The sequence below is a fragment of the Mesorhizobium sp. M0062 genome (assembly GCF_040323125.1).
GTDB lineage: Bacteria > Pseudomonadota > Alphaproteobacteria > Rhizobiales > Rhizobiaceae > Mesorhizobium.
Window position 1 is genome coordinate 1 of record NZ_JAMYUO010000013.1, and the last position, 56577, is coordinate 56577.

The following is a 56577-nucleotide window of genomic DNA, read 5'->3' on the forward strand; positions in this document are numbered from 1 at the left end:
ACCCTCCCCACAAGTGGGAGGGTAAGGAGCGCCGGCCGCCCGTCCAGGGAGACGGATCGGGCGGCCGGATCAGGACCTGCGACGGCAGGGGCGTCATGCGCCCTCGCCGCCGGCCAGTCCTTATTTCTGCGCCTGGTCGATGATCGACTGCATGGTCTCTTGTGCATTGGCGATGGCGCCATCGACGTCGTCGCCGAAGACAACCTCGTTGATCATCTGCGTCCACGGACCGTTGGCCGAGTTGATCAGGTCGTTGAACACCACGGAATAGGGCGTGCGGCCCTTGGCCATGGCTTCGGCGGCGATCTGGTAGCGCGGATCGAGATCTTTCAGCGCCTCCTTGGCGATGTCGCCGCGCACCGGCAGGCTGCCGTATTTGGCCAGGATGGTCTGGCCCTCCAGCGAATAGGCGAAGTCGAGAAACTCCTTCACCACGGCGAGCTTCTTGGTGCCCTTGGTGACGACGAAATTGTCGCCGCCGGCAAACGAAGACCAGCCGCTGTCCTTGCCCGGCAGGAAGGTGACGCCATAGTCGATATCCGGATATTGCGTGTTGAGCGCGCCGATGGCGAAGGCGCCGGACGGCGAAATGCCGATATTGCCGGTGGCGAAGGCGGCAAAGAAATTGGCGCCGGTGTCGGTCTGCGCGCCGGCCGGCACCAGGTCCTTCTTGACCATCGAGCGGTAGAGGTCGATGGCGCCGCGCAGCTGCGGGCTGTCGAGCGTCGCCTTCGAGCCGTCCTCGGAGAGGATGTCGCCGCCCGAGGCCCAGATCAGCGGCGTGAAGGTGAAGATGTTGCAGCCGCCGCAATTGCCGGAGAAGTAGAAGCCCTTGATGTCGCCGCCAAGCGCGTTGACCTTTTCGGCATCGGCCTCGATCTCGGCCCAGTTGGCCGGCCCCTTGTCGGGATCGAGCCCCGCCTGCTTGAACAGTTTCTTGTTCCAGATCAGCACCGAGGCGTCGGCCGAGAACGGCAGCCCGTAAATGTGGTCCTTGTAGGTGCCGGTCTTGACGTGCGCCGGCGACAGGCTGGCGAAATAGGGCAGCGATTTCGCCCAGTCGGTGATGTCTTCGAGCTGGCCGGCGGCGGCAAAGGACGGCGTATAGATCAGGTCGAGCGACAGCGCGTCGGGCGCCGTGCCGCCGGCGGCGGCGGCGCCATATTTCGGGATGATCTCGGCATTGGGAATGATGTCCAGCTTGACCTGGTTCTCATGACCCTTGTTGAAGGCATCGACGATGCGCGGCATGAAGTTCGAGCCGTCGGCGCGAACCCAGATGTTGGCGGTGTCGGCGGCCATTGCAGGCAAGGCAATGATGCTCGCGGCGAGCGCGAACCCGGTAATCATGGTCTTCATGGTTTTCCTCCTCATGGTTTTCTCCTCCTCCCTGTTGCGGCGCTCCCTTAGATGGCGCCGCGCGTTCTCCTAGCCGCCCAATGGACGGCCGCATGACTGACGCACCACCAGCCGGCACGGCAGTTTTCGAATGCCCGGCGCGGCGGGTTGGCCGCCGACGAGCGAAAGCAGTGTGAGGCCGGCCTCGCGGCCGAGCGCTGCCAGGTTCATGTCGACCGAGGTCAGCGGCGGGCGGGTCGCCTCGGCCACGATCTCCCAATTGTCGAAGCCGATGACGCCGACATCGCCGGGCACGCCTAAGCCGCGCTCGCGCAGCGCATCGATGACGCCGCGCGCGATCTGGTCGTTGCCGCAGAACACGGCGTCGGGTTTCTCCCCCTTCTTGTTGAAGAGCATTGGGCCGTCGAACAGCTTTCCGACGGCTTCATGCCCCCAGGCTTCCGACCACGAGCCGAGCAAGGGCTCGGTCACCGGCAGGCCGTGCGCGGCCAGCACATCGCGAAAAGCCTGTGCCCGCTCATTCACCACGGCAAAACTGGCGGGACCGCTGACATGGGCGATGCGCCGCCGCCCGAGGCGGCAAAAATGCTCGACCGCCAGCCGCGCGCCGCCGGCATCGTCGGAGACGAAGGCGATGGCATCGGGATCGGGCTGGCTGAAGGCGTAGATGACGGGCACGCCGAGATTGGCGAGGTCGACCGGCAAATGGCGGTCGATGCGCTTGCCGCTGGCGATGATGCCGTCGATGCGTTTGTCCAGCATCGCCTCGACATGCAGCTGCGCCAGCCGCGGATCGTCCTCGACATTGCACATGAACACCGACACGCCGGCATCGACCAGCGCGTCGGAAATGCCGGACATGACCGGCAGCGAAAAGCGGCCATAGGTATCGTTGGTCAACAGCCCGACGGTAAAGGAGCGCCGCCGCAGCAGGCTCTGCGCCAGGCTGTTGGGGCGAAAGCCGAGCCGCTGCGCCGTCTCGCGAATGCGCTGCCGCGTCTCGGCCGTCATCCGCCCCTGCCCGTTCAGCGCCTTCGACGCCGTGGCCACACTGACGCCAGCCATCGCCGCGACTTCACGCAGGGTGACTGGTTGTTTGGCGGGTGCTGGCAACGTGTCGGGGGCCATGACTAGGGTGTCGGTTCTCGGTTTGGGAAAAGGTTTTCTCTTACTGGGCTGTAGCGCCTCGATATCGGATCGGCAGACGCTACATGGTTTTGGGAAAAGGTTTTCTCAAAGAGAGTTTAGGACTAGAATTTGGGGATGGCAAGAGGATGAGCGGGCGACCACCGGCTGTTCGTTATGACCTCTTTGCACCTGGAGCGATCAATTGACGAGCAAATGTTCTGATGTCGCCTACGGGCCGGAAACGGACCGGTAGGTTTGAAGTGTCTATTCGGGAGTAGCTGCCGCTCAGCATCGACCTCAATGTCGAACGTCTGAGGACACATTTCGGCATCTCAATGCTGCCGTTCGAACTGCGGCTGAAAGTTAACTTGGATCGCGCTGGGCGCGAACGATTTGCGTTCCGCACAGTAGATGGTGCACGAAAATAACTCTGGGTTCAATTTGGATTACTTCACCAGCCTTAGCTGGCCTCGAGGAGGCGTAACTGGTTCCGTACGCGGGGCCGACGGCACACCCACGGTCACTAGACCAAACAACAGTTTCGCCAGCTCCGCCTCAGGCAACGAAAGAAGCTGGGATAACCCGACTAATCCCAACTGTTCATCCCGGCGAACCTCGCTTAGCACCTTCTGCCAGATCTGGGATTGCTCGCGTCGAATTGGCGAAGGCTCTTCAGTCCGCCAGCCTCGCCTAGAGATCTCGACGAAAATCTGCTGGTAATTCCATTTGGTAAGGAGACCGATCTCGTGGAGTCGGTAAGCCATAGCAGCAACCGATACCGACCACTCTTGCTTCAATTGCACGACTTTTGGAAGCCCGGAAACTCGCCCCACAGCCCGGAGCGGGGCCTCTGGCATCAAGAAGGCGGCGGCAAATTCATTAGCCTGCTTCTCTGCCTCCAGGCCGTTTGGCGAAGCATGTTTGTGCAACACGAGGTGCCCGAGCTCATGCGCAGCGTCGAATCGGCTTCGTTCTGCCGATTTTTGGGTGTTCAAAAACACATAAGGCCGCGCCCCCCGCCACAGCGAGTACGCGTCGACCTCTTTGCCATCTTCCCCAAGGGAGAAGACTCTAACACCTTTCAGCTCAAGCAAATGAGCCATGTTCTTAATGGGTCTGTTGCCCAAGCCCCAATAGTCTCGCAGCCCGGCTGCCGCAGTCTGCGGTAACTCTTCCCGCATGTCCGGCAGGTCAGCGTCCGGCAGGTCAAACTCTCCGTCCAGCCAGTCCGAAAGAAGGAAGGCTACAGCGCCAGCGGCAATCGCTCCGTCTCGCTGCCTAGCCGTCATCTTGCTCATAGAGCGAAAGCTCACACCTTCCACCAGTGGAATGTCCAGGTCCTCAGCCATGAAGAATTCAAGAGGGAAGCCGAGTACCCGCGCGAATTTCCGAGCTACGTCGTCGCTAGGCAGGTATTCCCCAGCCTCATAACCGGTCACAGTACGAGGTTCGATACCAACTCTGGACGCAAGTTCCCGCATCGTCAGCCCGGCACGCTGACGAGCTATTTTCAGCCGCGATTTGTTGAACATTTTATGCGGCCTTGCGCTTCACCGGCACATCGATATCGGGCGTGTTATCTATCTTCTGCGGTACGCCGCCGTCCACACCAGGTATGGGGATGAAAATGCGTTCAGCCCAATCGGTCACCATTTGGTCGTCGAAGTCTGACGGCAATGACAGCTCGGCCCGGCACTGTTCATCATCAATGTTTATAAGCAGCATATACGTCTTGTAGTTAAGGACGGTCACTGCTCGGAGCAGATCAGCTTTCACTGTATCGGGAAAGAGATCGCCCTCCACACTGTTCTTCAACACGGCCGCCTCCGTAAAGAGACCCTTGAGTGACTTTGTTCTTGGCATGCCAGGCCATCTGCAGGTGAGGTGGTCGGCACTTGCTACGACAATGTTGATCTCACTCGAATCGTTGATCACCAATGAGTAGTTGCTTGGATCGTCCTTGCGCCAACCAAGCGGCACCAACTCATCCCGCAGAGTGCGCACTACCATTCTCCAGGCCTCGGTACCGGGTATGAACGGCGGGTCATTGTCAGTGCAATTCAACCGGGCCACGTGCCCAGCCTGTACAGCCTTGATCAAGGCCTCAACAGAGATGCCCAGTTCCGTTAGACGACGGCGAGCGTCAAAAGGATGCTGGTAGAGTGCGGCTCTTGCTATAATGCTCATGACAGACCCTACTTCATTTTTTTCACCTTCTAGCAGGTAAGAAAAATGAAGTCCAGTGGGGTGGCAGTGTTTTAAAGGCCGTCGTGCCATCCAGGTCCGTTGGACCTTCGAGCGCTACGATGATTGCCCCACAAGCGTTAACGCCACCAGACTTTGAGCCGCTCCACGCAACTATTTTGCCTGTCGACCTCGCCTGGTCCGCACTGGAGATGGTTGAAGGGGGGAGAGCCCTCAGTGAACGATCTGATTGCCGCGTGCTCATAAAGCTCCGACATGACCGCGTGCGGATCACTGCCAGCCGCAAGGCGGCGACCCAAGCCATTGCGCGCGACATAGTCCACGATCTCTCCGCTGTTGCGGGCCATGCCTTCCGCCAGATAGCTCGTGAGCTTGGGGCCAAGATCCTGCCGCCAATCCAGCAATATCTTCAGTGTGCGGGCCAGCGTGCCGATATAATGAGGATTGGCTTCGAGATTAATATCGACAATGCCCTGCTCGATACTCGTCCAGAACCGATCCGAACGCGTTATTACCTGGGTTCGGCAGTGAAAGATTACCGCATCACAGTCGAAAAACGTCGTCCTCACGAGATCGTCTAGCGAGTGCACTGCCACGTAGCCGTGGCTCACGGCCCAAGTTGATTGAAGAGCCCATATGTCGAACTCGAAGCGACCGTATTTGAGCCTATACCCACCGAAGCGATTGCGCTGACCGCCAAGCGCACGGAGTAGGCTATCGAGCACGTCCGGCGAAGCATCGACGACAACGTCCACGTCGGAGTTGAACGCATCACGACCCTCGCGCGCGAAGTCACGCGGAAGCCCGCCGAAAATCGCGCTATCGCCTGCACCACCCAGAATATCGACCAGCGCGCCGATCTCGGAACCCTGCGATCCTCTGATGAATTCAGCGATGTCGTCGCTTAGGCCTCGGTCGCGCAGATGATGGCTGATGTTCATGCCGCTCCTCGCCTACGCAAATCGTCAAGCATCGAAATCGCGAAGCTATCTGTCATGCCGGACATCATGTCCGTCATCAGTTGCAACTCACGATATCGGATAGGCATGCGGTTGTCGGGAGATTCGGCAACACGCCGATAGTTCTCCGAAATGCGTGAGTAGACGTACTGGTGCAAGGGCGTGGTACGCTTCGAGCCGATGTCGAGCGGGTCGTTGCGGTTGGTGATCGCAGCCCAGAAGATATCCATGAGACCGTGGATCGTCTGATGGCCCCGCAGTTCGACTTCGAGCACTTGGCGGTGCGGATAGATATGCTTGGCGGCAAAGCTCTTGAGGAGGGACCACAAGCGATTTGCGTCCGACGCCGCCATAAGCTCCTTGTCGAAATTACCCATCATCATCGCCGGCAGATTCTCGGCAAAGGCTTTGGTCGCAGCCACGATCATCACGCCGATAGCGTTGACCCGAAACATCTGCATGGTGATGTCGTCGAGTTCAGCGGCAGACAATGATTGCGTCCGAAATTCGTGGTGCTGCTCCTTCGCCTTTGCAAGTACCGATTCGATGCATGCATCGCCGGCACCTTCGAACTCCAGGAAGCCGGCCAGGCGATCGAAATTCACTAGGCCCTTCTTGGCAGCATCTTCCACATCGACGATGGAATAAGCGATGTCATCACAGGCCTCCATAATGAAAGTCAGCGGATGGCGGATTCCTTCACCCAAGCCCGTTTCGGCCCACACTTCTCCAGCGATATCGGCTTCGGACTGGAAGTAGTTGAACTTCTTGCGCGCGAGCACCTTCTTGTTCACCTTATCCGACGGGCTGGGATACTTCATGAGCGCCGCTAGGAAGGCATAGGTCATGTTAAGGCCGAAAGAGTCATTTACGATCTGAAGTCGCGTCAGGAGCCGGAATGCCTGCGCGTTGCCCTCAAAACGTAAAAAGTCTTCCCTGAGTGCAACCTCGTCCAATCCCTCGAATATCTCCGGAGCTCTTGCCTTCATCCAAGACTGGATGGCGTCCTCGCCTTGATGGCCGAACGGGGGATTGCCGAGGTCGTGGGCAAGGCCGATCGCCTCAAGCAAAGCAGGGACGTTCCGTTCCGCCACTACGCTCTGCGGCATTTTCAATTCGTCAGGATAAACGTAGACAAGGGCCGTGCCAAAGCTGCGGGCCATGTTGGCGACTTCATGGCTATGGGTCAGGCGCGTACGCACACTGTCATGCGGATCGAGAGGAAACACCTGCGTCTTGTCCTGCATCCGTCTGACAGGCGTAGAGAACAAGATCCGGTCGTGGTCGCGTTCGAGCTCGGTACGATGCTCAGCGGTCTTGGCGGAGCGCTCAACGCTCTTTCCTCTGGCCTTATCCTTGCGGCGTTGTGGATTGAGCAGCTTATCCCAGTTCAGACCGACCATTATCCATCCCCCATGTCGGCCATGGTTTCGGCTTGAGCGCTCGATTCGTCAATCAATTGCGCCTTCCGGACCGCATAACCATGTTGATTCATAAGCAATCGCAAACGCCTGGTCGATCGAAGCGTATACCTTGAACGGAGTTTATGTTCTTTATTTGTTCCGGATGAGTGTGAAAAAACCTCAAGGATTCTGCCTCACGAGAGTGCTGAAACGAAAGCACCAGAAAATGCGCGACAGACGGCTACCGTGCGATCCACCACGTGCAGTCGTTCTCTCACGCCGCAGGCCAATAAAGGCGATCCAGCAGAATCCCATCCGGCAGTACATAAGAGGCAGCTTCTAGGGATTTGTCACGACAACCTCAATGTCTGCCATTTACCAAGCTCAGCTTCATGATCCAAACAGTCTGCGGTCAGATGCGATGGCGGAGCGCGTCGATGATCACCGCCATGGCAGGGGAGAGCTGTCGCCTGCTTGGATAGTAGAGGTGATAGCCGGCAAAAGGCGGGCTCCAGTCGTCAAGCACGAGCCTGAGGCGTCCATCGGCGATGTGGTGGCTGACGAGGTTTTCCGGGACATAGGCGATCCCGAAACCGCTTGTCGCAGCCTCGATCATGGGAATGGACGAATTGAAGGTGAGTTGGCCTTCCACCCGCACACGAAGGTCGCGGCCGTCCCTGGCGAATTCCCAGGCATACAATCCGCCGAACGTCGCCTGCCGCATATTGATGCAGTCATGGTCGACCAGGTCCTGGGGCGCGGTCGGAACCGGATGGCGGGAAAAGTAGTCCGGCGAAGCCACGGCCACGAGCCTCCAATCCGGCCCGATGCGCACCGCGATCATATCCCGGTCGATGCTCTCGCCAAGCCGCACGCCTGCGTCGAAGCGCTCCTCCACAATGTTCTTCATGCCGTTGTCGCTGTAGAGCTCGACGCGAACGTCGGGATTGTCGTTGAGCAAGGGCTGGAGCTTCGGCCAGACGGTCGTCTGGAGCGCATGGTCGGACAGGGTGATGCGGACCGTTCCGGAGGGCTTGTCGCGAAACGCCACCAGGCTTGCGAGGTCGGATTCGATTTCCTCGAAGCGGGGAACGAGAGATTGGAAAAGTCGCTCGCCGGCCTCGGTCGGAGAGACGCTCCGCGTCGTACGCGTCAGCAGGCGGACGCCAAGACGAGCTTCAAGCTCCTTGATTGTCGAACTCAGGGTCGACTGCGAGGTTCCGAGCTTTGCCGCCGCCCTGGTGAAGCTGCGCTCCCGGGCGACCGCCACGAACCAGAGCAGATCCTTCATGCCATCGCGCTGCACAGGGCACCTCCCGTCGGACATTCATATCATGAGCAGATAAGTCCATGCGGATTGCTTAGTCTACTTAAATGGGTTCCCCTGCAATATCTTCTGGCAGCGACGGGAATTTGCGGCTGATCCGTCCGGCGCTTTGCCAGGATGCCAATCATGGAAACCACATACGACACAAGGCTTGTTGAAAACCGCGCCGCATGGGGCGCGGTGTTGTCGATGGCGCTGTGTGTTTTCGTGCTCATCGCGTCGGAATTCATGCCGGTCAGCCTGCTGTCGCCGCTAGCGGCCGATCTCGGCATCACCGGGGGCCGCGCGGGACAGGCGATCTCGATTTCGGGCGCTTTCGCCGTCGTGACCAGCCTGCTGGTCGCCGGCCTCACGCGCCACATCGACCGCCGACTGGTCGTGACCGGCTTCACCCTCCTCCTCATCGTGTCCGGTCTGGCTGTCACCTTCGCGCCGAACTACGCGTTGCTCATGGTCGGCCGGGCGCTGCTCGGCATCGCGATCGGCGGGTTCTGGTCGATGTCGAACGCGATCGTCATGCGCCTCGTGCCGCAAGACATGGTTCCGAAGGGTCTCGCCATGCTGAACGCCGGCAATGCCATTGCGGCCACCATCGCCGCGCCGCTGGGCAGTTTTCTTGGCGCCTATGTCGGCTGGCGCGGCGCTTTCTTCCTCGTCGTGCCGTTTGGTCTCCTGGCGCTGGCCTGGCAATGGACAAGCCTGCCGCCGCTGCCGCCGCGCCGCAGGAATCGTGCCGGCAACCCGCTGGCGCTGCTCGGCCGTCTTCGCATCGCCACCGGCATGGCGTCGATCATGATGCTGTTCATGGGTCAGTTCGCGCTCTTCACCTATCTGCGGCCCTTCCTCGAGAACGTCACCCGGCTCGATATCGCCGCCCTCTCGGCGGTCCTGCTGGCGATGGGGCTGGCCGGGGTGCTCGGCACATGGTGCGTCGGCCGGCTTTTGCGCACGCGTCTGTTCAGCATCCTCACCGTCATCCCGCTGGTCATGGCTGCGCTGGCCGCCGCGCTCATCGCCTTCGGTGCACTCCCGGGTCCCACAGCGCTGCTGCTCGTTGCCTGGGGCTTCTTCGGCATGGCCGCGCCGGTCGGTTGGGGCACGTGGCTCAGCCGAACGTTGCCGAACGACGCGGAGGCCGGCGGCGGGTTGCAGGTAACCGTCATCCAGCTCGCCATCACCGGCGGCGCCGCGATCGGCGGCACGCTGTTCGATACGGTGGGCTGGTGGGGACCGTTCACTCTGGGCGCGGTGCTGCTCTGCGGATCGGCGCTCGCCGCCCTTGCCGCAGCGCATATGGCCCGGAGGTCTTTGCCGTGACGAACGAACATGCGCCGCTCAGCCGCCGGACATTGCTCGGCGCCGCGTTCGCGGCGGCGGCCCTGCCTCGCACAGCCGCCAGCCAGGAAGACCAATCTCCCGTCAGCCAGGAGCCCACCGACATCAAGATCAGGATGGTTTTCAACGGCCGCACCATGACCGCCACGCTCTACGACAATCCGTCGGCGCGCGACTTCTTCTCCATGCTGCCGCTCGACGTCGAGATCGAGGACTACGCCCACAACGAGAAGATCGCCTATCTGCCGCGCAAGCTGACCGAGGAGGGAAGCGGTCCGTTCGCCGACGAGCAGCCCTATGACCTGTGCTATTTCATGCCCTGGGGCAACCTGGCCATGTTCTACGCCGACTACCGCCATCCCGGGCTGATCAGGCTTGGCCGCTTCGACGAGGGCGAGCAGGCCCTGCACATTCGCGGCAAATTCCCGCTTCGCATCGAACGCATTTGAGGACGCAAAGGAGATCACCATGGACATTCTTCGCGCCGGCACCAGGCCTTCCGGCAAGGGACCGCCTGACTGGTTCACCGGAACGGTGCGGATCGATCCGCTCTTCAATCCCTTCGACGCCGAGCGGGTTCAAGGCGCACAGGTGACCTTCGAGCCCGGCGCCCGCACCGCCTGGCACACGCATCCGCTCGGCCAGACGCTGATCGTCGTCTCCGGCCTCGGCCGCGTTCAGCGCGAGGGTGGCCCGGTCGAGGAAATCCGTCCGGGCGACGTCGTCTGGTTCGCGCCCGGCGAAAAACACTGGCACGGCGCATCGCCTCAGACCGCCATGACCCACATTGCCCTCCAGGAGGTCAAGGACGGCAAGGTCGTGGACTGGCTGGAACATGTCAGCGACGCCGACTACGGCGGCTGATCTTCTCGCCTCGAAAGGAACCAACATGCTTGCAACCGTTCTTCACAACCCGGGCGACATCCGCTGCGAGGAAATCGCCGATCCGAAAATCATGCGGCCGACGGACGCCATCATCAAGCTGTCGGCAAGCTGCATCTGCGGCTCGGACCTGTGGCCCTATCGCGGGCTGCAGCCGGTCGCCGGGCCGATGCATATGGGCCACGAATATTGCGGCATCGTCGTCGAGGTCGGCGCAGAGGTGCGCACGGTCCGCCCCGGCCAGTTCGTCGTCGGGTCATTCTGCCTCTCGGACAACACCTGCCCGCATTGCCGCTTCGGCTTCCAGTCGTCTTGCGTGCAGCGCGAGTTCATGTCGGGCGCGCAGGCGCCTTACGCTCGCGTACCGTTGGCCGATGGCACACTGGTCGCCACCGCCGAGGTGCCGCCGGCCGACCTCATCCCTGACCTGCTGGCGGTGTCCGATGTGCTCGGCACCGGCTGGTATGCGGCCGACGCAGCCGAGGTCCGCGAAGGATCGACGGTGGTGGTGGTCGGCGACGGTGCGGTCGGCCTGATGGGCGTGCTTGCGGCCAAGGAGATGGGCGCCGAGCGCATCATCGCCATGAGCCGGCACGCCAGCCGCCAAAAACTCGCCCGTGAGTTCGGCGCCACCGACATCGTCGCTGAGCGCGGCGAGGAAGGCGTGGCCCGCATCAAGGAACTCACCAAGGGCGTCGGCGCGGACTCCGTCCTGGAATGCGTCGGCACGGGAGAATCCTTCGACCAGGCGCTGGCCTGCTCCCGCCCCGGCGGCACCATCGGCTATGTCGGCGTGCCGCATGGCGTGAACTTCGACGGCCAAAAGCTATTCTTCGGCCAGAAACGCATGCTGGGCGGCCCGGCGCCGGTGCGCCGCTTCCTGCCCGACCTGATGGACCGTGTGCTGCAAGGTCGGATCAAGCCCGGCAAGGTCTTCGACCTCAAGCTGCCGCTGGCCGAGGTTGCTGAAGGCTATCGCGCCATGGACGAGCGTCGCGCCATCAAGGTCATGCTTTCGGTGTGAGCAAAGATCGGGCGGACGGCCTGTGCGCTCCCACAACTCAGAAAAGGAACAACGACATATGACTATGAGATTGAAAATTGCCGCCCTTGCGCTTGCGCTTTCGGTCGCCACGCCGGCTTTCTCGCAAGAGTCCGCGATCATCGGCGCATGGCGCATGATTTCGCTCGAGGCCGGCGCCGAGGGAAACCTCAAGCCCGTGTCCTATTCCGGCCAGGTCATCTTCACCGGGGCCGGCACCCTCTCTGTGCAGGCGCAGAACCCCGACCCCAAGGCGCCGGACACGCCTTACACGGCGAATGGCTACGAAGCCTATTACGGGCCGGTCGCCATCAACGACCAGGACAAGACCTTCGTCATCACCATCGAGTCCTCCCTGGTCCGTAACCTTGTCGGCAAGAGCATGAAACGCAAATTCGAGGTCTCGGACAACAAACTGGTCCTCACGCCGGACAACCCGGCCGAAGGCTGGCGCGTAACCTACGAACGCTACTGATCCGAACAGTTGGGTTACCGATGGCCAAAATGGCGCGGATGTCAGACCGAAATGGCGTCATGGCGGAGCTGGTACCGATCATGGCGGCCGTCTTCGCCGGCTTCCTGCTGATCGGCCTGGCGCTACCCGTCCTGCCGCTGCATCTTCACCAGCAGCTTGGCTTCGGCCCCTTCGCAGTGGGACTGGTGACGGGCAGCCAGTTCGTCGCCTCGATGCTGTCGCGCATCGGGGCTGGCAACTATGCAGATGGGCGCGGGGGCAAGCTGGCCGTCGTCCTCGGCCTCATTGCCGCTGCCCTGGCCGGGTCATTTTACCTCGGCTCACTGGCATTGCTCGACCGGCCGGTAGCGTCCGCATCGGCGCTGTTCGCCGGACGGGCGGTACTGGGCGCGTCCGAGAGCTTCATCATCACCGGCGGCGTCGCCTGGGGCCTCTCCGGTGCGGGCGGACAGAACTCCGGAAAAGTCATAGCCTGGGTGGGCACGGCGATGTTTGCGGCGCTCGCGCTGGGGGCGCCGGTCGGATCTGCGCTTTATGTAGCGAGCGGTTTCACCGCGATCGCGCTCGCGACGATCCTCCTGCCGCTGGCGACGCTGCTTGCCATCCTGCCGATGCGCGGCACCGGCGCCGCCGCGGGCAGCGTGCCGCAGTCATGGAGGAGCGTGGCGAAAGCGGTCTGGCTTCCTGGCGTCGGAGCTGCTTTCAGCAGCCTCGGCTATGGTGCTATTCTGGGCTTCGGCGCCCTGCTCTTCGCCGAGCGGGGCTGGCAGCCGGTATGGCTTCCGTTCACGGCCTATGCCGCGTCGCTGATCGTGGCAAGGCTGTGCTTCGGCCACCTGCCCGACAGGCTTGGGGGCGCACGCGTCGCTGTGATCTTCGTTGTGGTCGAGGCGGCAGGGCTGATGCTGATCTGGCTTGCGACCGGGCCTGTTGTCGCCGCGATCGGAGCGGGCCTGACTGGCCTCGGCTACTCGCTGGTCTATCCCGGCCTCGGCGCCGAGGCCGTAAGCCGTCTTCCGTCGCGCAGCCGCGGCCTGGCCATGGGACTCTACACCGTCTTCCTCGACGTGGCGCTCGGCTTCGGCAGTCCGGCGCTCGGCCTGGTCGCTGCGTCGACCGGGCTGCAATTCGTCTTCTTCGCCGTCGCGGCGGCGACGCTTCCGGCGTTGGGCATCGCTCTGCTGCTGGGTCGCCGTAGCGCTCCATTATAGACAGCTCGCCGGCGCCGTCCGCATGAGGTTCGCTCATAGTCTCTTTCCGGGTCGCCACTGAGGCTGAACCCCTGCCCCGCAAGGGTCAACGAGGCCCGGCAAATCCCCGCCCAGACACACTCCAGAAACAAAATTCAACAGTTCGGAAAAACCGGCGAAAAGATCGGGTGGCATAAGCTTCCCGGATTCCGGGTTCTTCCTTTTTGGAAGCCCTCCACCAACAAAATCGCAGCGGCGGCGCAGTGCCTCCTCCAGCGGCGGCATGAACAGCCGGGCAATGCCCGGCGAGGACGAGAAAGTATGGACATGGACTACGATATCGCCGAACTGGACAGCGACGCGGCAACGGCGATCGGCAGCCTGGCAAGCATCGATGCGCTGGCAAGGATCGCTCGCGGCCCGGCAAGGGACGGCCAGGTCCTGACGGGCGCCGACTTTGCCCGGCAGCCGGGTAAGCGGCTCGATGCGGTCTTCGAGCAGCTCGCCGTCACCTTCGCCGCGTTGCCGGCGGTGATCTCCGACGGGCGCGTCTGGACGTATCAGGAGCTGAACAGCCGTGCCAACCAGTGCGCCCGCATGCTGATCAAGCACGGCGTGCGGCCGGGCCACCGGGTCGGGCTCATTCTCGACCGGTCGGCGGAGACCTATGTGGCGTTGCTGGCGGTGATGAAGGCGGGGGCTGCCTTCGTGCCGCTAGCCACCGCGTTTCCGCAGGAGCGGATGGCGCTGATCATCGAAGACGCCGCCGTCAGCATGATCGTCACCATCGCCGCCTATGCGTCGCGCGCCGGTCAACTGCCCGTTCCCCATGTGCTGATCGACAGCGCCGCCGCCGAAATCTCCGCACAGTCGCCCGCGCCGCTGAAGCAGCAGGCGACCGACGACATTTGCTACATCCTCTATACCTCGGGCACCACCGGCAAGCCCAAGGGCGTGGTCATCACGCACCAGAGTTTCGTCAATTTCATACACGTCGCGGCCGCCTCCTATGGCTACCGGCCGGGCGACCGGGTCTATCAGGGCATGACCATTGCCTTCGACTTTTCCTCCGAAGAGATCTGGGTGCCGTTCGTCGCCGGCGCGACGGTGGTGCCGGCACCTGGCCAGATGCCGCTGGTGGGCGAGGAACTGGCGGATTTCCTGCGCCTCCATGACATCACCTGCATGGCCTGCAGCCCGACATTGTTGTCATCGATGACATCGGACGTTCCCAGCCTGCGCACACTTCTGGTGGGCGGCGAGGCCTGCCCGCACAATCTGGTGGTGCGCTGGTCGAAGCCGGGCCGGCAGATCCTCAACACCTACGGGCCGACCGAGGCGACCGTCACCGCAACGATGGGGGCGCTGACGCCGGACCGTCCCGTCACGATCGGGGCGCCGTTGCCGACTTACTCGATCGTCATTCTCGACGCTTCGCTGCCGCAACTTGCCGAGCCCGGTGAACTGGGCGAGATCGGCATTGCCGGCATCGGGCTCGCCGTCGGTTATCTGAACCGGCCGGACCTGACCGACCAGAAATTCATCGCCGATTTCGTCGGCCTGCCGAACAACCCCTCGCAGCGCATCTACCGCACCGGCGATCTTGGCCGGATCAACGATAGCGGCGAGATCGAGTATGCCGGGCGCATCGACACGCAGGTGAAGATTCGCGGATATCGCATCGAGCTCGGCGAGATCGAGGCGGTGCTGCTCGACCAGCCCGAGATCGCGCAGGCCGCCGTCACCACCTGGGAGATCGAGCCCGGCCGCGTCGAACTGGTTGCCTATTACGCGCTTAAAACCGGCGTAGCGGCGATTTCCCGAGGGGATCTCGCCCAGACGATGAAGCGGCGGCTGCCGGACTATATGGTGCCCGCCTATCTGGAGGAGCTGCCCGCCATCCCGATGACCGTCTCCAACAAGGTAGACCTGCGCCAACTGCCGAAGCCGACGAGCGTCCGGCTTTCGGCCGATCGCACGATGGTGCCGCCCGGCAATGAGGACGAGCGATTCCTGGCGGAAGCGCTGGCCACGGTGCTGAAATTCGACGCGGTGTCGGTCGAGGATCACTTCTTCGACGATCTCGGCGCCAACTCCTTGCTGATGGCGCATTTCTGCGCGCGCGTGCGCACCAGGAAGGAATGGGCGACGACGTCGATGCGCGACATCTATCTCTATCCCACAGTGGCGCGCCTGGCGCTGCATCTGGGGGTAGCGGAGGAGATGACGACGGCAACCAACGAGCCGGTCCTCACCCGCCGGGCCTCGAATTTCGCCTACTGGACCTGCGGCGCGGCGCAGCTTTCGTTCTACGGCCTCTACAGCTACGTGGCGCTCTGGGCGATCAATGACGGCCTCAACTGGATGTATGACGCGCTCGACGATCCGCTGCAGCTCTATATCCGGTGCGTGGCGCTCTCGGCCGCCGTGTTCTTCGGCATGTCGGGCTTTGCAGTCCTGGCGAAATGGGTGCTCATCGGCCGCTGGAAGGCCGAGGCGTTTCCGATCTGGGGCGTGCGCTACTTCCGCTTCTGGGTGGTCAAGACGTTGATCCGCACCGCACCCGTCGTGCTGTTCCGCGGCAGCCCGCTCTACAGCCTCTATCTGCAGCTGCTCGGCACCAAACTCGGGAAAAACGCCGTCATCGAATCGAAGTCCGTGCCCGTCTGCACGGATCTTATTTCCATCGGCGCCAACACCATCCTGCGCAAGGAATCGATGATCCTCGGCTTCAGGGCCCAGTCCGGTTATATCCACACCGGGCCGCTGACCATCGGCCGCGATGCCTTCGTCGGCGTCGGCTCCACGCTCGACATCGACACCAGGATCGGCAACGGCGCCCAGCTCGGCCATTCGTCCTCGCTGCATCGCGGGCAAAGCATTCCCGACGGCGAGCACTGGCATGGATCGCCGGCGGTGCCGACCACGGCGGACTATTGCAAGGTGCGCAATGTCAATCCTTACCAGGTCCGGCGCTTCCTCTATGAAGCGCTGCAGCTGGTCGGCCTGTTTGGCCTCGTCACCCCGCTGCCGCTCCTGTTCCACAGCTACTGGGAATATGTCGGCGACGACTATCAGGAGACGATCGGCCTTGTCGCAATCGGCACCACGGTCACGCTTTTCGGCTATATCGCGGCGGCTTTCCTGGCAGCGACGCTGGTGCCGCGCCTGACGAGCCTGATCTTGAAGCCGGGCCGCACCTACACGCTTTACGGTTTCCGCTACTGGCTGCAGACCGTCGCCGAATTCGCCAGCAATTCCCGCGTGCTCGGGCTCCTGGCCGGCGACAGCTCGGCGATCGTGCACTACATGCGCGCCATCGGCTGGAACCTCAACAGAGTGGTGCAGACCGGTTCCAATTTCGGCTCCAACCAGCAGCACGAAAACCCGCTTCTGTGCGAGATCGGCACCGAGACCATGGTGTCGGACGGGCTGTTCATGATCAACATGCACAAGTCCGCCTCGGCCTTCAGGCTCGAGCCGACGCGCATCGGCGAGCGCAACTATCTCGGCAACAACATCTATTATCCGCCGGACGGCCGCACGGGCGACAACGTCCTGCTCGGCACCAAGGTGATGATCCCCATCGACGGGCCGTTGCGCGAGAATGTCGGCCTTCTCGGTTCGCCCGCCTTTGAAATCCCGCGCATGGTGAACCGCGACAAGGAGCTTATCGCGGGCGTCGACGAGGCAGACCGGCGCCGGCGCATCCCGTTCAAGAACCGCCACAACCTGGTGACCATTCTTCTGTTCCTGGCAACGCAATGGGTCATGCTGTTCGTCACGCTGGCGATCTGGGACCGGGCGCTGAACTACTATACGGAATGGGCGGAGGTGGCGCTGTTCGCCGCCGTCATCTTGACCTCGGCGATCACCATTCCGTTCTACATTCTGGTCGAGCGGGCAAGCCTTGGCTTTGGACGGCTGAAGCCGCAGATGACGACGATCTACGACGTCGCCTTCTGGCGCCACGAACGCCACTGGAAGCTGGCGGATTCGCCGATCGTGCGCCTGTTTGCCGGCACGCCGTTCCGGCCCATGATCCTGCGCCTGTTGGGCGTCAAGGTCGGCAACCGGGTCTATGACGGCGGCAGCAATTTGACCGAGCGTTCGCTGGTCGAGATCGGCGACGACGTCACGCTCAACGAGGGCTGCGTGATCCAGGCCCATTCGCTGGAAGAAGGCGCGTTCAAGTCCGATTTCATCCGCATCGGCGATGGCTGCACGCTCGGGCCTTCCGCCTTTGTCCACTACGGCGTGGTGATGGGCAAAGGCTCGATGGTCGATGCGGACTCCTTCGTGATGAAGGGCGAAGAGCTGGAGCCCAACTCGATCTGGCGGGGCAACCCGGCCAAGCTGCATCGCTTCGTCACGCCGGTGCCGGAGGATAGCGTCAAGGCAACGGCTTGATGAGCGCAGACATCCGCCTCGTTTCGGTGACCGGGGCCAACCGGGCCCTGGTCGCGGCTCTGGAACTGGCTGCGGATCAGATGGATTTCGTCGCCAGCAATGCGGAGTCGCTGGACGAAGCCGAAACCGACGGGGACGCTCGTGCGCGGTCGTCATGGCAGGGGATCGCATCGTCGGTTTCCTGATGTACGAGGCGCCGCAGGACGACGACGAGGCGCGGATCTACCGCTTCATGATCGATCGCGTCCATCAGGGCCAAGGCTACGGCAAGGCCGCTTTGCGCGAAGTGCTGGATGAAATCATGCGGCTCGGCCACATCAGCCACGTTTTGATCTGCTACGAACCTGGGAATGAAGCGGCACGCCGCCTCTATCGCGCTGCCGGTTTCGTCGAAGAAGGGCCCGACGAGGACGGGGAAATGATCGCCGACCTCGCTCTGCGGGGCGAACAGCCATGACGCGCCAGCTCGATGCCGGTGCCAGCCTGTCGGCGCAGTTGCTGGCGGCGATGGCCGCCATGGCACCGGCCGGCGTTCGGATCGGATGCCGCACGATCCGCGAAGGCGATGAGAACCATTTGCTGCCGCAGGAAGCACGCTCCATCCCGTCACGCCTGCCGCTGATGCGGCGGGCGAGTGGCGCGGCGCGGTGGATCGCGCACGAGCTGCTGGCGGATATGGGCTTGAACGACGTCGCTATCCTCCGCGGCTCCTCCGGCGCACCGGTATGGCCTCATGGAGTAACGGGGTCGCTGGCTCACGACGACGAGATAGCCGTGGCGGCCGTCGCGCCGCTCTCCCACGTCGCCTCGCTCGGCATCGATATCGAGCCCGCTTTGCCCCTGCCCGACGACATCTTCGCGCTGGTTGCAGTCCCCGCTGACCGGATCGACGCAACCGACCCGTATCTTGCCGGTCGCATCCTTTTTGCCGCCAAGGAAGCTGTCTACAAGGCCGCCTACCCGCTTGATGGCGAAGTGCTGGGCTATGAGGACATCACCGTCGATCTCGACGCAAGCGACGCTGTGACGAAGACGGGCCGCAGAGCGAGACTGGTTTACTGCGTTGCTCCGTGTGTGGTCGTTCTGGCGTTTGTCGATGGTGTCCGAAGCGCCCCCCTTTAAGCGGGATGGGCCAGCGCCCGACAGCAACGCCTGCTCAACAAAGCGCTTTTTTTCGCAGAGCGGTCGCAAAAGGCTCACACGGTTCGTCCTTTGACAGAAGAAGGAGAGCGCCATGAGAAACCTTATTATCACCGAGTTCATCAGCATCGATGGCATCGCCGAGGTCGAGAAGCTGCCCAGCGTGACCTGGAACGATGAGATGCAAAGGTTCAAGGAGGACGAGCTTGCCGACAGCGGGGCCATGCTTCTGGGGCGCACGACCTACGAGATTTTTGCCGGCTCTTGGCCCAAGGAAACCGGAGACTTCGCCGACCGGTTCAATGCGCTGCCGAAATATGTCGCGTCGACAAGCCCGAAGGCACTCGACTGGAAACCGGCCGAGTTGCTGAAGGTGCGTTGCCGGAAGCGGTTCGGGCGCTGAAGCAAGGCAGCGGCGGCAACATATATGTGCATGGCAGCCTGAGCGTCGCGCGGGAATTGCTGCGCCATGGTCTGGTCGATCGCGTCAGGCTGCTGAGCTACCCTGGCTCCGTCGGGGAGGGCAAGAAGCTGTTCCCGCCCGATATGCCGGTGGCGTTGGAGCCGATCTCGACCGTACAGTTCAGCAATGGCGTGGTGGCGCTGGAATATGCGGCTGGGAGGGTGTGAGACGCTGGTGGGTAATCTCCCCTTGAGGGGAGATGTCGCCGAAGGCGACAGAGGCGGTCGGTCCGTCCTGACGCAACCTCCTATCGACCGTAGGAGGTCGAGCTTCACGCGAGACGACCCCCTCTGGTCCGCCGGCCATCTCCCCCTCGAGGGGGGAGATCGGCAGCTCACCCTGCTTTCTTCCCCCGCTTGCCCTTGGCATGCGCCTCGACCACTCTTTCCACCTCGCGCTTCAGTTCGTCCTTGACCTCCTGCGTCTCGGCCAGCAGCGTGTCGATCTTCATGAAATCGAGCACGCGGTATTTTGACACTGGCGGGCGGATCAGTATGTCGGGGGGGCGCTGGTTCAGCTTGTGGGCGATGATCGACTGCATCATCAATTGCGTGGCGCCGTACATCAGATCGACGGTGGTCGGGTGCTTGCGCTCGGCCTCGCTCGGCGCACCGACGACGTCGATCGCGATGATGATGTCGGCGGCGTCTTCGATGAGGTCGAACGGCACCGGATTGTAGATGCCGCCGTCGATCAGCACGCGGTCGTCGCGCGTCACCGGGCGGAACACGGCGGGAATGGCAGCCGAGGCGGCGAGCGCCGAATGCAGGTCGCCCTCGTCGAAGACGGCCAGCTTGTGACCGAAATAGTCCGTCGCCGTCACCTTGAGCGGGATCATCAGCTCGGCGAAGGTTTCCGGGATGGCTTCCGGCAGGAACGCCTTCAAGATGCGCTCTATGTTGAACTGGCTGACTCGGATGCCGCCCTGCATCGCCTCGGCGATGGTGCCGGGACGCGAGCGCCACATGCGCGCCGCCACCTCGGCGCGGCGGCCGAGGATCGAGCGGGCGTAGTCCTCGATGTCCTTGCCGCTCATGCCCGAGGCCATGCCGGCGCCCATGATGGCGCCGATCGAGGAGCCGGCGATGGCCACGGGCTTGATGCCGAGCTCGTCCAGCGCCTCGACGATGTGGATATGGGCGAGGCCGCGCGCGCCGCCGCCGCCAAAGGCGATACCGAAAGTCGGACCTGTCATTTGGCCTCCAGCTTCGGCCCGATGCTCATGATCGCGGGCGCCGGCGTCAGCAGCTTCTTCGCCGCTGCCTTGACCTGATCGAGCGTCACGCCGTTGATGAGCGCCGCGCGGCGCTGCACGTAGTCGATGCCGAGATTGTCGAGCTGCAATTCCACCAGGGTCGCGGCAATGGCGCTGGAAGAATCCAGATTGCTGATAGCATAGGAGCCGACCATGTATTTCTTGGTCGCGTCCAGCTCGGCCTCGGTCGGCCCCTCCTGCGCCATCTTCTTGACCACCTCCTTGACGATGGCGAGCGTCTCGGCGGCGCGGTCGGAACGCGTCGCCGTGGTGATGATCAGCGCATTGGAATGCTGGTGGTCGACCAGGTTGGAATCGACGGAGTAGGCCAAGCCGCGCTTTTCCCGCACCTCGTCATAGAGGCGCGAGGTGAAGGTGCCGCCGCCGAGAATCTGGTTCATCAGCACCGCGGGGAAGAAATCCGGCGCATCGCGCTTCACACCGGGGTAGGCAAACTGCAGCGAGGTCTGCGGCAGGTCGTAGTCGACCTCGAGCTGCTGGCCGAGCTTCAGCTCGGTATCGGCAACCGGTTGCAGCACCTGCTTTTCCGGCAGATCGCCGAAGACCTCATCGAGCTTCCGTTTCAGCGTCGCGGCATCTATGTCGCCGACCACCGCAACATGCAGGCCGCTGCGGGCGAAATTGGCCTTGTGGAAGGCAGCCAGATCCACTGCCGTGATGGTGGCGATGCTGTCCTTGGTGCCCTGGTCGGGCCTGGAATACGGATGGTCGCCATAGATGGCGCGCAGCCATTTGGTTTGCGCGACGGTGTTGGGGTCACGCTCATTGGCGATGATGCCGGACAGGATCTGGGCGCGGATACGGTCGATCGGCGCCTGGTCGAAGCGCGGGCTGGTGACCGCCAGCCTGAGCAGGTCGAAGGCCGCATCCTTCTGCTCGGCCAGCATCCGCATCGCGCCATAGGTGCCGTCGCGCGCCGCTTCGAAGCCCATTTCGGCGCCGGCATCGTCAAGCTTGATCTGGAAGGCCTCGCTGTCGAGGTCGCCGGCGCCCTCGTCGAATAGGCCGGTCATCAGATTGACCAGCCCTTCCCGCCCCGCCGGATCCTGCGTCGAGCCGCCATCGAAGACGAAGCGGATGGCGACGATCGGAATGGAGTGGTCCTCGACCAGCCAGGCGTTGACGCCTTTCGATGAGGTCACCGGCTGAATGTCCATCGCGTGCGCGGCAAGCGCCGGCAGGATGAGGAAGAAGATGCCGAGGAACAGTGTGGCGAAGACGTGGAGAACCGCGATGCGCCTATGAGTAATCGCATCAGGCCATTGATCGCCAAGGTCAGCTCCGCCCCTCATCGCGCTGCCGGGCACTTCTCCCCGTATAGTGACGGGGAGAAGGGGTCTCGCCGCGACGCTGGCGCTCTTCTTACGACGCTGATGGTTGGCGAAATCGACGATGACAGCGCCCCTCTCCCCGTCACTATAGGGGGAGAGGATGCCGGCAGGCAGGTGAGGGGCAGCGCTAACGCTCAATCTCGTCATCATCAATTCCCCGCCTGTTGCTGCGGCAAGAGATAGCCGGTCGTCGTACGATCGAGCAGCAGATAGCGTGCGGCGACCGCCTTGATCTCATCGGCGGTGACCTTGCGAATGCGGTCCGGCCATTCCTCGATATCCCTGACGTTGCCGCCGGTGGCGAGCTCGGCGCCGTAGAGATTGGCCATCTCGTCCTGCTTGTCGCGGGCGAAGATCATGGCCCTGATATAGCGGGCCTTGGCCTTCTCCAGCTCATCGGCGGTGACGCCGTCCTTGACGATGCGGGCGATCTCGGCGTCGACGGCCGCCTCGACGTCGCTCAGCTTGGCGTCGCCGCGCGGCGCGCCATAGACGGTGAAATTGGTGGCGTCGAGCATCGTACCCTGGAAGAAGGCGCCGGTCGCCGATGCGATGCCTTGCTTGACCACGAGTTGCTGGTAGAGCCTGCTGCGGCTGCCGCCGCCAAGGATCTCTCCCAGCAGGTCGAGCGCCTCGGCCTCGCCGGGTTTTGCCGTGTGGTAGGACGGAACCACCCATTGCGTCGAAAAGCTCGGCACCGAAACGCGCCCATCGGTGAGCGTCACCGTGCGCTTGGTGTTCTGCTCCGGCTCGACCGGGCGGATGCGCGGGGGCAGGTCGGGACCGCGCGCGACCTTGCCATAGGTTTTTTCGGCCAGCGCCTTCACGACCTCCGGCTCGACATCGCCGGCCACGATCAGCACCGCATTATTGGGGCGGTAGTATTTGTCATAGAAGGCAACCGCATCGGTGCGGTTCAACTGCTCCATCTCCTGCATCCAGCCGATCACCGGAATGCGGTAGGGCTGGTTCTGCCAGAGCGTCGCGTCGACCTCTTCGTCGAGCACCGCCTGCGGATTGCTGTCGATGCGCGCGCGGCGCTCTTCCAGGATCACGTCGCGCTCGGTCTTGATGACCTCGTCGGTCAAGATGAGGTTGCGCATGCGATCGGCCTCGAAGCTCATCATCTCACCAAGTGCCGAGGGCGCCACCGTCTCGTGGAAGGCAGTGTAGTCATATGAGGTGAAGGCGTTGTTGGAGCCGCCGATGGCCGATATGGCGCGGTCGAACTCGCCCGCGGCGTGGTTGGTCGTGGCCTTGAACATCAGGTGTTCGAAGAAGTGCGCTATGCCGGACTTGCCTGGCGGCTCGTCGGCGCTGCCGATCTTGTACCACACCATATGGGTGACGATGGGGGCGCGATGATCGGGAACGACCACCACCTCCATTCCATTGTCGAGCAGGAAGTTGGCCACCTTGCCATCATCCGCGGCCAGGGCCGGGCCGGCCATGGTCAGCGCGGTGGCGAGCAAGGCTCTCCGCAGCCATTCAGTATGAAATGTCATTGATGGCTCCGGTTGTTATCGCGCGACGATAGGCAAGGTTAGCCGCGGAGGCAAAGTGAATTGTGCGTCATTTTGAAGGCGCCGGTCGCCCCACCCTTACGCAAGCTCGACGAACCGGATCACCGTCTCGCCGAAGTTTCGTTCATCAACCACCGAGAATTCCGGCCCAATCTCGAAGGGCGCCGAGGCGGCTTCCTCGACCACGCAGAGCGCGCCGGGCAGCAACCAGCCGCCATCCCTGGCCGAGCGCAGGGCGCGCTCGCCAAGGCCCTTGCCATAGGGCGGATCGGCGAAGACCAGGCCGAATGCCGCAAGCGTACCGGCCTCACCCAGGGCGGTCGCGTCGCGGCGGAAGATCTTGGTGCGGCCGGTAAGGCCAAAAGCTTCGACATTGGTGCGGATCAGGCCGCGCCCTTCGGCCGATTCCTCGATAAAGACGCCATAGGAAGCGCCGCGCGACAGCGCTTCGAGGCCGAGAGCGCCGGTGCCGGCGAAAAGGTCGAGCACACGCGCGCCGTCGAGCTTGTCGGCAAAGCGGTGCGCCAACACGTTGAAGACGGCCTCGCGGGCGCGGTCGGTCGTCGGGCGGATGGCATGGTCGCGCGGCGTCGCCAGCGGACGCCCGCGAAATTGGCCGCCGACGATTCTCATTTATGCCCGGGTCTCATTTAAGGCCGGATCTCATTTAAGTCCCGGCATCATCTGGTCCTCGGGCCCTTGGGACCGTTGCGTGGCCGCTCGCCGCCCCGACCGCCATCCGGACGCTCGCCACCCGGCTTGCCGAACGGCTTGGCTCCGCCCGGCTTGCCATCGGACGGCTTGCCATAGGACGGCTTGAACGACGCCTTGCGCGCCTTGGCCTCGGCCGCCTTGGCGGCATCGGCTTCCGCCCTGCCCTTGCCGATCGGACGCGCGCCCGGCGCCATCCAGACATTAGCCTTGCGCTGGCCCGGCGGATCGATCGGCCGCTGCTCGCGCTCGGGCTTCTTGCCGCCGCGCGGTTTGTCACCAAAGGCGCCGCGCGGCTTGTCGCCGAAGCCTCCACGGGGCTTGTCGCCAAAATCGCCGCGCGGCTTTTCGCGAAACTCGCTGCGCGGCTTGTCCGAAAACTCGCTGCGCTCGGGTCTCGGGCCGCGTTCGCCAAAGCTCTTTTCCGGCCTCTCGCCCCTTTCGGGACTGGTCGACAGCTTGCCGAGCGCTTCGTCGCGGCTGCCTTCGCGGCGCTTGCGGTTCTTGATCAGACCACCCTCGCCGATCGGCCGATGGTCACCCTCGCGGGTGACTTTCGGCCGTTCCGGCTCCGCGTCACGCTCTCGCCGCACCGGCTGGTTGGAAAACGGCTTGATGATCTCGGCGTCGAAATTGGCGCCGGATTCCTCGACCAGTCGCTCGCCGAGCTGGTCGCGCAAGACGCGGCCCTTGATCTCCAGCACATGGCCTTCGGCGAGATCGTCGAGCTGGAACGGTCCGTAGGAGATACGGATCAGCCGCGTCACGTCGAGGCCGAGCGATCCAAGGATGTTCTTCACTTCGCGGTTCTTGCCTTCGCGCAGGCCGATCGTCAGCCACGCGTTGGTGCCTTGTTCACGATCGAGCGTCGCTTCGATGGCGCCGTAGAAGACGCCGTCGACGGCAATGCCTTCACGCAGGCCTGCGAGCATGCTTTCCTCGACCTTGCCATGAACGCGCACGCGGTAACGGCGCAGCCAGCCAGTGGCAGGCAGTTCGAGCACGCGCGACAGACCGCCATCGTTGGTGAGCAGCAGCAGGCCTTCGGTGTTGATGTCGAGGCGGCCGATGGTCATCAGCCGTGGCAATTCGGCCGGCAGCACGTCGAACACGGTCTTGCGGCCCTCGGGGTCGCGGTTGGTGGTAACGACGCCGGCAGGCTTGTGAAACAGGAACAGGCGGGTGCGCTCGATCGGCGGGATCTCCATGCCGTCGAGATGGATGATGTCGCCCGGCATGACGTTGAAGGCCGGCGAGGTCAAAGCCCGGTTGTTGACCTTGACACGGCCCGCCGCGATCAGGTCTTCGGCGTCGCGGCGCGACGCCAGGCCGGCGCGGGCCAACCGCTTGGCGATACGCTCGCCGGCTTCTTCCGCATCTGCCGGACGCGGGCGCGGCTTGAAGGCGCCGCCAGATGCTTGCGGCCGGTCACCACCGAAATCGCGCTTGGGGCGATCGCTGAAGTCACGCTTGGGACGATCTCCGGCGTCGCGCTGCGGGCGATCGCCAAAATCGCGCTTTGGCCGGTCAAAACGCTTTTCGCCCTCGGCGGAAGCAGGCCGATCGCCACGCGGTGCGTAGGGCTTGCGCGGCCCTTCACGCTTTTCGAAAGGCTTGCCTTCGGGACGCGGCCCCTTGCTGAATGGCCGATCGCCGCCCTTGAAATCGCGCTTTGGCCGCTCGCCATCGGCCGCAACCGGCCGATCGCCGCGCGGTGCATAAGGCTTGCGCGGCCCCTCGCGCTTTTCATACGGCTTGCGTTCACCCTCGGCCGCCATAGGGCGATCCCCACGCGGCGCATAGGGTTTGCGCGGCCCTTCGCGCTTTTCATACGGCTTGCGCTCGCCTTCGGCTGCCATCGGCCGGTCACCGCGTGGTGCATATGGCTTGCGCGGTCCCTCGCGCTTTTCGAAGGGCTTGCCTTCGGAACGCGGACCTTTGCTGAATGGCCGGTCGCCACTTTTGAAATCGCGCTTGGGCCGCTCGCCCTCAGCCGCTGCGGGCCGGGCGCCTCGCGGTGAATAGGGTTTCTTGGCCCCGAAGGAGGGTTTGCCGCTTTTGCCGGCGGCGCCATCGCGGCGCGGCCCCGCGGCTCCAGGGCCGCTTTTGCCCGGGCCTTTGTGGCGCGGAGATTTCTTGTCGTTGTCGTCCATGTGGCCTTTGCCTTGTTGCGCTGCTACAGCGTGGCGCATCCTTTCGGACGCGCAAAGGACGCTATAGCACTTTGATTTGGCGCATGATCATTTCCGAAAATCTGTTCCGATATTCGGGTTGACGCGCTCCATAACAGGATCACCGCCAAGTGGCGAGGAGATAATCGGAATGGAAACCGCGTGAAGCGGCCGGATTTCATGGCGCTGGCGCTGAAAGAGGCGCAAGCCGCCGCCTTGCGCGGAGAAGTTCCGGTTGGCGCCGTCATCGCCAGCGGCGACACGGTGGTGGCATCCGCCGGTAACCGCACCCGCGAACTTGCCGATCCGACGGCGCATGCCGAAATGCTGGCCATCCGCGCGGCCTGCCAAACGCTCTCCAGCGAGCGGCTGACCGGCCACGACCTCTATGTGACGCTGGAACCCTGCGCCATGTGCGCAGGCGCCATTTCCTTCGCCAGGCTGCGCCGGCTCTATTTCGGCGCGGCCGACGAGAAGGGCGGCGCGGTGGTCAACGGCGTGCGCTTCTTCGCTTCGCCGACCTGCCACCATACGCCCGACATCTATCCGGGCATGGCCGAGGCCGATGCGGCGCTGCTGCTCAGGGAATTCTTTCGGGAAAGACGCGAAACGTAGAGCCTTCAGCTACCGAAGGCGACGATTCCTACCAGGAGGGCAGCCAGTCGAAGAGCCCGCCGCTCTTGCCCTTGGCGGCCGCTTCCTTCTTGAGGCGGCGTTCCTTCTTGTATTCATCCTCGCCGAGTTCGCCCTGCGGCGCCGTGTCGGAGGCAGCCCGATAGGCCAGGGGCGGCTCGCTCAGATATCTGCGAGTGTTGGGATCGCCCTGCTTTTGCTCTGCGGTGCGGCGCTGGATCTCGGCGGCGCGGCCCTTGTCTGAATCCTTCGGCGACCAGGCCGGGGGGTGGCTTGAGCCCGAATCCGCCAGCGCCTTCTTCACAGAAGCTGGATCGGTCTGCACGTCGTCGACGATCCCCGACTGATAGGACGGGTCGTCCTGGTGGGCAGTGGCGTCGGCACGCAGACGGGCGCGGCGCTGCTCGGGCGATTCGGGCCAATCGGTGCTCGCCGTCTCGATGCTTTCCTGAGGCGGCGGCAGCACTTCCTTCTGCCCCGGCGCCGGCTTTACCAGCTCCGGACGCGGCCTGTAGTCGATCTGTTCCTTGTGCTTGGGCGTGATCGCGAAGGCGCCGGAAAGGTCGCCCGCAAGCTGCTCGCCAGCCGTCTTGTCGGTGCCGTAGGTCGGCGAACCCATGCAGCCGGACAGAGCGAGGCCGGACGCGACAAGCGGCGCCAGCAGCGCAACGCGCACGGAAGTTCTGTCGATCATGCCAAAAAGTCCCACTCTAGACAGCCTCTCGATCGTCACCGGCCAAAGGCCCGGTCCCCATCGTCCACGCTCTTGCGACGGAATTCCGGCGACAATTTGTCTTCCGGAGTTTCGCGTGTTTATCTCAACCACTCGTTAAGGGCAACGCGCGGGCGGTTTTCGCCCACGCGGCGTGGCATTTGTGCACCGGCTTATGAGCAGTCACAAACGTCCCAGAGCCTTGAGTTCATGCAGGACGGCGGCATCGCGGGCAGACACGTCGGGGAATTCCACGTCCTGCCCGACATCGGCGGTATAGCGCCATGAGCGCGCGCATTTGACCAAGCCGCGGTCCTCGGCCTTTTCGACCACCACCGCGACACCTTTGACATCGTCGAGCGCAAAGGCGCCTTCCGGCGCCTTGCCGTGGGCGATGACGAGATCGCTGGTGATCGCCATTTCGGCCATGTCGACATCAGCGATCGCGGCTTCAAGCGTGGCATCGTCGAGGCTCACGACCGGCACGGCTTCCAGCGAGGCACCGATGACCTTCTGAGCGCGTGCGATCTCGAGCGCGCCGGTGACGACACGGCGGACCTGCCGCACCTTGCGCCATTTCTCAGCCAGTGCCTCGTTCTTCCAGTCGGCCGGAATCTCGGGGAACTGGTCGAGATGCAGCGAGACAGCATCCGGATGACGGTCGAGCCAGGCTTCTTCCGTGGTGAAGGGCAGCATCGGCGCCAGCCATTTCACCAGGCAGTCGAAAAGGTGGCGCACCACTTGTACCGAGGCCTTGCGCTTCACGCTGGCGGGTCCCTCGCAATAGAGCGCGTCCTTCCTGATGTCGAAATAGAAGGCCGACAGCTCGACCACCATGAAGTCGAGCAAAGTGCGGGTGATGCGTTTGAACTCGAACGCGTCGTAGCCCGAGCGCACGACCTCATCGAGCTCGGCCAACCGATGCAGCATCAGCCGCTCCAGTTCCGGCATCTTGTCCAGCGGCACCTCCTCGCCATCGTCATGGGCGAGCGTGCCCAGCATCCAGCGGATGGTGTTGCGGAGCTTGCGGTAGGCGTCGATGTTGGTCTGCAGCACGTTCTTGCCGAGACGCTGGTCTTCCCAATAGTCGGTCGTCACCACCCATAGCCGCAGAATGTCGGCGCCGGACTGCTTGATGACGTCTTGCGGCACGACGGTGTTGCCGAGCGATTTCGACATCTTTCGCCCCTCCTCATCCATGGTGAAGCCATGGGTGACGACAGTGTCGTAAGGTGCCCTGCCCCTGGTGCCGCAGCTTTCGAGCAGCGAGGAGTGGAACCAGCCGCGATGCTGGTCGGAGCCTTCGAGATAGACGTCGGCCGGCCATTTCAGGTCCGGACGGTCTTCCAGCGTGAAGACATGCGTCGAGCCCGAATCGAACCAGACGTCAAGGATGTCCATCACCTGCTTCCATTTGGAGGCATCGTGATTGCCGAGGAAACGCTCCTTGGCGCCGGCAGCGAACCAGGCGTCGGCGCCTTCCTGTTCGAAAGCATCCATGATGCGCTGGTTGACGGCTTCGTCCTTCAGCACGTTGCCATCCTCATCGGCAAAGACGGCGATCGGCACGCCCCAGGCGCGCTGGCGTGACAAGACCCAATCCGGGCGTTCCTCGATCATGGCGCGGATACGGTTCTGGCCGGCCGCCGGCACGAAGCGTGTGTCGTCGATCGCCTTCAGCGCACGGCTGCGCAACGTCGTGCCGTCGCCGAGGTCCTTGTCCATATAGACGAACCATTGCGGCGTGTTGCGGAAGATGATCGGCTTCTTCGACCGCCAGGAATGCGGGTAGGAATGCTTCAGCCGGCCGCGCGCGAACAGCGCGTTGCGCTTGATCAGTTCGTCGATGACCGCCTGATTGGCATTGCCCTTCTTGCCGTTATCGTCGATGACACGCGCGGCGCCACCTTCGCGATCCGGGCCAAAACCCGGCGCGTCCCTGGTGAAGAAGCCGGCATCATCTACAGTGAAGGGGATGGCAGGGTCGATGCCACGTGCGCGCAAATCCGATGCCGCATCCATCCAGGCATCAAAGTCCTCGCGGCCATGGCCGGGCGCGGTGTGGACGAAACCGGTACCGGCATCGTCGGTGACATGGTCCCCGGCAAGCATGGGTACGGCGAATTCGTAACCACCGCCGAGACCTTTGAAGGGATGTGAAAGTGTAAGGCTTCCAAGCTCTTCGACCGAAACGCTGCGAAGCCGATTCAAGGTGACCTTGGCCTTGGCCGAGGAGTCTTCGGCAAGCGCATCTGCAAAGATCAGCTTCTCACCGGGCTGTGGACCGAACGAATTTTCGGCTGCGGTAACTTCATAAAGGCCGTAGCCGATCCGTGACGAATAATTGACGGCACGGTTGCCGGGGATCGTCCACGGGGTTGTCGTCCAGATGACGACGTGGGCGTTGTCCAAAAGTGCAACGCTTTCCGGAACGCGCATGGACGGTGCAGCGTCTGATACAAAGTGCTCAACGCTCCAAAATCCTGACACAACTGGAAACTTCACCCAGATCGTGTCGGACTCATAGTCCTGGTATTCGATCTCGGCCTCGGCCAGTGCGGTGCGCTCGACGACGCTCCACATTACCGGCTTGGAGCCGCGATAGAGCTGGCCCGACATGGCGAACTTCAACAACTCCCCGGCGATGCGCGACTCCGAGTGGAAAGCCATTGTCGTATAGGGGTTCTTGAAATCGCCGACGACGCCGAGCCGCTGGAACTCGCCGCCCTGCACCGTGATCCAGTTCGCGGCGAAGTCGCGGCATTCCTTGCGAAACTCGTTGACCGGCACCTCGTCCTTGTTCTTGCCCTTGGCGCGGTACTGTTCCTCGATCTTCCATTCGATCGGCAGGCCATGGCAGTCCCAACCCGGCACATAATTGGCGTCATAGCCGCGCATCTGGAACGAACGGGTGATGACGTCCTTGAGGATCTTGTTCAGCGCATGGCCGATATGGATGTTGCCATTGGCGTAGGGCGGGCCGTCATGCAGCACGTATTTTTCGCGGCCGGCCGCGTCCTCGCGCAGCTTGCGGTAGAGATCCATGTCCTGCCAGCGCTTGACCAGCTGCGGTTCTTTTTCAGGCAAGCCGGCGCGCATCGGGAAATCCGTCTGCGGCAGGTAAAGCGTCTTGGAATAGTCGATCGTTTCAACAGTGTCGGTCATTGGTCTGCCATGTGCATTGCCCGGCGGGCGTAAAAGCTCGGGCGTGAACTATCATGATTGGAAAAGCGCGAGGGGGCGCGCAAAACTCCCGGCGGCTCCGGCGGCGCTCAGGCCGCCCGGAACACCGGGCCTGTAATTCGTATCGTCAGCGCGCGAAGGCGTGAAAAGCTCGTCATTGCCGGGCTTTTAGCCGAGAAAGCCGCAGGAATAAAGCGTCTCTTGTTCGATTCACTTACATCGCGAAGTCGAAGCGATAGGTGGTCGAGACGCCGACCGTGAACTGGTTACGGTCGCCGCGCTCCTTGACCAGGCTGGAATCGGCAGCCGGGCCCATCAGGCGCGCATATTCGCCGAACAGGCTGGCGGTCATCGGATCGGTCACCTTCCAGGTGATGGCGCCACCAAGGCCGGTCGATTTCAGGCCGCCGCCAGGATGGTGTTCGCTCAGGCCCGAGGCCGCAGCCTCCTTGGCGTTGACACCATAATAAGAGTCGAAATAGCCCGACGAGGCAAAGGACACGCGTGGTCCGCCCGAAATTCTGACAGTCGGCGTCACGTCGTAGAAAGCATCGGCGGCGATGTCGGCGACAAAGCCATCATGGGCACGAATGCCATGGCGCAGTTCGGCGCGGGCGCGCAGCCAGTCCGTCGGATAGATTTCGAAGAAGCCGCCGACCTCACCGCCCCAGCGCACCGGGTCGAGGCCCTTGAGCTCATCCTTGCTGTCGCGGGAAAACAGGAATTTTCCGGTCAGGCCGGCGCGGACGCCGCCATCGTCGACCAGCGCCAGCGAGATGTTGTCGTTGCGCGAGGTAAAGCGCGCGGCCGGGCCGGCCTTGCCCAGCGAGATGATCGGCGATGCGCTGAGCAGATAGCTGTTGGAGCCCTCGAATTTCGGCGCGACCATGCCGGTGGCGCCAAGCGTCAGGTACCAGTCGCCGGACATCCAGCCGAAGGCACCCTCGCCCGCATTGGCGGTGGACACAGTGAGCAGCGCCGAGGCGAGAAACAGCGGAATCGTCCAGACAATACGCATCACCACCCCATACGCGAAACAAAACGGAGAGAACACCCGGCAGCCAAAGCCATGGCGCCGGTTCGGTAAAATTTGACTTAAAATCTACAGCAGTGGCGGCAACTGCGACCCTGTTTTTTGCGCTGTGGCCCATTTGAACAGGGCGCCGCCGGGCCTGTGGCGAGTTGACAGAAATAGCGAGGTTGCCTAAATTCGCGTTAGTGCAGACTAACATGAACAGATGGACAGCGCTTGGCGACCCGACCAGGCGGACGATCTTCGAACTGCTGGTCGAACAACCCTGTTCGGTCGGGGAATTGGCTCGTGCGCTTCCTGTCACCCGGCCGGCGGTCTCGCAGCACCTGAAGGTGCTCAAGGACGCCGGCCTCGTGGCCAACACACGGCTAGGCAAGCAACGCATCTACCGGGTCGAACCGGAAGGCTTGGCCAGCCTGCGCGCCGAACTCGACCGGTTCTGGAGCAAGACCTTGGCGGCCTACAAAGTGGTCGTCGAACAGCCCTTGAAGGAGCAGGAATGAGCACACATCAACCGCCCGTGAGGCACTCCATCCTTGTCGAGGCTCCGATCGCACATGCCTTCAAGGTCTTCACCGAGGACTTCGGCAGTTTCAAACCCAAAGAGCATAACCTGCTTGCGGTGCCGATCGCGGAGACGATCTTCGAACCCCGCGTTGGCGGTCACGTCTACGACCGCGGTGTGGATGGCAGCGAGTGCCGCTGGGCACGGGTGCTGGCCTACGAGCCGCCGAACCGACTGCTTCTGAGTTGGGATATCAGCCCTCAATGGCAGATCGAGACCAATCCGGACAGGACCAGCGAGTGGGAAGTCCGGTTTACGGCGGAGACGAATAGCCGGACCCGCGTCGAGATCGAGCATCGCAATCTCGAACGTCATGGCGAAGGCTGGGAAGGCGTGCGCTTTGGGATTGACGGTGATCGAGGCTGGCCGCTGTATCTCAGGCGATTCCAAGATCTTTTTGCCAGCAAGGTGACCTGAAGGAGCACAATTATGGAACCCTATTGGCCAAGCATCCTCGGTGTACTGATCCTCTGTCTTTTGTCAGTCGCGCTGGCGGTTTACTCGGGTTCGTCCAAGGGATTTGCCGGAGCGCTTTCCGGTCCGGTGATCCCGGCCGACGACGCCAATCTCCTCTACAGGATCGACCGCGTGCATATGAACTCGGTCGAGGCGCTGGCGCCTTTTGTCGTCCCGGCGGTGCTGGCCATGATGGTTGGCGTTGGGTCGGCCACGTTGGCGACCATTGTCTGGGTTCATGTGGCGATACGCCTGCTTCACCTGGGGGTTTACCTACGCGGCGGCAATGCCGCCAAGGGTGGCAGTGTCAGAACGATCGTCTACGTCTCTGGAGCGATCGTCACGCTTGTCCTCGTCCTTGTGACTGGGTGGGCTGCCATAAATTGACACGTACGCGCGAACCTCAAGCCACCGACGCTTTGTTTGTTTGCTAGCCGTCGCCATCGGCTGGACGTCCGCTACAGCCGGGGCTAACCTCCCGGCAAGGTGCCAGGCGATTTCGAGGAGATGCAGCCATGACCCTGCACGGTGATACCCTGAAAGATGCGATCGGCCGGACACGGGACAAATGGGGGTGGTTCGTCGCGCTCGGCGTGCTGCTGCTCATCTTCGGCGGCATTGCCTTCGGCAATCTGTTCATCGCCACCGTCGCCTCGGTCTATGTCGTGGGCTGGCTGATGCTGATGGCCGGCATCATCGAGATCGTGCATGCCTTCGGCGTGAAGACCTGGAGTCGCTTCTTCTATTGGCTGCTCAGCGGCCTACTTTATGCCGTTGCCGGTTTCTTTGCCTTCGACAATCCGCTGCTGGCCTCGACGGTGCTGACCTTGCTGCTGGCGGTGGCGCTGGTCGCTTCAGGCGCGCTCAGGGCCTGGGTCGGCTATAGCCACCGACCGGAAAAGGGCTGGGGCTGGGTCGTCGCGGCGGGCCTGATCAGCGTGCTGGCGGGGCTGACCATCGCCATGGGCTGGCCGGTCAACAGCCTGTGGGTGCTCGGCCTGTTCCTGGCCATCGACCTGATCTTCCAGGGCTGGAGCTTCATCGCTCTCGGACTGGCGTTGAAGAAGTAGGGGCTTGAAGAGGTAAGCGGCCGGAAGGCTCAAAAAGCGATGGCGCCGTCCAGATCCGAAAGCGGCCTGACGCCGGCCAGCAGCGCGCGCGCCTCCGCCTCGTCGCGCTTCATTTGTGCCACCAGCCCATCGAGCCCATCGAACTTCACCTCGGGGCGCAAAAAGCCGAAGAACGATACGTCGCAGATCTCACCATAGAGATCGCCGGCAAAGTCGAAGACGAAGGTTTCGAGCAGCGGCGCGCCATTGTCGTCGACAGTCGGGCGACGCCCGAAGCTGGCGACACCATCATAGAGCGTGCCGTCGGCGCGGCGAAAGCGGACGGCATAAATCCCTTCCTTCAGAGTCGTTTCCGGCGAAAGCCTCATGTTGGCTGTCGGGAAGCCGAGCGTGCGGCCGAGCTGCTGGCCGCCGATCACTTCGCTTTCGACGGTGAAGCGGTAGCCGAGCAGGCCTGCGGCCTCGGCGACCTCTCCCTCGCAGAGCAGCTCGCGGATACGGCTCGACGACACGACCTCGGCGCCCTCGTCGCGAAAGGCGTCGACCAGGGTGACGCCGAAAGCATGGCGCTCGCCTGCCGCCATCAGAAACGCAGGACCGCCCTGCCGGTCCTTGCCGAAGTGGAAATCGAAGCCGGTCACGGCATGGGTGATGCCGAGGTTCGACTCCAGTACATCGGTCACGAAAGCCTCGGCCGACAGGCCGGCAAAGGCGCGCGTGAACGGCTGTTCGACGAGTGCGGCAAAGCCCAGATGCGACAACAGCCGCGCCTTCATCGGCGGCGGCGTCAACACGAACAGCGGCATATCCGGCCTGAACACCTTGCGCGGATGCGGGTCGAAGGTCAGCACCAGCGCCGGCACGCCGCGCCGCCCGGCTTCGGCAAGCGCGCGATCGAGCACCGCCTGGTGGCCGCGATGGACGCCGTCGAAATTGCCGATCGCCACCACGCCGCCGCGCAAATGCGGCGGCAGCGGCGCGGTTGCTGAAATGTGTTCGAAAGCTGCGCTCATGCAGCAACCCTACCGCAGTCTCGGAATGACGGCGACCGGCCGGTAGCCGTGCTTTTGCAGAAAGGCTGCAAGCCTGGCGGGGTCCGGCTGCATGGGATCGCCATAGTCGCGCGCGTGAATGCCGCCCGAGACGTAAAGCACGTCGATGCCGTTGTCGGCGGCGCCCTTGACGTCGGTCATCATGCCGTCGCCGATGGCCAGCACCTCGGTGCGCGCGACGTCTCGGCCGAGAAGCACGGCGACCTCCCGCAGCGCTACGTCATAGACCGGCGCATAGGGTTTTCCGGCGATCAGCGTGCGGCCGCCAAGCTGGGCATAGTCGCGCGCCAAGGCGCCGGCGCACCAGATCATGCGCTCGCCGCGTTCGACCACGATGTCGGGATTGGCGCAGATGAAAGGCAGGTTCCTGGCGCGCAGCCGGTGCAGCAGATCGGCGTAGTCCTCGGGCGTTTCCACCTCGTCGTCGAACAGCCCGGTGCAGACCGCGCCGGAGGCCTCGAACTCCTCGACGAGCTCGACGTCCAGACCGTCATAGAGGGTGAAATCGCGGTCGGCGCCGATATGGAAGATTTTTCGTGGGCCTTCGGCGATAAGGTCGCGGGTCACATCGCCTGAGGTCACGACGCGGTCGTAGGCGGCGGCGGGAACGCCGATCGCATTCATCTGCGCCACCACATCGGCATTGCGGCGCGGCGAGTTGGTGATCAGGACGACCGGGACCTTCGCCGCACGCGCGGCGGCAAGCGCTTGGGCAGCCGCCGGAAAATGCCATTCGCCATTGTGGATCACGCCCCAGACATCGCACAGGATGGCCGAGTAGGCGCCCGACAAATCCGCGAGCGAGCCGATGATATCAGGCGAATCCGCCATGCCGTTTTCCTGCTGTGACGATCATTGCGAGAGCTGCAGCCGACGGTCCGCCGCAACCGGCCCCGCATTAACCGAAGCGTTTCATCCTGTCACCAGCTTTTCGGCACTTGCGAGGCTGTTGCGCAACGGGCTGATCGAAGGTTGCAACAGGCAGGAACCACCCTTCTCCGAGCTTCGGTCGATCGAAACAATGTCGCACCGCTGATCACCAGGGCCGAGTGGTTAACGAGCCTTGAAAAGATGGCCCTATGTTGAACGCAGTTCAGCAACCTGAAATTTAACGATTTTGTGGGCATCTTCGGACCGATATTGGGGTCCTGGCAGGGGTGCTGAAGGCATGATCCGCAGATTTCTGAACGACAGACGCGGCAACTATGCCTTGATGACAGTGATCACCATGGTGCCCTTGATGGGCGCGCTGGCGCTTGCCATCGACTACACCGACCTCCTGCGTCAAAAGCAGAACATGCTGAATGCGCTGGATGCCGCCGGGATCGCCACAGCGCAGCAGATCGTCGCCGGGGCGACCGACGCTGCGGCCAAGACCTATGCCAAAGTTTTTTTCGAGGGCAATCTCGGCCGCGTCAAAGCAACCAACGCGGCGCTGACCGTGACACTGCCCAACAACAACACAGGCGGCGGCACGCTGAAGCTGTGCGCCACTTTGACGTTCCACCCTTATTTCCTGCCGGCAGCGGCCATGATGATCGGAAGAACCGCCGCCGACGTCACAACGTCGGCATGCTCGGAGATCCGTCTGAAGAACACGCTGGAAGTGGCGCTGGTGCTCGACAACTCCGGCTCGATGGACCAACTGGGGCATGGGTCCAACGAGGTGCGGTTCACCTTGCTCAAGAAAGCCGCCAAGCAGCTGGTCGATCAGCTGGCCGCCCAAGCGCAACAGATGAGGCAGGTCACCAGACCGGTGCAGTTCAGCCTCGTCCCCTTTGCAGCCTCCGTCAATGTCGGCCCGACAAATGCCGACGCACCGTGGATGGACACGACAGGCGTTTCGCCCCTCGACCAGGAGAACCTCGATTGGTCGACGCTTACCTCGGCTAACTCCCCAAACCAGTACGCACAAAAGTCCGGCAACTACTATTATGCGAAAGGCTCGGCCTGGGATGCGACGCAGCTGAACCAGGTGCTGACGCGCTTCTCGATCTACAAATGGATGAAGCGCATTTCATCGTGCAAAACCTCAAACGGCGTCTGCACGTCCAATATAGTTTACGCACCGATTGCGACCTGGGGCGGCTGCGTCGAATCGCGTCCCTATCCTTACAACATACAGGATACGGCGGCTTCGACCTCGACACCGGCGACGATGTTCGTGCCAATGTTCGCCCCTGACGAGACCGACAATACCCAGAGCAAGAGCGGCCACCTTCTCCCCGCAAACAACAACTGGCACCTCGATATAACGTCAGGCACCGACTCTATACGTCAGAAATACATGCCGAAATATTTCAACGCCGGCGTCGGAAACAAGGTGACGCCGGCCTACGGGTCCAATGCCGGGCCGAACGCCAGCTGTAGCACGACCCCAATCACGCCGCTGACGGATGTGTCACCCGACGCCGGGGCGGCGGTAAAGAAAGCTATAGACGACATGGTCGATGTCGGCGCCACCAATGTGCCGGAAGGAATGGCCTGGGGCTGGCGGACCCTTTCGCACGCGGCGCCGTTCACGGGCGGCCGGCCCGAAACCGAAAAGGGCAACGACAAGGTGCTGATCGTGCTGACTGACGGTGCCAACACTTACTACACGCCAGACAGTGTGAGCGCTCAGCAATACTCGGGCACCGACTACCAGTACGGCGGCAACGACCTCGCCGGTAGCAAGGCCCTCTATTCGTCTCTCGGGTACCTCGCCTATCCCGGCCAGACCAAGCCCTTCAACAGCGCCTACACCTATGGCCGTCCGTTCCTCGGCACCACCACCAACGTCAGCAAGAGCGACTATTCGAATCCCAACTACACCAAGGCGATGAACGAGCACTTCGCCACGCTCTGCGACAATGCAAAGTTGGCCGGCGTGATCGTCATGACGATCGCGCTTGACCTCGACGCAAGCAAGGCCGCCGAGTCGGCACAGATGACTGCCTTGAAGACCTGCTCCTCGAATTCTCGCTTCCGCAAGGATGTGGCCGGCAATCCGGAGAAGCTGTTCTATAACTCGACGGGTGCCACGCTGTCGGACGATTTCAAGAAAATCGGCGACGAACTGTCCAATTTGCGCATCGTCAGCTGACCGGCGTAATCCAAAGGAACGAAGCGCCACTTCTCCAGCGGGGCGTTTTGCGTTCGGCAGCTGGCGCATTTGGTTAGCGCCTGGTGAAGCGCTATCCGCGCAATCGAGCAGTTTCCCAAACCCGTCCTTCAACGTTTTGTGAAACTGTGGCGGCATTGAAGAACCGCAGGCGGGGCCGCTTACATCACATGCGTGAACTCTGGCGCACATTCCGGCATGACTTCTGGCGTGACCGCCGCGGCAATTACGCTCTGATGACCGTTGTGGCGATGGTGCCACTGATGGGCGGCGTGGCCATGGCCGTCGACTACACCGGCGTGGTCAGCGAGAAGCAGAGGGTGGTCAACGCGCTCGACGCCGCCAACTTCGCCACCGCGCGCCGGCTGGTGGAAGGCGCCACCGACGACCAGTTGCGGGCCTATGCGCTCGACTTCTTCAAGGCAAACCTCAACGACGTCGATCCCGCCGACACGACGCTCAGCGTTACGCTGCCCAGCAGCACGACCGGCGGCGGCATCGTCAAGCTGTGCGCCAGCCTGGTCTACAAGCCCTATTTCCTGCCGGCAGCGGCGATGCTGATCGGCAGGACGTCGGAAAACGTCACCTACTCCGTGTGTTCGCAAGTCCGGCTGAAGAACACGCTGGAAGTGGCCATGGTGCTCGACAATTCGGGGTCGATGTCGAACACGGGCACGGGTGCCGGACAAAAGCGCATCGACCTTCTCAAGCAAGCCGCCAAGCAGCTCGTCGACACGCTTGCCTTGCAGGCCGCGATGATCAAGCAGATCGACAAGCCGGTCCAGTTCAGCCTTGTGCCGTTCGCCGCCTCGGTCAATGTCGGCGCCAGCAACGACAACGCGTCGTGGATCGACGCCTACGGGCTGTCGCCCATCCACAATGAGAATTTCGCCTGGTCCACGCTTAACGCAGCCGACGAATATGCCCAGAAGATCGGCGGCATCTGGTACAAGAAAGGCACTGGCTGGGGTGAGCAGGAGGGGCAGATGCTGACCCGCTTCTCGCTCTACCGCGACATGAAGGTGGTCACCAGCCACGAGCGCATCGTCGGCAGCAAACGCGTGGTCTGCGACAAATATCGTGCCAATCATACATGCTCGGACAGCCACAACGAATACGACTACAACGACACATACGGACCGTTCGCCAGCTGGCAGGGCTGCGTCGAGGTCCGTCCCTACCCCTATAATGTCACCGACGCGCCGGCCTCCGGCGGACCGAACAACACCGGCACCGGCGTCGGCGATCCCGCGACCATGTTCGTGCCGATGTTCGCGCCAGACGAGCCGGGCAATCATTGGTACATAACGCAGGACCCCGACGAGGTGGCCCCCAAGACCTATGGCGCGGCCAACAGCTGGTGGAACGACGATCCGGCGAGCACCTCCGGCAAGACCAGGCAGTCCAACATGGCCAAGTATTTCCAGCCGCGGCCGATCAATGCTCCGGTGCTGTCGGCCGGTGCCGGTCCTAACTACAGCTGCACGACGACACCGATCACGCCGCTGACCGACGTCTCCAACACCGCCGGGCTGACCAAGATCAAGGCTGCGATCGACCTGATGGCGCCGAACGGCTTCACCAATGTGCCGGAGGGCATGGCCTGGGGCTGGCGCACCGTCTCCAGCACGGAGCCTTTCACAGGAGGACGTCCTGAGACGGAGCGCGGCAACGACAAGGTGGTCATCGTGCTCACCGACGGCGAGAACACCTACGCGGTGCCCAGCAGCGATCCCGCCGGCAACAAGTCGACCTATGCCGCCTATGGCTATACCGGCGTCGGCTACAACGGCACTGCGGTCACCCGCCTGTTCGGCGGCACGTCGAGCGCCATCGGCCAGCTCAACTATTCGTCGAGCAACTACACCGCCGCCCTCAACGAGCAGATGGCGACGCTGTGCAACAACGCCAAGGCGGCCAACATCATGGTGATGACGGTGGCGCTCGACATGTCGACGACCGACGCCGGCGACAAGAGCGCGATGGAGGCACTGAAGGTGTGCTCGTCGGACTCGCGCTTCCGCAAGGATCCGGCCGACCCGAGCAAGCCTGCAAAACTGTTCTGGAACGCGACCGGCGCCACGCTGTCCGACAATTTCAAGGAAATCGCCAACGAGCTCTCGAACCTGCGCGTGGTGAGCTGAGGGTTGAAGCTGCTGATCTTCCCCCACCTTGCGGGGGAAATTGGCGGCTTCGCCGCTTTCGCCAATTTTCGACGCTGGCGCAAAGGCTCCGGCCATCATGCTCTTGCGGTGAGGTCAAAACGCGTGGTGGGTATCGTCACCGCTTCCCGGAGATTGCCAGTGCCCGAAACCGCCAACCATCTCGCCTTCGCGCTGGTCTGCCTGGGCATGGTGCTGACGCCCGGGCCGAACATGATCTACCTGATCTCGCGCTCGCTGTCGCAAGGCCCGAAGGCCGGGCTGATCTCGCTCGGCGGCGTGGCGGCCGGCTTTCTGTTCTATGTCGTATCGGCAGCGCTGGGCATCACCGCGCTGCTGCTTGCCGTGCCGTTTGCCTATGACGCACTGCGCATTGCCGGCGCGCTCTATCTGCTATGGCTCGCCTGGCAAGCGGTGCGGCCCGGCGGGCGCTCACCATTCCAGGTGCGCGAACTGCCGAAGGACAGGCCGCGCAAGCTGTTCGCGATGGGCCTGATGACCAATCTCCTCAATCCCAAGGTGGCGGTGCTTTATCTGTCGCTGCTGCCGCAGTTCATCTCGCTGGGCAACGGCCATGTGCTGTCGCAGCTTCTGGTGCTCGGCGCCACGCAGATCTCGATCAGCCTGACCGCCAATGCCATCATCGCGGTAACGGCCGGTTCGATCGCCACCTTCCTTGCCGGACGGCCGCTATGGATGGTCATCCAGCGCTGGATGATGGGCACGGTGCTCGCCGCGCTGGCGCTTAAAATGGCGACCGACGCGCAACGCTGATCGGACGCAGCGCGCCGAGACTACATCGGCCGCCGACCTTCCCATTCGAATCGGCCGGCCGAACCTGCACGGAGGCCAGCGATTGAGATTTTCGCAGCCCTGCCCGGCAAAAGCCATGATCGCGGCTAAGTCAGGCAGGCATGACAATGATCTGCACCACCAATCATCCGCTCGCGCAAACCCGCTCTGGCGCAGCAAGTCCAAAACCAAACAGGCGCCTGCTGCTGATCGGCCTTGCAGCCATGGCCGGCCTCGCTGCTTGCAGTACGGTCTCGGTGCCGACCGGCGAAGGCGCCGGTGTGTCGTCCTCGGCCACCGCGACGCTGGCCGGCATCCGAGCTTCGGCCGGACTGCCGGCGCTGGTGCCGGACGCCCAGCTCGAGCAGGCCGCTCGGCAGCAGGCCGGCTATATGGCCTCACGCGAACGCATGAGCCACACGACGGGCTGGGGAAAGGATTTCGCGTCGCGGATGAAGGACAATGGGGTGCGGGGCGCCGCCGCCGAGAACATCGCCGAGGGCCGCTTCGACCAGCAGAAACTGTTCGACATCTGGATGCATTCGGCCGGCCACCGCCGCAACATGCTCGATCCGGATTTCAGCCGCTTCGGCCTCGCCTATGTACGCGACGGACGCGACAGCGCCATCCGCTACTGGAGCCTGGTGCTCGGAAAATAGCAGCCAGCGGTTACGGCGCGAGCCAGCCGTCAGCCTTTCGCGATCAGCTCGCCGATATCCCCAGCCGACAGGGGTTTGCTGAAATAATTGCCCTGCACCTCGTCACAATTGTTCTTGCGCAGGAAGGCGACCTGGTCTTCCGTTTCGACACCTTCGGCCAGCACCCGAAGGTTCAACTTCTGCCCCAGGGAAATCACGGCGCCAGTGACCGCTTGATCGTTCTCGTCGGTCGCGAGATCGTTGATGAAGGACTTGTCGATCTTCAGCCGCGCCACCGGAAACGTCTTGAGAGCGCTGAGACTGGAATAGCCTGTTCCGAAATCGTCGATCGATATCTGCACGCCGAGCTTTTGCAGTCCGTTCATCGTTGCGACCGCCAGCTCGAAATCCTGCATGATGAGGCTTTCCGTCACTTCGAGCTCGAGATACCTCGCCTCCAGGCCGCTTTCCTTCAATGCGTTGACGACGCGGTCGATCAGGTTCTTCTCCCGGAACTGCCGCGCCGACACGTTGACGCAGACGGTTACGGGCGACAGACCGGCGCGCTGCCAGGCTTTGTTCTGCCGGCAGGCTTCGTGCAGGATCCAGTCGCCGAGCGGCACGATCAGCCCGGTCTCCTCGGCGGTCGGGATGAACATCGCCGGCGAAACCAGGCCTCGCGTCGGGTGGTTCCAGCGCACCAGCGCTTCGACGGCGAAAACCTGCCCCGATCGCAGATCCACCTGTGGCTGATAATGCAGAGCGAATTCCGACCGGGCGAGCGCGTTTCGCAATTCCTCCTGAAGCAGGAATTTTTCATGTGCCGTTGAGTTGAACTCCGGGGCATAGAACTGGAAATTGTCGCGGCCGAATTCCTTGGCGCGATACATGGCGGCGTCGGCATTGGCCAACAGCGTATCCGGGCTGGTCCCGTCCTTCGGGTAATTTGCGATGCCGATGCTGGCCGTCGTTCTCAGCCGATGCTCTCCGACAAGAACCGGTTCCGCGATCGCATCCCTGATCGTCTGCAGGGTTTCCGAGACCACATCGACATTGGTGGTTTGGTCGAACAGGACGATGACAAATTCGTCGCCGCCAAGCCGCACGACGGTGTCGGTGGCCTTCACGCATCCAACCAAACGGCTGGCGACGGTCTTGAGGAGTTCGTCGCCGGCATTGTGGCCAAACGTATCGTTCACCAGTTTGAAATTGTCGAGATCGATGAACACCACCGTCATCCAGCGATTGTATCGCTGCGCGTAGAGGACCGCCTGGGAAAGCCGATCCTCCAGCAAAGCGCGATTGGGCAGGCCGGTCAGCGCATCATGGTTGGCCATGAAGTGGATCTGGTCTTCCGCCAGTTTGCGCTCGATCGCGATGCCGGCAATGTGTGTGGTGAATTCGATCAGGCGGGTCTCGGCATGGGTGGGTTCGCGCACGGTCATCGAATACATGGCAAAGGCGCCCAACACGACGCCCCGATGCGACAGGATCGGGGTTGACCAGCACGAACGATAGCCATGGGGTGCCGCCAGTTCGCGGTAATCGTCCCAAAGCGGATCCTGCAGAATATCGGTAACAATGACCGGTTCCCGCCGGTAGATGGCGGTTCCGCAGGATCCCACCTTGGGACCGATGGCCGCCCCATCGATGGCGCTCGTATAGGCTTTCGCCAGGCCCGGCGCCGCACCGTGACGCAAATGAATGCCGTCCTTGTCGAGCAGCAGGACGGAACCGAATATCCCCTTCAACTGAGCCTCGACGAAGCGCATGAGGCGGTCGAGCACGTCCTCCAGCGGCGCGCTCGTGGCAATCATTTCGAGGATCTGCGCCTGCCCGCTGCGAAGGACATCCGCCTGCTTGCGGGCGGTGATGTCGTGGGCGATGCCAACCAGGCCGAAGATTTCATTTTGGCGATTGCGCAACGGCACCTTCGTCGACGAAAGCCATTTGCCGTTCCCCGACGCATCGACGACAAACTCTTCCGCGTCGATCATTGGTTGTCCGCTCTTGAGCAGGCGCTGCTCGACCAGGCGAAATTTCCGCGCAACTTCCGGGGGGTGGAGATCAAAATCGGTCAAACCGATCATGTCGCTGGTCTTGTTGCGGCCGCTATCGGTCGCAAGGGCGCTGTTGACCACGACGAAACGGCTTTGCGTATCCTTGACCCAGAGATAATCGGGCACCCAGTCGATCAGCGCCTGCAGCGAAATGCGCTCGTCGACGATCTGCCGATTGGCGAGGAGTTCAGTGATGTCCTCATGCGTGGCGATCCAACTGCCATCGGGCATGGGCTGGTTACGGATCTGGATTGTGCGACCATCGACAAGTTTGGCGGTCCAGAGCCGCGAAGCCTTGCCCGAATTGATCGAGCGAGCCGTTGCGAGATAGGTGTCGGCAGCCGTGGGCGCCGGGCCGGGCGCCGCGGGGCGGGGGGCTACGCGGCGTTCGACTATTTCGCTCAGTGTCACGCCAGGCCGCAATTCCTCGGGCGCAATGCGGTAGATTTCCGCATAGCGCCGGTTGCTCAGGATCAGCCGTTCATCGGCATCGAAAAAGCAGATGCCTTGCGAAATATTCTCGATCGCAGTCTCGAAGCGCAGGGTCTGCCCTTCGAGACCCGCAATGGTCGTGCGAAGTTCTCCCTCGAGCGTATCGTAGGAAACGTCAGCCAGTCTTGCCAATGCGGCTACGCCCACCGGCCCGCGCGCCCCGACGGATCTTCTGGATGACTTCGTGACCAAACAGACCTCCTCCGGTTTGGCACCTGAAACAAGAAAGGGCCTCTGTCGTGCCAGACGAAAGTCGACTGACAATGTTACAGATGTGCTAATTCAAGATGAACTGTAACGGAATTGGAGGCGTCAGCAACCAGATACCAAAGGTGCAAATGTCATTTCAAATCAACTTCCAACGGCTCATTATCGATATTCTTTTGCACACGCGGGTTTTGACGATCATCCGAGCAACAATCATCAGGGGCAACCAGCTTGCCGCCAGCGCTACCGGCGCCCGCCTCAATCCATATGCGCGGCAGGAGCGGCCGCGCCGGCCGGAGCGGTCTTCGGCTTGCGCAGCAGGAAGACAAACGGAATGGCAACCAGCGTCATCACCATCAGCAGTTTGAAGTCGTTGACGTAGGAGATCATCATCGCCTGGATGTTGACCATGCGGTCCACCTGCGAAAGTGCCGTCGGATCGCCGCCTGCTGCCGCCGGCGAGGCCGCCCACAAATTGGGGTTGAACGGGTTGATGAAAGCCGACAGTTCGGTGTGATTGACCTGCGTGTTGCGCACCATGAGAACCGTCACCACCGACACACCGATCGACGAACCGAGATTTCGAACCAGGCTGAACAGGGCCGTGGCGTCGGTGCGGAAGCGCACGTCGAGCGTAGCGAAGGCCACCGTGGACAGCGGCACGAACACCATGCCCATGCCCAGGCCCTGGATGACGCCGGAGCTGAGGATCAGCCAATTGTCCATCTGCGGCGTGAAGGAGGACATGGTGTAGAGCGACTGCGCGGTGAGCAGAAAGCCGATGACGACGAGGATGCGGGCGTCGATCCTGCTCATGAGCCGTCCAACGACAAGCATCGAAATCATCGTGCCGACACCGCGCGGCCCCAGGACGACGCCGATGGTGACGGTCGGATAGCCGAAGATGGTCGACAGCATCGGCGGCAGCAGCGACATCGAGGCCAGGATCAGCACGCCCATGACGAAGATGAAAGCCAGACCGGTGACGAAATTGCGGTCGAGGAAGATCTTGGGGTCGATGAAAGGACGTTCCGCCGTCAGTGTATGGATGATGAAAACCCAGAAGCCGGTGATCGAAAGAGCAAGCTCGATCCAGATTTCGACCGAGGAAAACCAGTCGACCTCGCCGCCGCGGTCGAGCAGCAGCTGCAGCGCGCCGACGCCGAGCGAAATCATGGCGAAACCGAAGAAATCGAAGCTGCGGATCCGCCGGGCAACGACCGGCAAATAGGCTGCCATGCCGAGGAAGGCGATGATGCCGACCGGCAAATTGATGAAGAACACCCAGCGCCAGTTGAAATTCTCGGTCAGCCAACCGCCCAGCGTCGGACCCAGGATCGGCCCCAGCATGATGCCGGCGCCCCAGATGGCCATCGCCTGGCCGTGGCGTTCCCTGGGGTTGATGTCGAGCAGGAAGGTCTGCGACAGCGGCACGATGGCTGCGCCGAACACGCCCTGCATCAGCCGGAAGAACACTATGCTCTCCAGGCTCCAGGCAATGCCGCACAGCATCGAGAACACGGTGAAGCCGACAACCGCCGCCAGGAACAGTTCCTTGCGGCCGAAGCGGTCGGCCAGCCAGCCGGTCACCGGCGTCATGATCGCGGCGGCAACGATGTAGGAGGTCAACACCCAGTTTATGTTGTCGGGCGACGCGCCGAGGTCGCCGGTCATGGTCGGCAGCGCGACATTGGCAATCGTGGTGTCGAGCGCCTGCATGACCGTCGCCAGCATCAGCGCCACGGTGATCAGGCCGCGATGCGGCACTTCCTTGAAAGGTTCTGGTGTGGTCATGATGCGGAACTTCCGACAGGTTACAAAAACGTGTACATTAGGTTTCCGGGCGGCGAGGCCTTCTCTGGTGAAGAGACCCTCATCGCGGTGGGACGCGATCTATCGATGTGGGGGTTACATCGATCGAAGGTCTCGACACATCAGGCGCTTGCCGCCCGGAAATCCAAGGTCCGAAGGATGGGCGCGCCGAGATGGTCCAGGTTCTGGGCAGGCCGCGATGCGGCCCGGTCCAATCCACCCCTCGTTCAACCTGCCGTCGGACCGATCCTGTCATCTCAACTTCACCTCGCCTGCGGCGGGCGTTCTGCCGGGCCGTGATCCTGCTTTTCGAGATCACGGTCCATTCACAGTCTATTGTGCTTCGCCTGCGGTGGCGTGGCCGAAGATAGCGGGGAACCCGCGAGCAACGCCGGTATCCACCGTAACCGAGGCGCTCATACCGGTGCGCAGCGCCATTTTGGCGTCGGCATCGGTCAGCTCCAGGCGCACCGGAATGCGCTGCGTGACCTTGACCCAGTTGCCGGTGGCGTTTTGAGCAGGCAACAGCGAAAACTCCGCGCCGGTGCCGGCGCCGATCGCCTTGACGGTGGCCTCGAAAGTTCTGCCCGGATAGGTGTCGACGACGATCTCGGCCTTCTGGCCAGGCTTCATGTGGGTAAGCTGGGTTTCCTTGAAATTGGCATCGATCCAGGTGTCGCCGGTCTCGACCAACGCAAACAGCGGCGTGCCGGAACCGACATACTGGCCGATCTTGAACGAGGAGGCCTGGCTGATGACGCCGTCGGCCGGCGCCTTGACCGTGGTCTGCGCCAGATCGTAGGCGGCCTTGTCGCGCGCGGCGAGTGCGGCCATCACCGTCGGATGCTTGTCGGTCTCGATATCGGGATTGCCGGCGAGAGCCGCCTTGGCGCTGATGATGCCTTGCTCGGCAACGGCCAGTTGCTGCCTGGCTTTGTCGAGATCGTTCTTGGCCTCGTCCAGCGACGATTTGGCGTTGATGCCCTTCTGGGCAAGGTCGGCGGCGCGGTCATACTGCGACTGCGCGTAGTCGACCTGGCTGGCATCGGACTTTTCCTGCGCCAGCGCCTGGCTGTAGGCGGCGCGCAGCTGTTCGATACCGACGCGTGCGACTGCGACCGCCGCGTCGGCCTGCGCCAATGCAATCCGGTAGGGCTCGGGGTCGACGGCAAACAGCACATCGCCCTGCTTGACCTGCTGATTGTCCGAGATGCCGACCTGAACGATGCGTCCGGCGGTGTCCGAGGCGATCGACACCTTGGCCTGCTGCAAATTGGCGTTCTCGGTTTCCTGATAGCGGCCGCCGGTCACCCAGACATAACCGCCACCAATGGCCAGCGCGGCCGGCAGGGCGACCATCAGCAGCAAGCGGCCGAGGCGGCGCTTCTTGACCGGAGCCGGAGCGGGTTGAACCGGGGGAGCCACCGCGACAGGTGCTGCGGCCGGCTGTGCAGGCGCTTCGGCGGCCGGCTGTGCCGGCGTCTCGATCTTGGTTACATTCTCGTCCAGCTTGGCTGCCGCGTTCATGCTGCTGCCCCTTCCGTACTCTTCAAGGACGACGTCTCGCCGTCCGCCAGGTTTTGCACGATGGTGTCCAGCGCCCGGATAAGGACGCGGCGGTCGTCCGGCGAAACGCCGACCAGCGATTCCTCATAAACTTCGCCAGCAAGGCTTTTGACCTCGGCATAGGCCGCGTTCGCCTTGGCTGTCGGGAAGATCATGCGCACGCGCCGGTCAGTTGCGTCGGAGCGCCGCTCGATCCAGCCGCCCTCCTCCATCCGGTCGACGAGGCGTGAAACGCTGATCGGCTCGATTTCGAGAAGTTCGGCGAGGCGAGCCTGGGCGACGCCGGCCTCCTTGGCGACGCGAACCAGAAGCCGCCATTGTGCCGAGGAAAGGCCAAGACCGCTGGCGCGCGCCTCGAAGCGCTTGCGCATGAGGCGCTGCACGTCGTGGATCAAAAAGCCCAATCTATCTATGCCGTCGGAAACCATGAGCGGTATATATTATAAGCGTGCTTACCATTCAAGGCGCCGCATTGCGCCAGAGCCGAAAAAGAGGGATGGCAGCCATGCAGATGCGGTCATGGCACAGTCAATAACGGTTGCGGATGACCTCCCGACCGTGACGTGAATTGCCGTCGAGAACGCCGCGAGGAGAAAGGTCGTCTTGCGCGTCCTCGCCACCGGCACACCTAGGCTTTCGGCGGCACTTTCGCCGGCGGGGAAGGCATCGAGCCGGCGGTGGTTCCACAGGGCATAGGCAAGGATGGTGCCCGCACCCAGCGCGCCCGGATATTGTCCCAGCGAGCCAGGCCGAGGCCGCCCAGCAGCGGCTTTCCACGATGGTGACCTGCCACAGTCGACCAGCGCCCTTCGATTTTACGACAGGCGCAATTTCGATCAAACTGGCCTCGCAAAAAGCCGGCAGCATGGAGTGGCCAAATGCGAGGAGACTCATGAACCCGACCGAGAAAGCGCTGTGGTTTGTCGAGAGCCATTTGCCGGAAGCGATCTCGCTTGAGGATGTCGCGCAAAGCAGCGGCGTCTCGCGCTTTCATGTGACGCGCGCCTTTGGCGCCGCCACCGGCCGTTCGGTGATGGGCTATATGCGCGCGCGCCGGCTGACCGAAGCGGCGCGCAAGCTGGCTTCCGGCGCGCCCGACATCCTCGCTGTCGCGCTCGATGCCGGCTACGCCTCGCACGAAGCCTTCACCCGCGCCTTCCGCGATCAGTTCGGCACGACGCCGGAACTGGTGCGCGCGCAGGGCAGCCTCAGCAATCTCGACCTGGTGGAGCCGATCCTGATGGACCAGTCCTTCCTCGCCTCACTGCCGCCGCCGCGCTTCGAGACCGGCCGTCCCTTCCTCATTGCCGGCCTCGGCGAGCGCTACAGCTGCGAAACCAGTGCGGCCATTCCGATGCAGTGGCAGCGCTTCGGTCCCTATATCGGCAACATTCCGGGCGAGACCGGCGACGTCGCCTATGGCGTCTGCGTCAATGGCGACGATGCCGGCAATTTCGACTATATCGCCGGGGTCGAAGTTTCGGATTTCTCGGACCTGCCGAAGGAGCTTTCGCGGGTGCGGGTGCCGGCGCAGAAATACGCCGTGTTCACCCATGCCGAGCACATCTCCACCATCCGCCGCACCGTCAACACGATCTGGAACAAATGGCTGCCGGCCTCGGGGCACGATATAGCCGACGGCCCCGAATTCGAGCGCTACGGCCCGGAGTTCCATCCGCGCAGCGGCAATGGCGGGCTGGAGATATGGGTCCCGGTGGCCTGAACGCCGCTACAACTCCAGGTTCCAGTTCTGGCCGACCAGATCCTTGCCGAAGGCGTGATGGCGCTCTTCGTCCACCAGCCTGAAGCCGGCACTCTCGTAGATGTGGCGGGCGGCGGTCAGGATGTCGTTGGTCCATAGGGTCAGCGTCTTGTAGCCCTTAGCACGAGCAAAGCCGATGCACTCCTGAACCAGCCGCTTGCCGATGCCGAGGCCGCGCGCCGATGGTTCGACATAGAGCAGGCGCAGCTTCGCCACCGCGTCGGATTTGCGCACGACGAAGACCGAGCCGACTACCTCCCCTTGCCGTTCGGCAATCCAGCTGCGTTCCCATTCTGGATCGAAGGATTTTACGAAGGCGCCGAGGATTTCGGCGACCAGCGCCTCGTAGGTTTCGTCCCAGCCATATTCCTGTGCGTAGATCTGTCCTTGGCGGCGCACGACCCAGCCGATGTCGCCGACCTGCAAGGGGCGCAGCACATACGGCACTTTGGACTCCGGGCTGTCGCCCAGGAGTTGCTGCACCGTCTGCATAGCCTTGGCCAGCCGGTCCTGTTCGGCAGCGGGAAGCCGCGCCAGCAAGGCGGCGACCTGGTCGTGCGAAGCCCGGTTCAGCGGCACGAAGGCCTGCCGCCCCGCCGGCGTCAGCGTGATCGACGATTGCCGCGCATCCGACGCCAGCGCCGCGCGCGAAATCAGCTGCAGGTGCTCGAACTTCTTCAGGAGCCGGCTGACATAACCGGCATCGAGGCCGAGATCGCGAATGAGATCGCTGGCGGTCAGGCCATCGCGATGCGCCAGTTCGTAGAGCACCCGCGCCTCGGTCAGCGAGAAGGCGCTTTTCAGCAGGCCTTCGTCGAGCAGACCTATCTGGCGGGTGTAGAAGCGGTTGAAAGCCCGCACCGCGTCGATGCGCTCCTTGCCGGGCTGATGATGGATCGTCATGGGAAGCCTCCTGCCCATCAACGATCGGCCATTTATTTGACTTAGTCAAGTATGTACGAGATGCTCACGCGGTCGCTTCTCAGGCGATCGCGCGGCGGCGCCGCGCGATCAGGACGAACAGGCCGAGCAGCACGACGCTGGCCGCCGCACTGGCGGCGGCAAATTCCGGCACCGGGCGAAAATCCTTGCCGTCGATCAGCAGCGATGCCGCGACCGGGCCGATCGCCAGACCGAAAAGCTGGGCCGCCGGCACCAGAAGCACGGCCGTGCGCGTCTCGTCGGCGGTGATCGCCAGCCGGATCTGATAGGGCACGATGAACAGAAGGATGAAGCCCATGATCAAGGCCGCGACCCAGAAAACCGTCAGGCCGGGGCTGCCGGCGAGCACCACGGAACTGGCGACGGCGACCACGCCGATCGCCACGATCGCGAAGCGGTAATCGATGCGCGCCTCGAAGACGGTAGCCGTCATTGCGCCCAGCACCTGCAATGCGAGGTTGGCCGAGACGATCAGGCCGACGGTGCGGCCATCGATGCCGTATTGTGCGCCAAGTGGCTCGAGAAACGCCCAGACCGAGCCGAAGAACATGAAGTAGCAGAAGACGCTCAGCAAAGCGGCAAGCGAAGGAACGGTCAGCACATTGCTGAACTGTTCCTCCTTGGGCAGGTCGGCATAGCTATCGGGGACGATGAAGGCGACCGCCACCGAAGCGATGCAGACGACGGCAAGGACGATGAAGCCGCCGGCCGATCCGGCGGCCGGGATGACGTAAAGCGCCACCAGCAGGGCAAGGGCGCATTGCGCCAGGGTCTGAAGGGTGACGAAGAAGCCGCCGATGCGCTCGGCCCGGCGCGAACGGGCGATCAGTTCCGTGGCGACCGCCACCAGCCCGCCCTCGGCGAGGCCGGCCACCGCGCGGGCGGCAATCAGCGAGGTGGAGGTCAGCGCATAGGAGGTCGCCCAGTTCGCCAGCGCCAGCAGGACCAGAAGGACGGCACTTTTCCAGCGCATATTGTGGGCGGAAAGCATCATGGCCACCACAGCCGAACCGATGCCGATGGCAATCATCTCGGCCGTGGCGACCAGCGCGAGTTCGTCGCCGCTGACATGCCCCTCGGTATAGAGTGCGCCGAGCAGCACCGGCTGCAGCCCGAGAATGAGCAGGCCGACCGAGCCGATCCACAATGCCGAGGCGAGTTGCGCCCCAGTGGGGTTGCCGACCAGCCAGTCGCCGTTCCCGGCATCGGCGTTACCAGCAGAAGTCACGGTCGCCTCCCAACGTCCTTGCCTGGCGGCAAAAAAACTGACAGTCTGTCAGCATTTAGAAACTGATACTCGATCATATTCGTTTGTCAATCAGTAGCGGGACTTGGCACCAACAAGGCTGGGGATGGTCTTGGCGATCGAATGGTCTGGGCGATCGAGAGGATGGCGGCATGAACGAAGCAGTGCAGATGACGACCGAACCGAGGCGCAGGCCCAAACAGGAGCGCAGCCGCGAGCGCATCGACGCCATCCTGTCGACGACCATGCGGCTGATCGGCGAGAAAGGCATCGACGCCGTCACCATGAAGGAAGTCGGCGCACAGGCCGGCGGGCCGATCGCCACCGTCTATCATTACTTCCCCAACAAGTCGGCGATCCTGGCGATGCTCTACGAGCGATTCTCCGAAGTGAGCCGCGCCCGGCTTGCCGCGATCGTTGCCGACGTCGGCGGGCTGAGCGACGTTATCGCTGCGGCCGACCGGCTGCTCGACGACTACTATGAGCGCGTCGCCGGCGACCCCGCCATTCAGGACCTGCAAAACGCCATCCAGGCTGACAAGGCGCTGAAGAATCTCGACATCGCCGAAACCCGGCACCAGGCGACGATGTTCTGCGACCATGTCGGCCCCTTTCTCGCGCCAGAGCGACGCAATGAGTTCGGCCGTATGGTTTTCCTGATCTTCCAGCTGGCCGGCGGCGTCGTGCGCATGGCGCTGACCCAGGACCAGGAGGAAAGCCGCCACACCATCGAGGACTACCGGTCGATCATCCATACGCAGTTGGGACTGTTTCTCTAGCGCCCGATTCGACCCCGTCCGGTCTGGTGGATGAGGTTTTCGAAGCCGTCGGCCAGGTTGGCGGCGCCGGCGGCGACGATCTTCGACAGGTTTCTGGCGCGACCCGGGGTCTTGTTGGCATCGAGCAGCACGGCCCTGCCCTCATGCACGACAAAGTCGAATTTGCCATAGTCGAAGCCCAGCTTCCGACGCAGGGCGCGCAATTCGTCGGGAACCGCAACCGGCTCCCGGCGGATGGTGTCGTCGCCCTTGACCAGGCGCTGTGGCGAGACATAGCGGGTGCAGCGCTCCCGATCGCCGCAGAATATCCAGAACCGCGCCGCAAACCCGTCGGGCTCGATTTCGGGAATGAATTTTTCCACGATCAGGTCGGCACGCCTGAAAATCTCCGGCGCCACATCGGCCAGCGAGGCATGCACCTGATAACGGTCGAAGGTCTGCCCGCCCGGGAAAGGCACTGCCTTGCCGGCGCGAACGGATTTTCGGTTGAGCTGCTCCTCGGGCGTCCCCCAATGATTGAGGTTGCTCTTGACGATGACCTGGCCGCTCCAGTTGGCACCCTCCTCGAGGATCGCACCGCTGATGCGGCGCTTGGAAATGTCGGTCGCACCAAGATTGAGACAAATCGGAAATCCGCGCGCGTAGTCGACATAGTCCGATGGCGTCACTGTCGCGTCGACATGCAGGACGGCAATATCGGCGTTATGACTTGCCGAGGGTCCACGCATGATCTGCACGGAGTGACCGCGCCGTTTCAGCTCCGCCAGGACGTCGAACAGCATGTAGGGGCTGTCCTGGCGCAGCAGGAGGCCCCGCCGGCTCTGGAAGCGGTCAAATTCATGCGTTATGACGGCAATGCGGGCCATGGCCTTTCCATGCATGAGGTAACTCGCAAGGCAACCAACAGCCTGGAAGGAAATATGTCCAGCCTTTCCCCAAACCGTTCCGCATGACTGAGCATTGGGACGCAATTCGCCGTCACTGGCGGCTTCTCGGGTCGCCGCTGTGTCCGCCCCCGGAAGCTGTCGCCGCCTATGAGCGCGAACTTAGCCTGCAATCGGTCGATGTGGTGCTGCTCGGGGTCACGCCGGAGCTTGCCGGCCTCGGAAGGACCATGCTCGCGATCGACGAGTCCACTGCCATGATATCGGGCATCTGGCCGGGCGATACCGCCTCACGCAAGGCGGTGATCGGCAACTGGCTGGAGTTGCCGCTGGGCGACGAAAGCGCCGGGGCGGTGATCGGCGACGGCTGCCTGTCGGCGCTGGACTCCTCGGTTGCACGGCAGGCGCTGCTTGCCGAGATCGCGCGTGTGCTGAAGTCCGATGGGCGGGCTGCATTGCGCGCCTATGCAAGCCCTCAGGTGCCGGACGATCTGCAGGAGGTCCGGGCGCTGACGCTGTCCGGTGGTGTCGCGACCTTCCACGAACTCAAATGGCGCATTGCCTTGGCTTGTGCCGGCGGCGATCCCGACCGCGCCATTCCGGTGCGGGCGATCCTCGACGCCTTCGATGCGCTGTTTGCCGACCGGGAGGCCCTTGCCGCGACGACCGGATGGGAGATGCCGGTCATCGGCACCATCGATGTCTATGCGAATTCGCAGACTGTCTACAGTTTCGCCCCGGCGGCGACGCTGGTCGAAGAGGCGAGCCGGTTTTTTGACAGTGTCCGCCTCGCGCCGACAGGGACCTATGGGCTGGCTGAACGCTGTCCGCTTCTGGTGCTTAAATCGCCGCGGCGCCGGTAGGGTCTGCCGTCGGATCGCGGCACGGCTCCAATTGGCACAATTGTGCTCACCGTTCGCCTTGACTCTCGAAAGCCACGCGCTTATTTCAGCGCGACGTTAGCACTCTCCCCAGGTGAGTGCTAACGCACATCCGGCACCGCCGGATCGAGGAACAGCTCTCACCGTTCTCATTCGAGGAAGAAAAAATGGCAAAGTCGAAGTTCCGCCCGCTTCATGACCGCGTGGTCGTACGCCGGGTCGAATCCGAATCCAAGACCGCCGGCGGGATCATCATCCCGGATACGGCAAAGGAAAAGCCGCAGGAAGGCGAGATCATCGCCGTCGGCTCCGGCGCTCGCGACGAAGCCGGCAAGCTGGTCCCGCTGGACGTCAAGGCCGGCGACCGCATCCTGTTCGGCAAGTGGTCGGGCACCGAAGTCAAGCTCAATGGCGAAGACCTTCTGATCATGAAGGAATCCGACATTATGGGCATCATCGGCTGATCATCGGCCTCACCGTCAACTAATTTCGGGCTTGATCGCAAGCCCCCTGCCAGGAGCTAAAAAATGGCTGCTAAAGACGTAAAATTCTCCCGCGACGCCCGCGAGCGCATGCTGCGCGGCGTCAACATCCTCGCCGACGCAGTGAAGGTCACGCTCGGCCCCAAGGGCCGCAACGTCGTCATCGACAAGTCGTTCGGCGCACCGCGCATCACCAAGGACGGCGTCACCGTCGCCAAGGAAATCGAGCTTGAAGACAAGTTCGAAAACATGGGCGCGCAGATGGTCCGCGAAGTTGCTTCGAAGACCAACGACATCGCCGGCGACGGCACCACGACCGCGACCGTTCTGGCGCAGTCGATCGTCCAGGAAGGCCACAAGGCCGTTGCCGCCGGCATGAACCCGATGGATCTGAAGCGCGGCATCGACCTGGCCGTGACCGAAGTCGTCGCGGCTCTCGGCAAGGCTGCCAAGAAGATCAAGACCTCCGAGGAAGTTGCCCAGGTCGGCACGATCTCGGCCAATGGCGACGAGTCGGTCGGCGCCATGATCGCCGAAGCGATGCAGAAGGTCGGCAATGAAGGCGTCATCACGGTTGAAGAAGCCAAGACCGCCGAGACCGAGCTGGAAGTCGTCGAAGGCATGCAGTTCGACCGCGGCTATCTCTCGCCCTACTTCGTCACCAACGCCGACAAGATGGTTGCCGAGCTCGAGGACGTCTACATCCTACTGCACGAGAAGAAGCTGTCCAACCTCCAGGCCATGCTGCCGGTTCTCGAAGCCGTCGTGCAGACCTCCAAGCCGCTGCTCATCATCTCGGAAGACGTCGAAGGCGAGGCTCTGGCCACGCTGGTCGTCAACAAGCTGCGTGGCGGCCTGAAGATCGCCGCCGTCAAGGCGCCGGGCTTCGGTGATCGCCGCAAGGCCATGCTGGAAGACATCGCCATCCTGACCGGTGGCCAGGTCATCTCGGAAGACCTCGGCATCAAGCTCGAGAACGTCGGCCTCAACATGCTCGGCCGCGCCAAGAAGGTGTCGATCTCCAAGGAGAACACCACCATCGTCGACGGCGCCGGCAAGAAGGCCGAGATCCAGGGCCGCGTTGCCCAGATCAAGCAGCAGATCGAAGAGACCACGTCGGACTACGACAAGGAGAAGCTGCAGGAACGTCTGGCGAAGCTCGCCGGCGGCGTTGCGGTGATCCGTGTCGGCGGCGCGACGGAAGTCGAAGTCAAGGAAAAGAAGGACCGCGTCGATGACGCCCTCAACGCGACCCGCGCGGCCGTGGAAGAAGGCATCGTTGCAGGCGGCGGCGTCGCACTGCTGCGCGCTTCGGCCAACATCAAGGTCACCGGCGTCAATGCCGACCAGGCTGCCGGCATCAACATCGTTCGTCGTGCACTGCAGGCTCCGGCCCGTCAGATCGCTTCGAACGCAGGTGCTGAAGCTTCGATCGTTGCCGGCAAGATCCTCGACAACAAGGGCGCGACCTACGGCTACAACGCCCAGACCGGCGAGTATGGCGACATGATCGCCATGGGCATCGTCGACCCGGTCAAGGTCGTTCGCACCGCTCTCCAGGACGCGGCTTCGGTCGCCGGCCTGCTCGTCACCACCGAAGCCATGATCGCGGAGGCCCCCAAGAAGGAGTCTGCTGGCGGCGGCATGCCTGGCGGCATGGGCGGCGGCGGCATGGGCGGCATGGGCGGCATGGATTTCTAAGAATCCATAAAGCCGCCCATGAGCTAAAGTTGCT

The 56577-nt window shown here is 62.9% G+C and carries 50 protein-coding genes and 1 pseudogene; 26 read left to right on the forward strand and 25 right to left on the reverse strand.

Translation table 11 applies throughout. The features are described 5' to 3' along the window. Positions 1 to 120: 120 nt before the first annotated feature. The 7 genes from NKJ64_RS16795 to NKJ64_RS16825 all read right to left on the reverse strand — a co-directional run bounded on the left by NKJ64_RS16795 (position 121) and on the right by NKJ64_RS16825 (position 8345). The gene (locus NKJ64_RS16795; RefSeq protein WP_023715223.1) at positions 121 to 1359 is read right to left on the reverse strand and encodes an ABC transporter substrate-binding protein; all 1239 of its coding nucleotides are present in this window, start codon (positions 1357 to 1359) and stop codon (positions 121 to 123) included. A 69-nt stretch (positions 1360 to 1428) separates the two neighbouring features. Continuing rightward, positions 1429 to 2487 carry a LacI family DNA-binding transcriptional regulator gene (locus tag NKJ64_RS16800; RefSeq protein ID WP_352462982.1) on the reverse strand — a complete coding sequence of 353 codons (1059 nt, stop codon included), beginning with the start codon at positions 2485 to 2487 and terminating at the stop codon, positions 1429 to 1431. 446 nt (positions 2488 to 2933) lie between these two features. Then, positions 2934 to 4019 carry an ImmA/IrrE family metallo-endopeptidase gene (locus NKJ64_RS16805; RefSeq protein WP_352462983.1) on the reverse strand — a complete coding sequence of 362 codons (1086 nt, stop codon included), beginning with the start codon at positions 4017 to 4019 and terminating at the stop codon, positions 2934 to 2936. Position 4020: 1 nt separating this feature from the next. Continuing rightward, positions 4021 to 4674, reverse strand: coding sequence for a hypothetical protein (locus tag NKJ64_RS16810; protein WP_352462984.1), 654 nt, complete (start codon positions 4672 to 4674; stop codon positions 4021 to 4023). A gap of 137 nt (positions 4675 to 4811) precedes the next feature. Continuing rightward, positions 4812 to 5633, reverse strand: a complete 822-nt coding sequence (locus NKJ64_RS16815) for a hypothetical protein (RefSeq protein WP_352462985.1) — start codon at positions 5631 to 5633, stop codon at positions 4812 to 4814. Further along, positions 5630 to 7054 carry a dGTP triphosphohydrolase gene (gene dgt / locus NKJ64_RS16820; RefSeq protein WP_352462986.1) on the reverse strand — a complete coding sequence of 475 codons (1425 nt, stop codon included), beginning with the start codon at positions 7052 to 7054 and terminating at the stop codon, positions 5630 to 5632. Before dgt ends, NKJ64_RS16815 begins: the two co-directional genes overlap by 4 nt. 412 nt (positions 7055 to 7466) lie before the next feature. Further along, positions 7467 to 8345: a LysR family transcriptional regulator gene (locus tag NKJ64_RS16825; RefSeq protein ID WP_502902873.1), complete on the reverse strand. Its 879-nt coding sequence runs from the start codon at positions 8343 to 8345 to the stop codon at positions 7467 to 7469. A 162-nt stretch (positions 8346 to 8507) separates the two neighbouring features. On the opposite strand from NKJ64_RS16825, the gene NKJ64_RS16830 reads away from it, so the two are divergent. The 12 genes from NKJ64_RS16830 to NKJ64_RS16885 all read left to right on the forward strand — a co-directional run bounded on the left by NKJ64_RS16830 (position 8508) and on the right by NKJ64_RS16885 (position 19485). Further along, entirely contained in the window at positions 8508 to 9698 is a 1191-nt protein-coding gene (locus NKJ64_RS16830) for an MFS transporter (protein WP_352462988.1), read from the forward strand. Further along, on the forward strand, positions 9695 to 10165 hold the full coding sequence (locus NKJ64_RS16835) for a cyclophilin-like fold protein (protein WP_352462989.1): 471 nt from the start codon (positions 9695 to 9697) through the stop codon (positions 10163 to 10165). The genes NKJ64_RS16830 and NKJ64_RS16835 overlap by 4 nt, the downstream gene beginning before the upstream one ends. A gap of 19 nt (positions 10166 to 10184) precedes the next feature. After that, the gene (locus NKJ64_RS16840; RefSeq protein ID WP_352462990.1) at positions 10185 to 10580 is read left to right on the forward strand and encodes a (R)-mandelonitrile lyase; all 396 of its coding nucleotides are present in this window, start codon (positions 10185 to 10187) and stop codon (positions 10578 to 10580) included. Between the two features lie 25 nt (positions 10581 to 10605). Further along, positions 10606 to 11622 carry a zinc-dependent alcohol dehydrogenase family protein gene (locus NKJ64_RS16845; RefSeq protein WP_352462991.1) on the forward strand — a complete coding sequence of 339 codons (1017 nt, stop codon included), beginning with the start codon at positions 10606 to 10608 and terminating at the stop codon, positions 11620 to 11622. 64 nt (positions 11623 to 11686) lie between these two features. Next, a complete protein-coding gene (locus tag NKJ64_RS16850) occupies positions 11687 to 12115 on the forward strand; it encodes a lipocalin-like domain-containing protein (protein ID WP_352462992.1) in 429 nt (142 codons plus the stop codon). A gap of 20 nt (positions 12116 to 12135) precedes the next feature. Continuing rightward, on the forward strand, positions 12136 to 13326 hold the full coding sequence (locus NKJ64_RS16855; protein ID WP_352462993.1) for an arabinose transporter: 1191 nt from the start codon (positions 12136 to 12138) through the stop codon (positions 13324 to 13326). A 300-nt stretch (positions 13327 to 13626) separates the two neighbouring features. After that, positions 13627 to 17715: a Pls/PosA family non-ribosomal peptide synthetase gene (locus NKJ64_RS16860; protein ID WP_352462994.1), complete on the forward strand. Its 4089-nt coding sequence runs from the start codon at positions 13627 to 13629 to the stop codon at positions 17713 to 17715. Next, a complete protein-coding gene (locus NKJ64_RS16865) occupies positions 17715 to 17900 on the forward strand; it encodes a hypothetical protein (protein ID WP_352462995.1) in 186 nt (61 codons plus the stop codon). Before NKJ64_RS16860 ends, NKJ64_RS16865 begins: the two co-directional genes overlap by 1 nt. After that, positions 17870 to 18172 carry a GNAT family N-acetyltransferase gene (locus NKJ64_RS16870; protein ID WP_352462996.1) on the forward strand — a complete coding sequence of 101 codons (303 nt, stop codon included), beginning with the start codon at positions 17870 to 17872 and terminating at the stop codon, positions 18170 to 18172. Before NKJ64_RS16865 ends, NKJ64_RS16870 begins: the two co-directional genes overlap by 31 nt. Further along, a complete protein-coding gene (locus tag NKJ64_RS16875; protein ID WP_352462997.1) occupies positions 18169 to 18837 on the forward strand; it encodes a 4'-phosphopantetheinyl transferase family protein in 669 nt (222 codons plus the stop codon). Before NKJ64_RS16870 ends, NKJ64_RS16875 begins: the two co-directional genes overlap by 4 nt. 112 nt (positions 18838 to 18949) lie before the next feature. Next, positions 18950 to 19258 carry a dihydrofolate reductase family protein gene (locus NKJ64_RS16880; RefSeq protein ID WP_352462998.1) on the forward strand — a complete coding sequence of 103 codons (309 nt, stop codon included), beginning with the start codon at positions 18950 to 18952 and terminating at the stop codon, positions 19256 to 19258. Then, positions 19234 to 19485, forward strand: a complete 252-nt coding sequence (locus NKJ64_RS16885) for a dihydrofolate reductase family protein (RefSeq protein ID WP_352462999.1) — start codon at positions 19234 to 19236, stop codon at positions 19483 to 19485. Before NKJ64_RS16880 ends, NKJ64_RS16885 begins: the two co-directional genes overlap by 25 nt. Positions 19486 to 19652: 167 nt before the next feature. Here the strand turns inward: NKJ64_RS16885 and NKJ64_RS16890 are convergent, their stop codons facing one another. The 5 genes from NKJ64_RS16890 to NKJ64_RS16910 form a co-directional block, all read right to left on the reverse strand. Further along, positions 19653 to 20513, reverse strand: a complete 861-nt coding sequence (locus tag NKJ64_RS16890; protein WP_023694766.1) for a patatin-like phospholipase family protein — start codon at positions 20511 to 20513, stop codon at positions 19653 to 19655. Then, positions 20510 to 21886 (reverse strand): M16 family metallopeptidase, encoded by a 1377-nt coding sequence (locus NKJ64_RS16895; protein ID WP_352463000.1) that lies wholly within the window; start codon positions 21884 to 21886, stop codon positions 20510 to 20512. The genes NKJ64_RS16890 and NKJ64_RS16895 overlap by 4 nt, the downstream gene beginning before the upstream one ends. A gap of 188 nt (positions 21887 to 22074) precedes the next feature. Further along, positions 22075 to 23430 (reverse strand): M16 family metallopeptidase, encoded by a 1356-nt coding sequence (locus NKJ64_RS16900; protein ID WP_023829501.1) that lies wholly within the window; start codon positions 23428 to 23430, stop codon positions 22075 to 22077. A gap of 96 nt (positions 23431 to 23526) precedes the next feature. Beyond that, positions 23527 to 24081 (reverse strand): 16S rRNA (guanine(966)-N(2))-methyltransferase RsmD, encoded by a 555-nt coding sequence (gene rsmD, locus NKJ64_RS16905; RefSeq protein WP_023829500.1) that lies wholly within the window; start codon positions 24079 to 24081, stop codon positions 23527 to 23529. 47 nt (positions 24082 to 24128) lie between these two features. Next, positions 24129 to 26312: a pseudouridine synthase gene (locus NKJ64_RS16910; protein WP_352463001.1), complete on the reverse strand. Its 2184-nt coding sequence runs from the start codon at positions 26310 to 26312 to the stop codon at positions 24129 to 24131. A 180-nt stretch (positions 26313 to 26492) separates the two neighbouring features. On the opposite strand from NKJ64_RS16910, the gene NKJ64_RS16915 reads away from it, so the two are divergent. Continuing rightward, the gene (locus NKJ64_RS16915) at positions 26493 to 26945 is read left to right on the forward strand and encodes a nucleoside deaminase (RefSeq protein WP_023694762.1); all 453 of its coding nucleotides are present in this window, start codon (positions 26493 to 26495) and stop codon (positions 26943 to 26945) included. A 28-nt stretch (positions 26946 to 26973) separates the two neighbouring features. On the opposite strand, the gene NKJ64_RS16920 is transcribed toward NKJ64_RS16915, so the two are convergent. From NKJ64_RS16920 to NKJ64_RS16930, 3 genes are all read right to left on the reverse strand, one after another. Continuing rightward, positions 26974 to 27657 carry a hypothetical protein gene (locus NKJ64_RS16920; protein ID WP_023682973.1) on the reverse strand — a complete coding sequence of 228 codons (684 nt, stop codon included), beginning with the start codon at positions 27655 to 27657 and terminating at the stop codon, positions 26974 to 26976. A gap of 201 nt (positions 27658 to 27858) precedes the next feature. Beyond that, the gene (ileS, locus tag NKJ64_RS16925; protein WP_023827616.1) at positions 27859 to 30840 is read right to left on the reverse strand and encodes an isoleucine--tRNA ligase; all 2982 of its coding nucleotides are present in this window, start codon (positions 30838 to 30840) and stop codon (positions 27859 to 27861) included. Positions 30841 to 31072: 232 nt separating this feature from the next. Beyond that, positions 31073 to 31876 (reverse strand): MipA/OmpV family protein, encoded by an 804-nt coding sequence (locus tag NKJ64_RS16930; RefSeq protein ID WP_023730461.1) that lies wholly within the window; start codon positions 31874 to 31876, stop codon positions 31073 to 31075. A 212-nt stretch (positions 31877 to 32088) separates the two neighbouring features. Here NKJ64_RS16930 and NKJ64_RS16935 point away from each other — a divergent pair, with 212 nt between their 5' ends. The 4 genes from NKJ64_RS16935 (at position 32089) to NKJ64_RS16950 (ending at position 33982) form a co-directional block, all read left to right on the forward strand. Further along, positions 32089 to 32394: an ArsR/SmtB family transcription factor gene (locus NKJ64_RS16935; protein ID WP_023689559.1), complete on the forward strand. Its 306-nt coding sequence runs from the start codon at positions 32089 to 32091 to the stop codon at positions 32392 to 32394. Continuing rightward, positions 32391 to 32873, forward strand: a complete 483-nt coding sequence (locus NKJ64_RS16940; RefSeq protein ID WP_023730459.1) for an SRPBCC family protein — start codon at positions 32391 to 32393, stop codon at positions 32871 to 32873. The genes NKJ64_RS16935 and NKJ64_RS16940 overlap by 4 nt, the downstream gene beginning before the upstream one ends. A 12-nt stretch (positions 32874 to 32885) precedes the next feature. Beyond that, positions 32886 to 33299, forward strand: a complete 414-nt coding sequence (locus NKJ64_RS16945) for an MAPEG family protein (protein WP_352463002.1) — start codon at positions 32886 to 32888, stop codon at positions 33297 to 33299. A 128-nt stretch (positions 33300 to 33427) separates the two neighbouring features. After that, positions 33428 to 33982 (forward strand): HdeD family acid-resistance protein, encoded by a 555-nt coding sequence (locus NKJ64_RS16950; RefSeq protein WP_023671535.1) that lies wholly within the window; start codon positions 33428 to 33430, stop codon positions 33980 to 33982. Between the two features lie 29 nt (positions 33983 to 34011). Here the strand turns inward: NKJ64_RS16950 and NKJ64_RS16955 are convergent, their stop codons facing one another. Then, positions 34012 to 34995: a bifunctional riboflavin kinase/FAD synthetase gene (locus NKJ64_RS16955; protein WP_352463003.1), complete on the reverse strand. Its 984-nt coding sequence runs from the start codon at positions 34993 to 34995 to the stop codon at positions 34012 to 34014. Between the two features lie 9 nt (positions 34996 to 35004). Further along, a complete protein-coding gene (locus tag NKJ64_RS16960) occupies positions 35005 to 35865 on the reverse strand; it encodes a TIGR01459 family HAD-type hydrolase (RefSeq protein WP_352463004.1) in 861 nt (286 codons plus the stop codon). A 337-nt stretch (positions 35866 to 36202) separates the two neighbouring features. On the opposite strand from NKJ64_RS16960, the gene NKJ64_RS16965 reads away from it, so the two are divergent. The 4 genes from NKJ64_RS16965 (at position 36203) to NKJ64_RS16980 (ending at position 41750) form a co-directional block, all read left to right on the forward strand. Further along, entirely contained in the window at positions 36203 to 38119 is a 1917-nt protein-coding gene (locus tag NKJ64_RS16965; protein ID WP_352463005.1) for a TadE/TadG family type IV pilus assembly protein, read from the forward strand. 188 nt (positions 38120 to 38307) lie between these two features. Beyond that, on the forward strand, positions 38308 to 40281 hold the full coding sequence (locus NKJ64_RS16970; RefSeq protein WP_352463006.1) for a TadE/TadG family type IV pilus assembly protein: 1974 nt from the start codon (positions 38308 to 38310) through the stop codon (positions 40279 to 40281). 159 nt (positions 40282 to 40440) lie between these two features. Beyond that, entirely contained in the window at positions 40441 to 41073 is a 633-nt protein-coding gene (locus NKJ64_RS16975; RefSeq protein ID WP_023671530.1) for a LysE family translocator, read from the forward strand. 146 nt (positions 41074 to 41219) lie between these two features. After that, a complete protein-coding gene (locus NKJ64_RS16980; protein WP_023671529.1) occupies positions 41220 to 41750 on the forward strand; it encodes a CAP domain-containing protein in 531 nt (176 codons plus the stop codon). Between the two features lie 29 nt (positions 41751 to 41779). Here the strand turns inward: NKJ64_RS16980 and NKJ64_RS16985 are convergent, their stop codons facing one another. From NKJ64_RS16985 to NKJ64_RS17005, 5 genes and pseudogenes are all read right to left on the reverse strand, one after another. Further along, positions 41780 to 44413 (reverse strand): EAL domain-containing protein, encoded by a 2634-nt coding sequence (locus NKJ64_RS16985; RefSeq protein ID WP_352463007.1) that lies wholly within the window; start codon positions 44411 to 44413, stop codon positions 41780 to 41782. A gap of 333 nt (positions 44414 to 44746) precedes the next feature. Beyond that, positions 44747 to 46282 carry a DHA2 family efflux MFS transporter permease subunit gene (locus tag NKJ64_RS16990; protein ID WP_023671527.1) on the reverse strand — a complete coding sequence of 512 codons (1536 nt, stop codon included), beginning with the start codon at positions 46280 to 46282 and terminating at the stop codon, positions 44747 to 44749. 351 nt (positions 46283 to 46633) lie between these two features. Next, entirely contained in the window at positions 46634 to 47827 is a 1194-nt protein-coding gene (locus NKJ64_RS16995; RefSeq protein ID WP_352463008.1) for an HlyD family secretion protein, read from the reverse strand. Next, positions 47824 to 48294 (reverse strand): MarR family winged helix-turn-helix transcriptional regulator, encoded by a 471-nt coding sequence (locus NKJ64_RS17000; RefSeq protein ID WP_023705728.1) that lies wholly within the window; start codon positions 48292 to 48294, stop codon positions 47824 to 47826. The genes NKJ64_RS16995 and NKJ64_RS17000 overlap by 4 nt, the downstream gene beginning before the upstream one ends. A 126-nt stretch (positions 48295 to 48420) precedes the next feature. Further along, a pseudogene (locus NKJ64_RS17005) lies at positions 48421 to 48629 on the reverse strand (iron chelate uptake ABC transporter family permease subunit); the annotation flags it as partial. A 129-nt stretch (positions 48630 to 48758) separates the two neighbouring features. On the opposite strand from NKJ64_RS17005, the gene NKJ64_RS17010 reads away from it, so the two are divergent. Then, entirely contained in the window at positions 48759 to 49589 is an 831-nt protein-coding gene (locus NKJ64_RS17010; RefSeq protein WP_023697700.1) for an AraC family transcriptional regulator, read from the forward strand. Between the two features lie 6 nt (positions 49590 to 49595). Here the strand turns inward: NKJ64_RS17010 and NKJ64_RS17015 are convergent, their stop codons facing one another. Together NKJ64_RS17015 and NKJ64_RS17020 are read right to left on the reverse strand one after the other, a co-directional pair. Continuing rightward, positions 49596 to 50531 (reverse strand): bifunctional helix-turn-helix transcriptional regulator/GNAT family N-acetyltransferase, encoded by a 936-nt coding sequence (locus NKJ64_RS17015; protein ID WP_023747749.1) that lies wholly within the window; start codon positions 50529 to 50531, stop codon positions 49596 to 49598. Between the two features lie 79 nt (positions 50532 to 50610). After that, complete coding sequence (locus NKJ64_RS17020; protein WP_027049676.1) at positions 50611 to 51798, reverse strand: MFS transporter; 1188 nt, start codon at positions 51796 to 51798, stop codon at positions 50611 to 50613. Positions 51799 to 51968: 170 nt separating this feature from the next. On the opposite strand from NKJ64_RS17020, the gene NKJ64_RS17025 reads away from it, so the two are divergent. Beyond that, positions 51969 to 52595, forward strand: coding sequence for a TetR/AcrR family transcriptional regulator (locus tag NKJ64_RS17025; RefSeq protein ID WP_023712752.1), 627 nt, complete (start codon positions 51969 to 51971; stop codon positions 52593 to 52595). On the opposite strand, the gene NKJ64_RS17030 is transcribed toward NKJ64_RS17025, so the two are convergent. Continuing rightward, positions 52592 to 53461, reverse strand: coding sequence for a hypothetical protein (locus tag NKJ64_RS17030; RefSeq protein WP_352463009.1), 870 nt, complete (start codon positions 53459 to 53461; stop codon positions 52592 to 52594). The two genes, NKJ64_RS17025 and NKJ64_RS17030, sit on opposite strands and share 4 nt — an antisense overlap. Before the next feature lie 83 nt (positions 53462 to 53544). On the opposite strand from NKJ64_RS17030, the gene NKJ64_RS17035 reads away from it, so the two are divergent. The 3 genes from NKJ64_RS17035 (at position 53545) to groL (ending at position 56543) form a co-directional block, all read left to right on the forward strand. Beyond that, positions 53545 to 54342: a class I SAM-dependent methyltransferase gene (locus tag NKJ64_RS17035; protein WP_352463010.1), complete on the forward strand. Its 798-nt coding sequence runs from the start codon at positions 53545 to 53547 to the stop codon at positions 54340 to 54342. Positions 54343 to 54527: 185 nt separating this feature from the next. Next, entirely contained in the window at positions 54528 to 54824 is a 297-nt protein-coding gene (groES, locus tag NKJ64_RS17040; protein ID WP_006203049.1) for a co-chaperone GroES, read from the forward strand. 63 nt (positions 54825 to 54887) lie between these two features. Next, on the forward strand, positions 54888 to 56543 hold the full coding sequence (groL, locus tag NKJ64_RS17045) for a chaperonin GroEL (RefSeq protein ID WP_023709705.1): 1656 nt from the start codon (positions 54888 to 54890) through the stop codon (positions 56541 to 56543). Positions 56544 to 56577: the final 34 nt, after the last annotated feature.

Bases quoted from the DNA above. Each gene is read 5' to 3' on its own strand.
- NKJ64_RS16795 (WP_023715223.1), bottom strand. From the start codon at position 1,359: ATGAAGACCATGATTACCGGGTTCGCGCTCGCCGCGAGCATCATTGCC.
- NKJ64_RS16800 (WP_352462982.1), bottom strand. From the start codon at position 2,487: ATGGCCCCCGACACGTTGCCAGCACCCGCCAAACAACCAGTCACCCTG.
- NKJ64_RS16805 (WP_352462983.1), bottom strand. From the start codon at position 4,019: ATGTTCAACAAATCGCGGCTGAAAATAGCTCGTCAGCGTGCCGGGCTG.
- NKJ64_RS16810 (WP_352462984.1), bottom strand. From the start codon at position 4,674: ATGAGCATTATAGCAAGAGCCGCACTCTACCAGCATCCTTTTGACGCT.
- NKJ64_RS16815 (WP_352462985.1), bottom strand. From the start codon at position 5,633: ATGAACATCAGCCATCATCTGCGCGACCGAGGCCTAAGCGACGACATC.
- dgt (WP_352462986.1), bottom strand. From the start codon at position 7,054: ATGGTCGGTCTGAACTGGGATAAGCTGCTCAATCCACAACGCCGCAAG.
- NKJ64_RS16825 (WP_502902873.1), bottom strand. From the start codon at position 8,345: ATGAAGGATCTGCTCTGGTTCGTGGCGGTCGCCCGGGAGCGCAGCTTC.
- NKJ64_RS16830 (WP_352462988.1), top strand. From the start codon at position 8,508: ATGGAAACCACATACGACACAAGGCTTGTTGAAAACCGCGCCGCATGG.
- NKJ64_RS16840 (WP_352462990.1), top strand. From the start codon at position 10,185: ATGGACATTCTTCGCGCCGGCACCAGGCCTTCCGGCAAGGGACCGCCT.
- NKJ64_RS16845 (WP_352462991.1), top strand. From the start codon at position 10,606: ATGCTTGCAACCGTTCTTCACAACCCGGGCGACATCCGCTGCGAGGAA.
- NKJ64_RS16850 (WP_352462992.1), top strand. From the start codon at position 11,687: ATGAGATTGAAAATTGCCGCCCTTGCGCTTGCGCTTTCGGTCGCCACG.
- NKJ64_RS16855 (WP_352462993.1), top strand. From the start codon at position 12,136: ATGGCCAAAATGGCGCGGATGTCAGACCGAAATGGCGTCATGGCGGAG.
- NKJ64_RS16860 (WP_352462994.1), top strand. From the start codon at position 13,627: ATGGACATGGACTACGATATCGCCGAACTGGACAGCGACGCGGCAACG.
- NKJ64_RS16865 (WP_352462995.1), top strand. From the start codon at position 17,715: ATGAGCGCAGACATCCGCCTCGTTTCGGTGACCGGGGCCAACCGGGCC.
- NKJ64_RS16870 (WP_352462996.1), top strand. From the start codon at position 17,870: ATGGCAGGGGATCGCATCGTCGGTTTCCTGATGTACGAGGCGCCGCAG.
- NKJ64_RS16875 (WP_352462997.1), top strand. From the start codon at position 18,169: ATGACGCGCCAGCTCGATGCCGGTGCCAGCCTGTCGGCGCAGTTGCTG.
- NKJ64_RS16880 (WP_352462998.1), top strand. From the start codon at position 18,950: ATGAGAAACCTTATTATCACCGAGTTCATCAGCATCGATGGCATCGCC.
- NKJ64_RS16890 (WP_023694766.1), bottom strand. From the start codon at position 20,513: ATGACAGGTCCGACTTTCGGTATCGCCTTTGGCGGCGGCGGCGCGCGC.
- NKJ64_RS16895 (WP_352463000.1), bottom strand. From the start codon at position 21,886: ATGAGGGGCGGAGCTGACCTTGGCGATCAATGGCCTGATGCGATTACT.
- NKJ64_RS16900 (WP_023829501.1), bottom strand. From the start codon at position 23,430: ATGACATTTCATACTGAATGGCTGCGGAGAGCCTTGCTCGCCACCGCG.
- rsmD (WP_023829500.1), bottom strand. From the start codon at position 24,081: ATGAGAATCGTCGGCGGCCAATTTCGCGGGCGTCCGCTGGCGACGCCG.
- NKJ64_RS16910 (WP_352463001.1), bottom strand. From the start codon at position 26,312: ATGGACGACAACGACAAGAAATCTCCGCGCCACAAAGGCCCGGGCAAA.
- NKJ64_RS16920 (WP_023682973.1), bottom strand. From the start codon at position 27,657: ATGATCGACAGAACTTCCGTGCGCGTTGCGCTGCTGGCGCCGCTTGTC.
- ileS (WP_023827616.1), bottom strand. From the start codon at position 30,840: ATGACCGACACTGTTGAAACGATCGACTATTCCAAGACGCTTTACCTG.
- NKJ64_RS16930 (WP_023730461.1), bottom strand. From the start codon at position 31,876: ATGCGTATTGTCTGGACGATTCCGCTGTTTCTCGCCTCGGCGCTGCTC.
- NKJ64_RS16935 (WP_023689559.1), top strand. From the start codon at position 32,089: ATGAACAGATGGACAGCGCTTGGCGACCCGACCAGGCGGACGATCTTC.
- NKJ64_RS16940 (WP_023730459.1), top strand. From the start codon at position 32,391: ATGAGCACACATCAACCGCCCGTGAGGCACTCCATCCTTGTCGAGGCT.
- NKJ64_RS16945 (WP_352463002.1), top strand. From the start codon at position 32,886: ATGGAACCCTATTGGCCAAGCATCCTCGGTGTACTGATCCTCTGTCTT.
- NKJ64_RS16950 (WP_023671535.1), top strand. From the start codon at position 33,428: ATGACCCTGCACGGTGATACCCTGAAAGATGCGATCGGCCGGACACGG.
- NKJ64_RS16955 (WP_352463003.1), bottom strand. From the start codon at position 34,995: ATGAGCGCAGCTTTCGAACACATTTCAGCAACCGCGCCGCTGCCGCCG.
- NKJ64_RS16960 (WP_352463004.1), bottom strand. From the start codon at position 35,865: ATGGCGGATTCGCCTGATATCATCGGCTCGCTCGCGGATTTGTCGGGC.
- NKJ64_RS16965 (WP_352463005.1), top strand. From the start codon at position 36,203: ATGATCCGCAGATTTCTGAACGACAGACGCGGCAACTATGCCTTGATG.
- NKJ64_RS16970 (WP_352463006.1), top strand. From the start codon at position 38,308: ATGCGTGAACTCTGGCGCACATTCCGGCATGACTTCTGGCGTGACCGC.
- NKJ64_RS16980 (WP_023671529.1), top strand. From the start codon at position 41,220: ATGATCTGCACCACCAATCATCCGCTCGCGCAAACCCGCTCTGGCGCA.
- NKJ64_RS16990 (WP_023671527.1), bottom strand. From the start codon at position 46,282: ATGACCACACCAGAACCTTTCAAGGAAGTGCCGCATCGCGGCCTGATC.
- NKJ64_RS16995 (WP_352463008.1), bottom strand. From the start codon at position 47,827: ATGAACGCGGCAGCCAAGCTGGACGAGAATGTAACCAAGATCGAGACG.
- NKJ64_RS17000 (WP_023705728.1), bottom strand. From the start codon at position 48,294: ATGGTTTCCGACGGCATAGATAGATTGGGCTTTTTGATCCACGACGTG.
- NKJ64_RS17010 (WP_023697700.1), top strand. From the start codon at position 48,759: ATGAACCCGACCGAGAAAGCGCTGTGGTTTGTCGAGAGCCATTTGCCG.
- NKJ64_RS17015 (WP_023747749.1), bottom strand. From the start codon at position 50,531: ATGACGATCCATCATCAGCCCGGCAAGGAGCGCATCGACGCGGTGCGG.
- NKJ64_RS17025 (WP_023712752.1), top strand. From the start codon at position 51,969: ATGAACGAAGCAGTGCAGATGACGACCGAACCGAGGCGCAGGCCCAAA.
- NKJ64_RS17030 (WP_352463009.1), bottom strand. From the start codon at position 53,461: ATGGCCCGCATTGCCGTCATAACGCATGAATTTGACCGCTTCCAGAGC.
- NKJ64_RS17035 (WP_352463010.1), top strand. From the start codon at position 53,545: ATGACTGAGCATTGGGACGCAATTCGCCGTCACTGGCGGCTTCTCGGG.
- groES (WP_006203049.1), top strand. From the start codon at position 54,528: ATGGCAAAGTCGAAGTTCCGCCCGCTTCATGACCGCGTGGTCGTACGC.
- groL (WP_023709705.1), top strand. From the start codon at position 54,888: ATGGCTGCTAAAGACGTAAAATTCTCCCGCGACGCCCGCGAGCGCATG.